The 57,671-nt window shown below is 44.8% G+C and carries 54 protein-coding genes (1 of these 54 running past the window's edge); 26 read left to right on the forward strand and 28 right to left on the reverse strand.

Annotated features, from left to right (window positions below; genetic code table 11):
- On the forward strand, window positions 1–111 hold a 111-nt coding region (locus tag IW644_RS16465; protein ID WP_269918398.1), incomplete at its 5' end, for a hypothetical protein.
- A gap of 619 nt (window positions 112–730) precedes the next feature.
- Here the strand turns inward: IW644_RS16465 and IW644_RS16470 are convergent.
- Both IW644_RS16470 and IW644_RS16475 read right to left on the reverse strand, forming a co-directional pair.
- Window positions 731–1,201 carry a type II secretion system protein gene (locus IW644_RS16470; RefSeq protein WP_269918513.1) on the reverse strand — a complete coding sequence of 157 codons (471 nt, stop codon included), beginning with the start codon at window positions 1,199–1,201 and terminating at the stop codon, window positions 731–733.
- Between the two features lie 172 nt (window positions 1,202–1,373).
- Complete coding sequence (locus IW644_RS16475; RefSeq protein ID WP_269918514.1) at window positions 1,374–2,261, reverse strand: TraB/GumN family protein; 888 nt, start codon at window positions 2,259–2,261, stop codon at window positions 1,374–1,376.
- A 268-nt stretch (window positions 2,262–2,529) separates the two neighbouring features.
- Between IW644_RS16475 and IW644_RS16480 the strand changes: the two genes are divergently transcribed.
- The gene (locus tag IW644_RS16480) at window positions 2,530–3,570 is read left to right on the forward strand and encodes an alpha/beta hydrolase (RefSeq protein WP_269918515.1); all 1,041 of its coding nucleotides are present in this window, start codon (window positions 2,530–2,532) and stop codon (window positions 3,568–3,570) included.
- A 98-nt stretch (window positions 3,571–3,668) separates the two neighbouring features.
- On the opposite strand, the gene IW644_RS16485 is transcribed toward IW644_RS16480, so the two are convergent.
- Complete coding sequence (locus tag IW644_RS16485; RefSeq protein ID WP_269918516.1) at window positions 3,669–4,187, reverse strand: hypothetical protein; 519 nt, start codon at window positions 4,185–4,187, stop codon at window positions 3,669–3,671.
- A 315-nt stretch (window positions 4,188–4,502) separates the two neighbouring features.
- Here IW644_RS16485 and IW644_RS16490 point away from each other — a divergent pair, with 315 nt between their 5' ends.
- The 4 genes from IW644_RS16490 (at window position 4,503) to IW644_RS16505 (ending at window position 10,088) form a co-directional block, all read left to right on the forward strand.
- The gene (locus IW644_RS16490) at window positions 4,503–6,188 is read left to right on the forward strand and encodes a carbon starvation CstA family protein (RefSeq protein ID WP_269918517.1); all 1,686 of its coding nucleotides are present in this window, start codon (window positions 4,503–4,505) and stop codon (window positions 6,186–6,188) included.
- Between the two features lie 269 nt (window positions 6,189–6,457).
- Window positions 6,458–7,618 (forward strand): SO_0444 family Cu/Zn efflux transporter, encoded by a 1,161-nt coding sequence (locus tag IW644_RS16495; RefSeq protein ID WP_269918518.1) that lies wholly within the window; start codon window positions 6,458–6,460, stop codon window positions 7,616–7,618.
- A 148-nt stretch (window positions 7,619–7,766) separates the two neighbouring features.
- Window positions 7,767–8,849: a CNNM domain-containing protein gene (locus IW644_RS16500; RefSeq protein ID WP_269918519.1), complete on the forward strand. Its 1,083-nt coding sequence runs from the start codon at window positions 7,767–7,769 to the stop codon at window positions 8,847–8,849.
- A gap of 45 nt (window positions 8,850–8,894) precedes the next feature.
- A complete protein-coding gene (locus IW644_RS16505) occupies window positions 8,895–10,088 on the forward strand; it encodes an energy transducer TonB (RefSeq protein ID WP_269918520.1) in 1,194 nt (397 codons plus the stop codon).
- 33 nt (window positions 10,089–10,121) lie between these two features.
- Here IW644_RS16505 and IW644_RS16510 read toward each other — a convergent pair whose 3' ends face one another.
- The 6 genes from IW644_RS16510 to pdsR form a co-directional block, all read right to left on the reverse strand.
- On the reverse strand, window positions 10,122–11,348 hold the full coding sequence (locus IW644_RS16510) for a hypothetical protein (protein WP_269918521.1): 1,227 nt from the start codon (window positions 11,346–11,348) through the stop codon (window positions 10,122–10,124).
- A complete protein-coding gene (locus IW644_RS16515; RefSeq protein ID WP_179984794.1) occupies window positions 11,348–12,004 on the reverse strand; it encodes a methylamine utilization protein in 657 nt (218 codons plus the stop codon). The genes IW644_RS16510 and IW644_RS16515 overlap by 1 nt, the downstream gene beginning before the upstream one ends.
- Before the next feature lie 187 nt (window positions 12,005–12,191).
- Window positions 12,192–12,872 (reverse strand): Fe2+-dependent dioxygenase, encoded by a 681-nt coding sequence (locus IW644_RS16520; RefSeq protein ID WP_269918522.1) that lies wholly within the window; start codon window positions 12,870–12,872, stop codon window positions 12,192–12,194.
- Window positions 12,873–12,944: 72 nt separating this feature from the next.
- Entirely contained in the window at window positions 12,945–15,239 is a 2,295-nt protein-coding gene (locus IW644_RS16525) for a TonB-dependent receptor (protein WP_269918523.1), read from the reverse strand.
- 268 nt (window positions 15,240–15,507) lie between these two features.
- Window positions 15,508–17,676: a proteobacterial dedicated sortase system histidine kinase gene (gene pdsS, locus IW644_RS16530; protein ID WP_269918524.1), complete on the reverse strand. Its 2,169-nt coding sequence runs from the start codon at window positions 17,674–17,676 to the stop codon at window positions 15,508–15,510.
- A 59-nt stretch (window positions 17,677–17,735) separates the two neighbouring features.
- Entirely contained in the window at window positions 17,736–18,425 is a 690-nt protein-coding gene (gene pdsR / locus IW644_RS16535; protein ID WP_179984790.1) for a proteobacterial dedicated sortase system response regulator, read from the reverse strand.
- Between the two features lie 731 nt (window positions 18,426–19,156).
- On the opposite strand from pdsR, the gene IW644_RS16540 reads away from it, so the two are divergent.
- From IW644_RS16540 to trmB, 3 genes are read left to right on the forward strand one after another with little or no spacing between them, the layout of a single operon-like run.
- Window positions 19,157–20,089, forward strand: a complete 933-nt coding sequence (locus IW644_RS16540; RefSeq protein WP_179984789.1) for an ABC transporter ATP-binding protein — start codon at window positions 19,157–19,159, stop codon at window positions 20,087–20,089.
- A 26-nt stretch (window positions 20,090–20,115) separates the two neighbouring features.
- Window positions 20,116–20,931, forward strand: coding sequence for an ABC transporter permease (locus tag IW644_RS16545; protein ID WP_025257544.1), 816 nt, complete (start codon window positions 20,116–20,118; stop codon window positions 20,929–20,931).
- Window positions 20,931–21,608, forward strand: coding sequence for a tRNA (guanine(46)-N(7))-methyltransferase TrmB (gene trmB / locus IW644_RS16550; RefSeq protein ID WP_269918525.1), 678 nt, complete (start codon window positions 20,931–20,933; stop codon window positions 21,606–21,608). Before IW644_RS16545 ends, trmB begins: the two co-directional genes overlap by 1 nt.
- A 103-nt stretch (window positions 21,609–21,711) precedes the next feature.
- Here trmB and IW644_RS16555 read toward each other — a convergent pair whose 3' ends face one another.
- Window positions 21,712–22,443: an EAL domain-containing protein gene (locus tag IW644_RS16555; protein ID WP_179984786.1), complete on the reverse strand. Its 732-nt coding sequence runs from the start codon at window positions 22,441–22,443 to the stop codon at window positions 21,712–21,714.
- Between the two features lie 560 nt (window positions 22,444–23,003).
- Between IW644_RS16555 and panP the strand changes: the two genes are divergently transcribed.
- On the forward strand, window positions 23,004–24,638 hold the full coding sequence (gene panP / locus IW644_RS16560; RefSeq protein ID WP_269918526.1) for a pyridoxal-dependent aspartate 1-decarboxylase PanP: 1,635 nt from the start codon (window positions 23,004–23,006) through the stop codon (window positions 24,636–24,638).
- A gap of 168 nt (window positions 24,639–24,806) precedes the next feature.
- Here the strand turns inward: panP and panC are convergent, their stop codons facing one another.
- The 7 genes from panC to sfsA form a co-directional block, all read right to left on the reverse strand.
- Window positions 24,807–25,658, reverse strand: a complete 852-nt coding sequence (gene panC / locus IW644_RS16565; protein WP_269918527.1) for a pantoate--beta-alanine ligase — start codon at window positions 25,656–25,658, stop codon at window positions 24,807–24,809.
- Window positions 25,659–25,669: 11 nt separating this feature from the next.
- Window positions 25,670–26,464: a 3-methyl-2-oxobutanoate hydroxymethyltransferase gene (gene panB / locus IW644_RS16570; protein ID WP_269918528.1), complete on the reverse strand. Its 795-nt coding sequence runs from the start codon at window positions 26,462–26,464 to the stop codon at window positions 25,670–25,672.
- A gap of 41 nt (window positions 26,465–26,505) precedes the next feature.
- Window positions 26,506–27,021, reverse strand: a complete 516-nt coding sequence (gene folK, locus IW644_RS16575) for a 2-amino-4-hydroxy-6-hydroxymethyldihydropteridine diphosphokinase (RefSeq protein ID WP_269918529.1) — start codon at window positions 27,019–27,021, stop codon at window positions 26,506–26,508.
- Window positions 27,014–28,336: a polynucleotide adenylyltransferase PcnB gene (gene pcnB, locus IW644_RS16580; protein ID WP_269918530.1), complete on the reverse strand. Its 1,323-nt coding sequence runs from the start codon at window positions 28,334–28,336 to the stop codon at window positions 27,014–27,016. Before pcnB ends, folK begins: the two co-directional genes overlap by 8 nt.
- Before the next feature lie 98 nt (window positions 28,337–28,434).
- Window positions 28,435–29,358 carry a tRNA glutamyl-Q(34) synthetase GluQRS gene (gene gluQRS, locus IW644_RS16585; protein WP_269918531.1) on the reverse strand — a complete coding sequence of 308 codons (924 nt, stop codon included), beginning with the start codon at window positions 29,356–29,358 and terminating at the stop codon, window positions 28,435–28,437.
- A gap of 73 nt (window positions 29,359–29,431) precedes the next feature.
- Window positions 29,432–29,881 carry an RNA polymerase-binding protein DksA gene (gene dksA, locus IW644_RS16590; RefSeq protein ID WP_012519849.1) on the reverse strand — a complete coding sequence of 150 codons (450 nt, stop codon included), beginning with the start codon at window positions 29,879–29,881 and terminating at the stop codon, window positions 29,432–29,434.
- Window positions 29,882–30,121: 240 nt separating this feature from the next.
- A complete protein-coding gene (gene sfsA / locus IW644_RS16595; protein ID WP_269918532.1) occupies window positions 30,122–30,838 on the reverse strand; it encodes a DNA/RNA nuclease SfsA in 717 nt (238 codons plus the stop codon).
- Between the two features lie 191 nt (window positions 30,839–31,029).
- On the opposite strand from sfsA, the gene pepB reads away from it, so the two are divergent.
- Complete coding sequence (pepB, locus tag IW644_RS16600; RefSeq protein ID WP_269918533.1) at window positions 31,030–32,313, forward strand: aminopeptidase PepB; 1,284 nt, start codon at window positions 31,030–31,032, stop codon at window positions 32,311–32,313.
- 46 nt (window positions 32,314–32,359) lie between these two features.
- Here the strand turns inward: pepB and IW644_RS16605 are convergent, their stop codons facing one another.
- Window positions 32,360–32,542 (reverse strand): helix-turn-helix domain-containing protein, encoded by a 183-nt coding sequence (locus IW644_RS16605; protein ID WP_118491748.1) that lies wholly within the window; start codon window positions 32,540–32,542, stop codon window positions 32,360–32,362.
- 497 nt (window positions 32,543–33,039) lie between these two features.
- On the opposite strand from IW644_RS16605, the gene IW644_RS16610 reads away from it, so the two are divergent.
- Both IW644_RS16610 and IW644_RS16615 read left to right on the forward strand, forming a co-directional pair.
- A complete protein-coding gene (locus tag IW644_RS16610) occupies window positions 33,040–33,642 on the forward strand; it encodes a YhgN family NAAT transporter (RefSeq protein WP_118491750.1) in 603 nt (200 codons plus the stop codon).
- The gene (locus IW644_RS16615) at window positions 33,643–34,221 is read left to right on the forward strand and encodes a YjaG family protein (RefSeq protein WP_179984778.1); all 579 of its coding nucleotides are present in this window, start codon (window positions 33,643–33,645) and stop codon (window positions 34,219–34,221) included. It begins immediately after the preceding gene.
- A gap of 68 nt (window positions 34,222–34,289) precedes the next feature.
- On the opposite strand, the gene rsmD is transcribed toward IW644_RS16615, so the two are convergent.
- Window positions 34,290–34,976 (reverse strand): 16S rRNA (guanine(966)-N(2))-methyltransferase RsmD, encoded by a 687-nt coding sequence (gene rsmD / locus IW644_RS16620; protein WP_269918534.1) that lies wholly within the window; start codon window positions 34,974–34,976, stop codon window positions 34,290–34,292.
- Between the two features lie 66 nt (window positions 34,977–35,042).
- On the opposite strand from rsmD, the gene ftsY reads away from it, so the two are divergent.
- The 3 genes from ftsY to ftsX are packed head-to-tail and all read left to right on the forward strand — an operon-like array spanning window position 35,043 to window position 38,439.
- The gene (ftsY, locus tag IW644_RS16625; protein ID WP_269918535.1) at window positions 35,043–36,722 is read left to right on the forward strand and encodes a signal recognition particle-docking protein FtsY; all 1,680 of its coding nucleotides are present in this window, start codon (window positions 35,043–35,045) and stop codon (window positions 36,720–36,722) included.
- A gap of 26 nt (window positions 36,723–36,748) precedes the next feature.
- Entirely contained in the window at window positions 36,749–37,462 is a 714-nt protein-coding gene (gene ftsE / locus IW644_RS16630; RefSeq protein WP_269918536.1) for a cell division ATP-binding protein FtsE, read from the forward strand.
- The gene (gene ftsX / locus IW644_RS16635; RefSeq protein ID WP_269918537.1) at window positions 37,459–38,439 is read left to right on the forward strand and encodes a permease-like cell division protein FtsX; all 981 of its coding nucleotides are present in this window, start codon (window positions 37,459–37,461) and stop codon (window positions 38,437–38,439) included. Before ftsE ends, ftsX begins: the two co-directional genes overlap by 4 nt.
- 81 nt (window positions 38,440–38,520) lie before the next feature.
- Here the strand turns inward: ftsX and IW644_RS16640 are convergent, their stop codons facing one another.
- Both IW644_RS16640 and IW644_RS16645 read right to left on the reverse strand, forming a co-directional pair.
- Window positions 38,521–39,756: an EAL and HDOD domain-containing protein gene (locus IW644_RS16640; protein ID WP_269918538.1), complete on the reverse strand. Its 1,236-nt coding sequence runs from the start codon at window positions 39,754–39,756 to the stop codon at window positions 38,521–38,523.
- A gap of 154 nt (window positions 39,757–39,910) precedes the next feature.
- Window positions 39,911–41,137: an EAL and HDOD domain-containing protein gene (locus IW644_RS16645; RefSeq protein ID WP_269918539.1), complete on the reverse strand. Its 1,227-nt coding sequence runs from the start codon at window positions 41,135–41,137 to the stop codon at window positions 39,911–39,913.
- A 629-nt stretch (window positions 41,138–41,766) separates the two neighbouring features.
- On the opposite strand from IW644_RS16645, the gene rpoH reads away from it, so the two are divergent.
- Complete coding sequence (gene rpoH, locus IW644_RS16650; protein ID WP_014950987.1) at window positions 41,767–42,621, forward strand: RNA polymerase sigma factor RpoH; 855 nt, start codon at window positions 41,767–41,769, stop codon at window positions 42,619–42,621.
- A 110-nt stretch (window positions 42,622–42,731) separates the two neighbouring features.
- On the opposite strand, the gene IW644_RS16655 is transcribed toward rpoH, so the two are convergent.
- From IW644_RS16655 to pip, 3 genes are all read right to left on the reverse strand, one after another.
- Window positions 42,732–43,646, reverse strand: coding sequence for a bifunctional GNAT family N-acetyltransferase/hotdog fold thioesterase (locus IW644_RS16655; RefSeq protein WP_179984770.1), 915 nt, complete (start codon window positions 43,644–43,646; stop codon window positions 42,732–42,734).
- A 247-nt stretch (window positions 43,647–43,893) separates the two neighbouring features.
- Window positions 43,894–44,331 carry a D-aminoacyl-tRNA deacylase gene (gene dtd, locus IW644_RS16660; protein WP_269918540.1) on the reverse strand — a complete coding sequence of 146 codons (438 nt, stop codon included), beginning with the start codon at window positions 44,329–44,331 and terminating at the stop codon, window positions 43,894–43,896.
- Complete coding sequence (gene pip / locus IW644_RS16665) at window positions 44,328–45,305, reverse strand: prolyl aminopeptidase (protein ID WP_269918541.1); 978 nt, start codon at window positions 45,303–45,305, stop codon at window positions 44,328–44,330. Before pip ends, dtd begins: the two co-directional genes overlap by 4 nt.
- A 188-nt stretch (window positions 45,306–45,493) precedes the next feature.
- On the opposite strand from pip, the gene IW644_RS16670 reads away from it, so the two are divergent.
- Both IW644_RS16670 and IW644_RS16675 read left to right on the forward strand, forming a co-directional pair.
- Window positions 45,494–45,736, forward strand: a complete 243-nt coding sequence (locus tag IW644_RS16670) for a hypothetical protein (RefSeq protein WP_025257569.1) — start codon at window positions 45,494–45,496, stop codon at window positions 45,734–45,736.
- Complete coding sequence (locus tag IW644_RS16675; RefSeq protein ID WP_179984767.1) at window positions 45,733–46,371, forward strand: DUF2959 domain-containing protein; 639 nt, start codon at window positions 45,733–45,735, stop codon at window positions 46,369–46,371. The genes IW644_RS16670 and IW644_RS16675 overlap by 4 nt, the downstream gene beginning before the upstream one ends.
- Window positions 46,372–46,488: 117 nt before the next feature.
- Here IW644_RS16675 and IW644_RS16680 read toward each other — a convergent pair whose 3' ends face one another.
- Both IW644_RS16680 and metF read right to left on the reverse strand, forming a co-directional pair.
- Window positions 46,489–47,373, reverse strand: a complete 885-nt coding sequence (locus IW644_RS16680; RefSeq protein WP_269918542.1) for a virulence factor BrkB family protein — start codon at window positions 47,371–47,373, stop codon at window positions 46,489–46,491.
- A gap of 211 nt (window positions 47,374–47,584) precedes the next feature.
- Complete coding sequence (metF, locus tag IW644_RS16685) at window positions 47,585–48,472, reverse strand: methylenetetrahydrofolate reductase (protein ID WP_269918543.1); 888 nt, start codon at window positions 48,470–48,472, stop codon at window positions 47,585–47,587.
- 160 nt (window positions 48,473–48,632) lie between these two features.
- Between metF and metJ the strand changes: the two genes are divergently transcribed.
- On the forward strand, window positions 48,633–48,965 hold the full coding sequence (metJ, locus tag IW644_RS16690) for a met regulon transcriptional regulator MetJ (protein WP_014950979.1): 333 nt from the start codon (window positions 48,633–48,635) through the stop codon (window positions 48,963–48,965).
- 87 nt (window positions 48,966–49,052) lie between these two features.
- Here the strand turns inward: metJ and IW644_RS16695 are convergent, their stop codons facing one another.
- Window positions 49,053–50,288 (reverse strand): malic enzyme-like NAD(P)-binding protein, encoded by a 1,236-nt coding sequence (locus tag IW644_RS16695; protein WP_269918544.1) that lies wholly within the window; start codon window positions 50,286–50,288, stop codon window positions 49,053–49,055.
- A gap of 646 nt (window positions 50,289–50,934) precedes the next feature.
- On the opposite strand from IW644_RS16695, the gene IW644_RS16700 reads away from it, so the two are divergent.
- On the forward strand, window positions 50,935–51,252 hold the full coding sequence (locus IW644_RS16700) for a hypothetical protein (RefSeq protein ID WP_269918545.1): 318 nt from the start codon (window positions 50,935–50,937) through the stop codon (window positions 51,250–51,252).
- A 174-nt stretch (window positions 51,253–51,426) separates the two neighbouring features.
- Here the strand turns inward: IW644_RS16700 and rpmE are convergent, their stop codons facing one another.
- Entirely contained in the window at window positions 51,427–51,639 is a 213-nt protein-coding gene (rpmE, locus tag IW644_RS16705; RefSeq protein ID WP_118491779.1) for a 50S ribosomal protein L31, read from the reverse strand.
- Between the two features lie 452 nt (window positions 51,640–52,091).
- Here rpmE and priA point away from each other — a divergent pair, with 452 nt between their 5' ends.
- The 5 genes from priA to hslU form a co-directional block, all read left to right on the forward strand.
- Entirely contained in the window at window positions 52,092–54,281 is a 2,190-nt protein-coding gene (priA, locus tag IW644_RS16710) for a primosomal protein N' (RefSeq protein WP_269918546.1), read from the forward strand.
- A 132-nt stretch (window positions 54,282–54,413) separates the two neighbouring features.
- Window positions 54,414–55,004: an SPOR domain-containing protein gene (locus IW644_RS16715; RefSeq protein ID WP_179984761.1), complete on the forward strand. Its 591-nt coding sequence runs from the start codon at window positions 54,414–54,416 to the stop codon at window positions 55,002–55,004.
- Window positions 55,005–55,089: 85 nt separating this feature from the next.
- Window positions 55,090–55,830: a hypothetical protein gene (locus tag IW644_RS16720; RefSeq protein ID WP_269918547.1), complete on the forward strand. Its 741-nt coding sequence runs from the start codon at window positions 55,090–55,092 to the stop codon at window positions 55,828–55,830.
- A gap of 162 nt (window positions 55,831–55,992) precedes the next feature.
- Window positions 55,993–56,517 carry an ATP-dependent protease subunit HslV gene (hslV, locus tag IW644_RS16725; protein WP_025257580.1) on the forward strand — a complete coding sequence of 175 codons (525 nt, stop codon included), beginning with the start codon at window positions 55,993–55,995 and terminating at the stop codon, window positions 56,515–56,517.
- A gap of 82 nt (window positions 56,518–56,599) precedes the next feature.
- Window positions 56,600–57,671 carry the 5' portion of an HslU--HslV peptidase ATPase subunit gene (hslU, locus tag IW644_RS16730; RefSeq protein WP_118491788.1) on the forward strand. The gene runs 257 nt beyond the window's last position, so only the first 1,072 of its 1,329 coding nucleotides appear in the window; it begins with the start codon at window positions 56,600–56,602; its stop codon lies off the right edge, out of view.

The following is a 57,671-nucleotide window of genomic DNA, read 5'->3' on the forward strand; positions in this document are numbered from 1 at the left end:
TTCAAAGTTGAGCTAATTGCTCCGATTGCGATGGAAGAAGGTCTTCGTTTCGCAATCCGTGAAGGTGGTCGTACAGTAGGTGCTGGTGTTGTATCTAAGATCCTAGACTAATCTAGACTTAGCAACATAAGCCCAAAAAAGCGCACTTAGGTGCGCTTTTTTTTATGCCTGCGATTTAGAACTTCGGGAGTGAAGCCCCATCAAAAACACGCCGTAAAGCCATCCATGGCGGCTTCGCAGCAGCGTCCCTGCTGCGATCAGTTTTTGATGGGGCTTCACTCCCTCCTTGATCGGCATAGCAAAAAGTTTCAGGGGGAGAAGAAGTAAGACGCCGTAAACCCGTCCATGGGGGCTCCGACACCGCGTCCCTGCGGTGTAGGGTTTCAGAAGGCACAACAATCACTCCCTTTTGATGCATAGCAAAAAGCTTGAAGAGGAGGGGAGCAATACGCCGTAAAGCCATCCATGGCGGCTTCGCAGCAGCGTCCCTGCTGCGATCAGTTTTTGATGGGGCTCCACTCCCTCCTTGATCGGCATAGCAATAAGTTTGAGGGGGAGAAGAAGTAACACGCCGTGGGGACCCATCCGAGCTTTTGTATTAGCGGCTTCGCAGCTGCTTCCATGCAGCTGATAGTTCTAGATTGAACAATGCATCTATTAAGACTGTACGGAGAGGAAGAAACACGTCGTAAAGACATCCATGAGGGCACCGCAGCAGCGTAAAGATATATTACGCGTTACAATTATTAATGGTAATTGTTGGCTCCTGTCCTTGATTGGGATGACGATAGGTAAGCTTACATACTTCATCTTCTTCAATCTCGTCATTGCTAAAGCCGCTAGTTTGTCTTTCTAGAGTAAAGATAACTTCAGGGGCAGAGCCTGTTAGTTTCCAATCGTCTTCGGTGAAGTCTGCTACGAGTTTCAAATTTGTTTGTGTTGCGTAAGGGTAGCCATAGCGTACACGAATACCTGAAGTTAGGGTGGTATCAGCGCTACCTTCAACACCCTCAAGAAGTGATTTTGCATAGACAATATCTGAAGAAGCGACTAGGGCAGATTTTAAGCCTTGTAGCGCGCCCACTTGCGCGTCTTTTTGAATGTTTAGAAGCTTAGGAGCTGCAGTAACAGCTAGTATGCCAAGCACAACAATTACTATAATTAGCTCTATTAAAGTGAAGCCTTTATTTTTAATGTGCATACCTTACCGTACTTGGAAGCCTTAAATCGTTTGCGATCTAGTTTAAGTGTATACCATTGAATAAACGTTTCAATTTAGACATAAGCCTAAGTCTATTTTTAACGAAAAGTTGATATAAAAAAGCTAGGCATTTGCCTAGCTTTAGCTTTGTTAACCCTGTACCAAAGGCGAATTACATTTGTTCTATTTTGTAACCTTTAGCTTCTAATAGGGCAATCACGCTGTCATCACCCACTAAATGTCCTGCACCAACTAAAACAAACTCTTGGTCTTCATCGCCGAACATAGCTTCGATTTGAGGTAGCCAGTTTTGATTACGCTTGGTAAACACATCATCATAAGAGGTAGGAGATTCACGTTTGAATGTATCTACCACCAACTCATCAATTTGATCAGTGTCACCGTTTCTCCATGCTTTAATAGTGCTTTGTAGCATGTCTTTTAGCTCTGGTAAGGTTTCTAACGTTTCAGAAATAAGGCGATCTTCTTCACCCGCGCCCATGTTCGCAAGCATATTGATTTGAAAATCTAGTGATTCTAAGTATTCACTTGTTTTACCGTCTCGTGCCGCCAACTGCATAAAATAGGCATCTACCCCTTGCCCGGCCATCTGAGAGCGCTGTGCTTCCATAGCAACTAGCATTGATGCAACCATACCCGGCTTAAATCGAGCTAACTGATCGGCAGTAGCTCCAAAGTTAGCTAAATAAGCATTAAGGGCCTGATAGGTTTCTTCTGATACATCATCTTTAAGTGACTTGCCTTCTGCATACGCGAGCCCTGCCATCATTTTTTGCTGGCCTTCAATGTCTGTGGGATCTGGCATTTTGACTTCGAACACTAGTGTGTCTGCCTGCTCATAGACGTCGGTAAATTCACTCGGAAGAGGAAATTCAGAAATAGGTAAAATATGGATAGTGCCACCTACATATACCGCGTCTTCACCATTGGATATTTTCCAAACTGACGTTTGGCTATCATCGTCGGCAATAGCGGTTGTTACTGTAGATAAAGCGAGTCCTAGTGAGAACAGGAGTTTGTGTATAGAAAAGCTTTTCATCTTCATCCCTAAGGTTATGTACTTATTAGCTAAAGCGTGCGATTTAGTATCCCTTCGCTTTTAAAAAGTCGTAATCATTTTAACGGTAGTGAGTAAATTATAAGCTAGCATAGCAAAATGCAATCTAGATATAACCTGTACTTAGTGCAGTTTTTTCAATCTACGTAAAAAAGAAGCATCTATATCTATGCGGATTGGTATTACAGCCCTGTTCATGTACCTTAACTCATAAAGAAAACTACTCATTTACGTCAGGCGTTTATTCATTATGAAATTTACATACCTACTGATGTACGTACTTTTATTCTTGTTTACTCCTACAACATTAGGTACTACAAGCCCTATGCAAAATAATAAGCCCCCCTTACCCCAAGCAGCCAGTGAGGCGTTGATAGAAAGCATTTCAGCATTTCCCCACTTCACCAAGGAAGAAGTAATAGCGAGTATGCCTCGTACCATTGAAGAATGGAGAAACTATGTTCACGCTAGAAATAGCGAGCAAAAGAAAAAAATCAAAAAGATGAAAAAAGAGCTTAACGTGGATGTTGAGCTTATTAAGTTAAATGATGTGGTAGTGCGCAAGTTGACACCTAAAACGATTACACCTGAATTTAAAGACAAGGTTTATCTTGATATTCATGGCGGTGCTTTTGTCCTGTTTGGCGGTTTGCCTAGTATCGAAGAAGGGCTGCTCGTTGCTGAAAGGTTAGGCATCGTAGTTTACAGCGTTGATTATAGAATGCCTCCAACGTTTCCTTTTCCCGCTGCACTGAGTGACGTAGTTGCAGTTTACAATGATTTACTCGACCAAGCTGGTGAGGGGAATATATTCGTAGGGGGAACCTCTGCTGGAGGTGGCTTGGTGCTGTCACTGGTACAGTCGCTCATTAAAAGTGAAACACCTTTACCGAACGCGGTTTATGCAGGTACCCCTTGGGCCGATCTTACCAAAACCAGCGATTCTCTTTTCACAAACGAGGGTATAGACAATGTGCTGGTGACTTATGATGGGCAGTTAGAAGCTGCCGCTAAGTTATACGCTGGCAAAAAAGCATTGGCTGACCCTGCTATATCGCCACTTTACGGATCATTTGAAGCGTTCCCTCCAACTCTACTGGTGACAGGGACGCGAGACATGTTTTTAAGCGACACGGCACGAGTAAGTCGCGAAATACGCGATAGCGGAGGTGTTGCGCAAATAGAAATCTTTGAAGGGCTATCCCACGCCGAATATTTGATTTTCTATAAAACGCCAGAGTCGGAGACCACTTACAGGTCGATGAAATCCTTTTTTCTCTCTATCAATTAATTAGCCCAGTACGCATACCGTTCAGTATGCGTACTAAAAGCGCCATAACATAGGCTCGACTACACAAATATTTCGAATTGAAAACTTCGAAGCAAAAATTACGAACCAAAAATTACGGTTAACACGGTAACGATAGCTCCGATACCAGCTATTTTTAGCCCGTTCTTGTACATAGGCAGTTTAGGTACAAACATCAGAAACGCGGAAATAACAAAAAATAGCAAGCCTACGCCAAAGCTTATGTTAAGCCAAAATAGAGGGCTGTTATTCGTCGCTTTGTGAAGCTTAACCATTTTAGACAAAACGATTGGATAGTCTTTTTTCGTAACAGTCGCTTCACCGGTAGCTTTATCGTAGCTTCCTACATTAAGCACAATTTCATCTGCATTTTCGCTTGTCACTTTACTCCCTCTCATTTTGAGTAAAGGCAGCAGTTCTTCTTTTGTTAGATTAGCTTCAAGTTGCTTAGTGTGGGTTTGTTCATACTTCAATATGTCGGTAGGGCGAAATATCAAAAGGATGCCGCTTAAAGCATATACACCCATAATGCCTGCGAGAAAAAAACCAAGCCAACGGTGATATTTGCGAAAAGCCATGTGGAATTTAGGTGATGCCATTGTTCTGCCTACAGATAAAAAGAGGCGTATTTATAAACGAGAATGCATCTTATTTAAAGCGCTGTTTACCTGTTTGATAGAAAATTTGAGATTAACAGCGTTATTTTTCTCTTTTCCGTAGCGCTGCCTATAATCAAGAAACGCTAAGTGGTATGAAGAGTCGGAAAAAGCTACGTCAGGATTAGACTTTAGTCTTACAATGGCGCTAAACCATGGTGACAAATGGTTTAATGTGAAAAGACAGACTCGGGTTTTTAAGCTTCGATATACAGCGAAGCTTATGAGATCTTATAAAAACAATATTAGGATAATAAAATGCAGTCTATTGCCATAGTGATACTGGGCATCATTGGAATGTTGCTTGGTTGGTTCGTATATTCGAAGTTTATTGCGAACCGCATATTCAAGTTGGATGATAGTTTTGTAACCCCAGCCCATACCATGCAAGATGGTGTCGATTTTGTTCCCACCAATAAAGTAGTGTTATGGGGGCACCATTTTACCTCGGTAGCCGGTGCTGCGCCGATAGTAGGTCCCGCAATTGCCGTTTATTGGGGCTGGGTCCCCGCTGTCCTGTGGGTGGTATTTGGTACGATTTTGTTTGCTGGTGTGCACGATATGGGGGCTTTGTGGGCCAGCGCACGCCATAAAGGGAAATCCATGGGCGCGCTCTCTGAGAGCGTTATTGGTAAACGATCCCGCTCTCTTTTCATGATTGTAATCTTCCTTGTGCTCTTGATGGTTAATGCCGTTTTCGGCGTAGTTATCGCTAATTCCTTTGTTTCTCAGCCTACGGCAGTCTTTCCTGCATGGATGGCAATTGTGGTTGCATTGATTATTGGTCAGCTATTAAAGCGTAACTTTAGCCTTATTCCGTTGTGTATTGTTGGCATTATCGTTCTCTACGCGTCGGTATACGCGGGTAGTTATATTCCACTGAGCTTGCCAGAAACTATGTTTGGCTTAGCCGATAAAGCAAATTGGATAATCATTCTTTTTGTTTATGCAGCTATTGCCTCATTACTTCCTGTATGGATGCTGCTACAGCCGCGTGATTTCATTAACGGTATGCAGCTATTAGTGGGCTTATTTTTACTTTACGGTGCTGTCTTCTTTGCTATGCCGGATATCACAGCGCCAGCATTTAACACGCAAACGGCGGTAGATTCGCCAAGCCTAATCCCGTTGCTGTTCGTCACTATTGCGTGTGGTGCGGTTTCTGGTTTTCACGGCATAGTGTCATCAGGTACTAGTTCCAAGCAACTTGATAAAGAAACAGACGCACGTTTCGTAGGTTACCTTGGCGCTGTGGGCGAAGGTTCTCTTGCGCTTATTACTATTGTCGCGGTTAGCGGTGTAGCGTTCGCTGCTTCACCTGAAGAATGGCACGAAGTATACAGTCACTTAGGCGCTGGCAGTGTCGGCGCATTTATCACCGGTGGTGCGAACCTTATTCAACAGGGTTGGGGGCTGCCAGTAGATTTTTCTTCAACGATCCTCGCGGTAATGGTTGTCCTGTTTGCAGGTACCACTATGGATTCAGGTGTACGCTTACAGCGCTACATCATACAAGAATGGGGTGATATTTATTCTATCGGTGCACTGAAAAACGGCGTAATAGCAACGCTTGTGGCGGTAGGCTGCTGTTTGCTACTCGCGTTTGGTGCAGGCGGTGCGTCAGGCAGTGGAGGCATGATCATCTGGCCGCTATTTGGTTCGACTAACCAAATCTTAGCTAGCCTGACCCTATTGGTTATATCGGTTATGTTGATAAAGCTCGGGCGTCCTGCAAGGTATACGCTTATACCCATGGTATTCGTGTTGATTATGGCTTTCTTTGCTGGCTTGATTAAGCTTAAAGAGTACTACGTAGAAGGAAACTACTTGTTAGTATTCTTAGACGCAGTAGTGCTGATAGTTTCAGTATTGGTAATGCTCGAAGCTTTCTCTGTAGTGTCTAAACTTAAAAAAGAGAAGCAAAACAAGGTCACACAAGAATAAGCAGCTTAATGACTAACTGAACAATGATTTGATTTTTCATGGTTGACCTCTGAGTTTAAAAAGCACACTCAAGAGACAGTCGACATTCGGCCAGTACATTTGTACTGGCCATTTTTATTCTTCTACAATCAACCTAATCAGTTTTGTTGATTTTCTGTCACACCTTATATCTGTTACTATTTGGAGTGTTTAAGACAACGTGACTTTGTCTGCAAGCAGAGCATGTCTACGAGCATTGAAGCTTAAGGCAAGGTTACAAGAGAGGCTAAGTGTCAGATATCATTTTACTAGGGCAAAACTTTCTAGCGCTGTTCATGGAATCAGCGCCATGGCTGCTATTGGGTTTACTTGTCGCAGGAGTAATGCATGAGCTAGTGCCTGTGTCTTTTCTTGAAAAGCATATGGGCAGCGCATCATTTGGCTCTATTAGCAAAGCTGCTATTATCGGCGCGCCGTTACCACTTTGTTCATGTGGCGTTATTCCGGCAGCACTCGGTTTGCGCCGAAGCGGCGCATCTAAGTCTTCAACAATATCTTTTTTAGTGTCCACACCAGAAACGGGTGTAGATAGTGTGTCAGTTTCCTACGCTTTGTTGGGGCCTTTGTACGCTATAGTTAGGCCTGTTGCAGCCGTGGTGAGTGCAATTTACGCAGGTTTAATGGTACGTTTTTTTGCAGAGCGCAACGAATTAACAGTGCAGGGTGAACCTGTAGCTGCCTCAGCCACATCATCGTGTTGCAGCACTAAAGCAGAGCCAGAGGTTGTGAAGAAACCAGAGGATAAGACGCAATGCTATGACGGCGACCCCGCACATCAGCATGATCATAATCTACCGCGTAAATCATCTCAGGTGGCTAAGGTATTGTCTTATGCAAGTGGCAAGCTGCTAGAAGATATTGTGGTGTGGCTACTTATTGGGTTAGCCCTCGCCGCCGCCATTAAAACTTGGGTGCCCACCGACTTTCTTACCCAGTGGGGAGATGGTGTGGTCGCCATGCTTGTTATGGCACTTATTGGTATTCCTATGTACATATGCGCTACCGCGTCTACACCGCTTGCGGTTGGCTTTTTGGCTGCAGGCTTATCACCTGGTGCGGTGCTTGTGTTTTTAATGGCAGGCCCTGCCACTAACGTGTCTACTATGGGCATGATAAAACAAGAGATGGGGGCGCGAACACTTGTGCTTTATTTGTTCAGCGTTATCTCGGCAAGCATAGGCTTTGGTTACGCACTAAACTACCTAGTGTCCTCGTTTTCTCTATCTTCGATGATCAAAACAGCCAGCCACGTTCATGAGCACGGCGCAGGTGTTCAAATAATCTATGGTTTATGTGCAATTTTGCTGGCGGGATTAATGTTAAGGCTGGGTGTGAAAAAGCTTCAGCAAGATCGCCATAATCACGAACAGCACTCGGCATGCTGTGGTTAGGTTTAACGCTGCAGTTGCTACTCCTCATTCAAGCGCTCGAATGTTATTTACAGAGCGCTTGTATATCCCGCTCTATTATCCATAATAGTCACTCAACTTCTTTAAATTAAAACGCGTTTAAACCTACAGGGACGCTTGGAATAATTACATGCTTTTACTTATTGTGTACGTCTTCATTGCACTGGGCTTTTCTTTTTTGTGCTCAATCGCAGAGGCTGTAATTCTGAGCGTTTCGTCAGCGTATATCTCGGTATTGGAAAAAGACGGCAAAGCCAGCGGTGCATTACTTCGTAAACAAACCGATAATATCAATACTCCGCTATCTGCTATTTTAACGTTGAACACCATTGCCCATACCATGGGGGCTGCCGGCGCAGGTGCGCAAGCAGCGGCCGTATTCGGCGACGCCTATTTAGGTGTTATTTCAGCTGTCCTTACTCTGCTTATTCTAATTTTTTCAGAAATAATTCCAAAGACACTTGGCGCTACTTATTGGCGAACACTTGCCCCTGTAACGGCATACTTTCTCAAATACCTTTCAATCGTGCTTATGCCGTTCGTTAAAATGTCTGAGCTCATGACTAAAGGATTCAAGGAAGACAGCCCACTTCGCGGATTGAGCCGCAGCGAGCTTCACGCTATGGCTGAACTGTCAGGGCAGGAAGGGCAGTTAGCTAATCATGAAGCGGCGTTTTTGCAGAGCTTATTAAGCTTGCACGAGCTTAGAGTTAAAGATGCTATTACCCACCGAACGGCGCTATTTAAAGTATCAGAGTCGATGACGGTGGAAGCGTTTTTCCATAAGCACGCCAATATTGAGTTTTCACGTATACCTGTATTTGAAGATAGTGACTCAGAGAACATTACTGGCTACGTAATGCGCTCTGACTTGTTGGTCGCTCAGGCGAGAGGTAACACTGATAAGGCGCTTTCTGAATACGCCAAAGACTTGGTCACAGTATTAAACACCATGCCTTTATCGGTAACTTTTGAGCACTTCATTAATAAGCATGTACACATGTTGTTGGTAGTAGACGAGTACGGTGGCTTAGAAGGCGTTTTAACCTTAGAAGATTTGCTGGAACGCTTATTGGGCGTAGATATTGTAGACGAAAAAGATACAACAGTGAGTATGCGTCGGTTAGCGAAGATGATGACAAAGCGTAAGGAGCAGATGATGATTAAAAATGTTCCCGATGCGTCACTTGAAAAGTCATCGAGGAAAAAATAACCTATATTGCAACAAAGGCCTGAACCGTTATTAAGGATGATAGTGATGTTTAAAGCGATATTGAAAAAAGCTAAACGACGTGAAGCCCCACCATCGCTCCTACCCATGTACAAGTATAGGACTGAGCAAAAGCCGCTCGCCTTTATGGTAGCTGTTTTACTCACTTCTGGTTATATGGCTGGCGCAACTGCACAAGAGTTGAGCATTCCCTGTGATGAAGTTGAAGAGAAAGCACTAGCAGAAGCCAAGGCTAACGAAGTGGAGCGGATAAGTGCATTTAAACCCGCGACCCCGTTAGAGCGCGTTGACCCTAGATATCCTTCTTCTGCAGCGAGAAAAGGCCGTGAAGGCTGGGTTAGGCTGAGTTATGTTATCGATGAAGAAGGCAGGGTGAAAGACCCTGTAGTAGAAGATTTCTTCGGAAGCCCCTCTTTCAAGCGCAGTGCACTATCAGCCGTTAAGAAGTGGCAGTATGATCCAGCAATAAAAGACGGCGAACCTACACAACAGTGTCATCAAGCTGTTCAAATGGATTTCGCATTAGTGGGAAAAACGGGCGCCACTCGTAAATTTATTAAAGCTTATAAAAACGTAGATGAAATATTTAACGCGGGAGACGTAGAGGCGGCAGACGAAGCTCTTAAAGAGCTATTAAGCTGGGACACGTTAAACCGATACGAGAATGCGTGGTTGCTGAGTCTTGACGCACAGATTGCAGGTGCTAAAGGTGACATCGAAAGAGAGGCGAGAAGCTTAACGCGGTTGCTTGCTAGCAATGGACAAAAGCGCTTTGACAATGCGGTGTTCGATGACGACTACGTTGCTTACGTGCTTCAAAGAAAAATTCTTTTAGACACCCAGCGAGGGTATTTCGCAGATGCTTTGAAATCTTACAGCAGGCTGCAAGAAATGGATGATCAACAAAAGCGTATCGAAGAAACTTCTGCGGTAATAAATCAGGTTGAAACATTCATTGCGTCTGAAAAGAATCTTCAGGTACCTGTGAGCATGGGAGACAACGGACGTTGGTTCCACACGCTGGTAAGAAATAAGTTTGCTTTTAATAACATACAAGGCGAACTTGATACTGTGGAAGTGCGCTGTGACTCCCACCGAGAAAAGTTCACCGTAGCCGAGGCTCATGTTTGGCATATCCCACAAAGTTGGGGGCAATGTCAGGTTATGGTTAAAGGTGACAGTGAGACGAAATTTGACTTAATCGAGGTTGCCGAAAGTTAGATTTCGCCAGACTGAGCTTTAAAAAGCTATAGTTCAGAGTGTTGCGGTTAACGCCACTTGAAAGAGGTGTTCTGTGAAATTCTCACTAGGCTGAAAAAAGCGCAAATTTTCCTGATTGCCTGAGTTTAATTGCCATTCTGTCGTTACTGAAAAGCGAGAGGTAATGTCGTACTTTACACTAATTGTATAGGCGTTACCTCGACTACCGTTTGGGTCGTACATTGTGTTGTCATTATCAATGACGCGGTACCAGTCTATGCGTGCTGCCGCGGTTAAGTCTTTCAGTCCCACCATATTCAAATTTAAGGCAGCGGCAACATAAGCGCTCACAAAGTCATTATCAACGATATTTTCTCCCATTAGGGTGTCGCCATATAGAAGTTGAGAAAACAGTGTCAACTCGGGGCGAGGCAGATAGCGTAGCGTTAAAGAATGAAAGCGTGTATGCCATGCGTAGATGCGGTCGGGGTCGACTGCATTTGCGTCTGCGTTGTTATCGTAATAGTAATAGCGCATTTCAGCGCTGCGCTTGTACGCCACATGCGTCCCGAAATAGTAGCCGAAGCGGTTGTCTATTTCTCTAAAAGGTTCAGTCCATGCGGGAGCATTTAGTTTTTCTTCATCGATTACACCCGGAATAGGCAGAAAATTCACTCTATCGTTGTAAAGTGACTGTCTATCGTGAAGTGCAAAGCCACGCCAAGAGAGCAGCGTTCCAGTGCTATCGTTTCCTTTAAACAAGCTGGCTAATACTTTCCAAGACCAGTTGCTTCGCACTTGTCTGCCATTTTGTCTAAAGCTAAGTTCAACGCCACCGGTTCTGAGTTCTTCGCCGATCCAGCTGTTTATGGCTGAGTTAGTGAGGAAGTGAGGGGATAGCCAGGCAATATCTGTATTTTCAGCTGAAATAGCCGGGTAAAATGCACCGACTTTTACCTCTGGCTTTATGGTAGAAGCACTGAGCGGCCGATATTTCAGGTAAAGCTGAGAAAAGTTGAGCCGTTCTTCACCATCGCTGTAGGCGTTTAAAATACCTGATAGGGTCCAGTTATTAGACAAACGCTGATTGGTGGAAATAATTGCTTGAGATAGGTGTAAGCCATCACCTTCGAAGCGCTGGTGGCTTTGGCCAAAGTCTTGAAAGCTTTGTTTGTTTTCTTTCAGCGCCCAGGTTCCGCGCAACAAAAAGTCTGTTTCTGCGTAGCTTGCGATAGAGAAAACTAACGACAATAGGGCTAATGTTTGAGTGACAAACCGCATCAATAGTCGCCGAAACCAGAATCGAATCCGTCATCCCTAATTATGTTTGTATTAAGTGCCCATGTTACTTGAGTATCGGCAGACACAGAAATGGACTGTGCAGGGAGCGCTTTTTCACCTTCCACTTGCGGGTGCCAAAAACGGACGGTGTACTCACCATGAGGAAGTGAAATAGAAGACTGCCCCTCATTATCAGTTTTACCAAAATAAGGAGAGTCTGAGACTACAATATAGCCCAGCATCCAATCATGAATATTACAGCCAATATCCACAATACCTGCATTTTCAAAGCGTAAAGGCTCTGCCGTAAACTCTTTATAGAGCTTTAGTTCGAATTGTTTCGTAGGTGAAAATGAATAGACGTGGTGAAACAAATTATCCGCATTAGGGAAAGTCACTTCAGTACCTGCTTTTACCACAAGCACGTGAGGTTCAAACTGTTTATCTATTTGATTCATTACGGCTGGCTTTTGGTGTGGCATTTGATGCTCATCCACCTCAAACTGCGGCTCAAATAGAAATACGCCGTTATCGACAGGCTCACCATCACTATCATTCAGCGTGATAGAAAAGCTAGCGGTTTGAGCATTTTGTCCTAAGGCCATACTTGAACAAGCCATAAGAAAAAGGGCGGTAAAAAGTGTTTTATATTTCATTCAAGTACCACAGCACAAAGCATAAAAAGAAAGCGTCAATTGACTTAACCATAGAATAAACCCAGTAATATACAACTGCGCTACACCTTTAGTATAAGACCTTGTTGACTAGGTTTTTATTTCGTTCGCTCTCAAGAAAACTTTTGCGATAGTACTTGTGTCAGATTGTGCTTGAGTTTAATCGCGGTTAAAGCTGAGAAAACTTTCTTACCAAGTTATGGTAAACATGATGAAGTCCATCAAGCTGCTCTCGTTCAGCGGTGCCGGCGTTAACTAGCGACTGAATACTTTGGTCAAGCTGAAAAAGCGTTTCACGCATTTGCTGGTCGCTCACCATACTTTGCAGCCAGGTGATAGCGGCAATACGTTCGCCTTTAGTGACAGGCGTAACCTTGTGTAGACTTGAAGATGGATAGAGTATGGCGCTTCCGGCATCGCATTTAACTTTTTGCTCGCCAAATCCTGTCTGAATAACAAGTTCACCGCCTTCGTAGTCATCTTTATCTGTAAGAAAAATCGTCATCGACATATCGCTGCGTAAGACATCGGGCGTATTCGGAATACGCATAATGGCGGCGTCTACGTGATAGCCATAGGTTTGCGATTCGCTGTAGCGGTTAAAGCACGGCGGGAAAATACGTTGAGGAAGGGCTGCGGAGATAACTTTGGGGTGGTTACCTAATTTGCTTAGCAATTGGTTAGCCAGCTGCTGAACACGTTTGTCCTGTGCATCTGCCTGACCGTTATTTTTGACGCCTGCAGCCATACCCATCGCCGTATTTTTGCCATCAACAAAGGGAACGTCGTTAAGCTGCTGACGAAACTGCGCAACATCGCTTTTCGTCAATAAGTCATCAATAATAATCATGTTTTCAGTGCTTTTTAGAGTGGTTTTAATATAAAAAGACCCAGGCAGTTGCCTGCCTAGGTCATGCTAGCATTAAAATTCGTAGCTAACGGTACCTGTAATGTTGCGACCATCACCGATATACATGAAGGCGCCAGAACGGTAGGCTGCCGTCCAGTATTCTTCATCAAATAAATTTCCAATATTAACACGGAAAGTCAGTGAGTCTGAGTGATAGTAGTTAGCGAATAGGTTAACCACTTGATAGTCAGGAACTACGATAGAGTACTCACCGGTTTCAGCACTATAGCCCGCTGCGGTATCTGGTTGACCGCCATACATTTCCGACTGGTAGCTGTAGTCTCCACCAAAGGCAAACTTCTCATTAGGCTGATAGCGCATTTGAATGTAGAAGCTTTCGTCAGCGAAGTTGCTTAGCGCAAGACCGATATTGTCTTCGCTGTAAGACTCAAGAATTTCAGAATCCATAAATGCAGCAGACGCCTGGATGCTAAGTTCATCTGTGATATCACCGCTTAAACCAAACTCAATACCTTCTACACGGTTTTCACCTGTGTTCAATGTACCGAGCGTTGAGTAAGCATCACCGACACTTTCGTGTACGTCGCTCTTAGTGATGCGGAATAGTGCTGCGTTTGCTACAAGCTTTTCATTGAATAGTGACCACTTAGTACCTAACTCAATGTTTTCAACCTGCTCTGGATCAGCTTGAGACGCTTGCTCTGGCGTACCACAAATACCGCCATAACCACAGTTAGCACCTAGATCTGATTCACCGCCGTTTATGTTCGTTGCCGTGCTATACGAAGCGTAGATGTTTCCGTTTTCGGTCACATCATAAACTAGCCCTAAATGACCGTTGTACAGTTCATCTGAGAACTCGTAAAGGTCGCTAGAGGTTTGGTTGCTATAGTCATAGCTATCTACGCGAAGACCAGCGAAAACATTAAAGTTATCGGTAAGCTCAAAGGTGTCCATTACGTATAGCGAGTAGGTTTCAATGTCGAATAGGGCATCAGCATCGCCACGGGTATAAGCTTTACCCATTAGCGAGTTGATATTATCAACCATGTTACCTTCGCCATCTAACAAGCAATAGCTTTCAGATACACCGCGGCGGCCGCTGGTTAAACAGTTCGATGGATTGGTGTAGTCCATATTGAACACTCCGTTGTCTACCGATTCGTCTGTATATTCAAAACCGAATACAAAGCGGTGATCAACGCCTGCGAAAGCCGTATCCCAGAAAAGGTTGAATTGTGTAGTTACGTAGTCAACTTCCTGCCAACCTTGGTGGTTGCTAAGCGATAGGGTGTAAGCGCCTGGCGCAGTAGGGTCTGTCGCGTCACGGTTAGTGCCTCGCATCCCTGTGGTAATATATTCGTTTTCCGTTTTACCTACACGGGTTGCGTTATAAAAACGCACGTTGTCATTGATATCGTACTCAGTACGTAAAGTGAATGTAGTCACTTCCGAGTTCTGAAAGTCTTCGTCTTGTGCATATACGGGAATATCTTCAAGCGGGTAGCCTGCATCACGATCGTAATAGCTACCTAAGTCAGGAATGTCTTCTGCATTGAGGTAATACAAGTCGCCAGTGAACGACAAGCGGTCAGTAGGCTGATTCACATAAGAAAGCTGCACACCTTCGCGGTCGCGTTCGATACCTTCACGTCCAGGTTTATCTTCTGACGAGTAAAGTCCGTTTAGGCGCACCGCGCTGGTTTCAGTAAGCGTTTTGTTTAGATCAACGGTTAAACGCGTGTGCTCATCGGTACCAACTGCTGCATCAACACGGCCGAAGTTATAAGCGGTAGACGCCTTTTTGGTGATAGAGTTAACCGCACCACCTGAAGAACCGCGACCGGCAAAAGTAGAGCTAGGACCTTTTGTAATTTCAACACGCTCAGTTGCGAAGCTTTCGCGGGTTGTCATGCCTGGATCGCGAAGCCCATCAACGAATACGTCGCTACGTGCTTCATGACCACGAATAATATAGCGGTCACCAAAAGCATTACCATTCTCACCGGTACCTAAAGTTACACCTGCCTGTGCTTGCAAGATATCTCTAAGATCTGTTCTTCCGCTTTCTTGAATTTGGTCTTGAGTAAGAACGCTAATGGTTTGTGGTGTATCAACAAGGTCTGCTAAGCGACGAGGATCGCCAGATTTATTGTAGCGGTAGATAGATTGCTGTACGCCGTGAATTTTAATCAGTTCTATTGCTTCGTCAGAGACGGCTTCACATTCTGTCGAAGTTGCATCACTACACGATTCGACTTCTTCCTGAGCCATTACTGCGCCACTACCAAATGCAAGTGCCGCTGCAATGGTCTGTGCGCCCATAGTTAATTTAGTGTTTTTCATCCTGTTTCCCTTTAGTGTGTGTAAGGAGGACGAAGTCTATGAAATATGTAAATGTTTGTAAATATAAATGATAAACATTCTCATTTAATATATTTAAATGAGTTTTTAGTAACGCTTAATTTAAATATTCCTTATATTTCTGTTAGTTGTATTATTAGATTGCATATCTATTGATAAATGAAAACAGTTTAAGAAAGAGGAAAAGCTGACGCTTCGCACATAAAGGTCCTGATAACAGATAGCTTTGCCTTATCAATTTACAAGAGAGCTAGAGAGGCAAACTTACGGTAACAATGACGCCCGTGCCATCTTCCCTGTCATTTAAGAGGAGCTGACCTTTATGAAAAGTGGCTATCATGTTCGCGATATAAAGTCCTAGCCCTAAGTGAGGAGAGTTAGTCGCGTTTTGTACGTCATTTTCTTTTCTTACCGACACCATGGATTGGGTAAGCTGGCTCTTCATTCCCTTGGGAAGTAGAGGCCCAGGGTTACTCACCGACAACCGCACAGATTTGTCGTTCTTTTCTAGTTTAACGATGATTTCATCATTGTCTTTGCTGAAGTCCACAGCGTTTGACACGATTTTATCGAAAAGTTGAGCAATAAGTTCGGGTGACCCCTTAATAAGCAAACTATTGTCAGTGGAACTAAAGGTCCATTTTCTTTGCGCATACGCGTGCCGATAGCCCTGAACACATCCGTCAATCACCTTGATAATATCAAAGGTTTCTAAGTCTTCCTGTTCAATCGCTTGCTCTAATCGCGTAGCCTCGCTCATACTGTTTAATATAGTGCTTAGACGATTTACGCCTGACTGAGCTCTTTCTACAAACACCGCTTGTTGGTCAGCATCATTAACGTGAGAAAGCATGTCTAACGATGACTTCACCACAGCGATAGGTGTTCTTAGCTCATGAGACAAACGAGAGGCCATGTTCTCTAGATAAGAGTTGTACTGCTGTAAGCGTGAAAGTACGTCGGCAAATGAACGGGACAAATCGCCAATTTCATCACGTTGGTTAGATACCGGCAGTGTGCCAATAATTTTACCATTGTCATCAATGACAGCTTCGGTGTTATCACGAAGGGAACGGATACGATTTGAAATTCGCGTAGCAAATAGCAGTAGCCCTAATGTACCTATGGTCATTACTGCTAAAATAACGTGGAAAAGTTGCTCTAGGGCTCGGTTTCGCAATGTGCGAATGCCATTAGTGGTTTGTTCGACAATTACCGCCCCCATAACGTTCCCTTCAATAAAAATAGGGTAGGCAGCAGAAAGTACAATGGCTTTATTATCGGGTGACAAGCGCCAAAGTGATTCAGGCTGACCATTTAGCGCCGTACCTAAATCCTGCCCCACGAGTGCATAGGCATCGTCTAACTCATCGATAAAGTCGGCAGGTGGACGGGTAAGAATTTGGTAATAAATCGGAAGTAACCACTCACTTTCTATCCAATGCCAAACCGCATTGGATGGGGCTTCTTTTTCATCGACTTTAATGCCTGTAGCCGATTGAATATCACCAGCGCGAGCGAGCACGCGTTTATGCTTGTCCACAACCCACACCCTTGAATCGGCATATTTTAAGCCTGCCAAAATACGCTCAATTTCAGGGGAGGGTGTTATGACAGTGCCCAACTCAGCGAGCTCTTTTGTATTAGCTGTGCCTAACGCGTATTGCTTCAACCTGCTATTTTCATCATCAACATCGACGAGTGAAAATGCTAAGCCGCCTGTAGTCATAGACAGCGGGAAACGCAATTCAACATTGTAGCCAGTGGCGGTTTCCTGCCAGCGACCTTGAATTGAAAGGGCGTTCTCTATAGCCCTTGTTGTAGACGTGTTGCTAGCAAGTTTGTACGCGTTTACCCAGCCACTTTCATAGGGCGCAACAACGTATCTTGCTAGTTCGCCTTGTGGGGTTTCCATGCCGATAAGTAAGTGGTCGCCCGTTTCTACGCTTAAGCTATTAGGTTGCCGCCATAACAGCGCGTCATCATTGACTTCAAACATGGCATACAGAAATTGTCCGTAGCGTCCCACCATATGTTTAAATGACAGGCTAGTGGGTTCGCCGGCAAAGTCGTTGTAATACTCAATTACTTCATCACTGCCATACTCGCTCATTAATTCGCTAACTTGCTGCCAGTCGTTAAGTTCGCCATCTAGCTGAATAGGATAAGGAATAGGCGGCGCGTAAAGGTCTGTGCCGGGGCGTACGTCTTGAAGATAAGCTGATTGACTATCAAATAAAGCGGGTCGTTCGTGAAGAGCAGTGGCAACGGCTCGCGCCGTACCTATCATGGTTTGCTCTTGACCATTTCTAAGGTACTGCTCAAGCTCCCACACGTAGTTATAGCCCAAGTAGGGAATGGTGAATAGGAACAACGACAGCACCATAAGCTGAAGGCGGATAGAAAAGCGAAATCCCATGTGTGTAGTCGGTTGCCTCTATTTTTTACTGATGATACACAGCGTTAAACCCACGTACTTTAAAGCTGCCAGCGATACCCCATACCGTATACTGTATCGATATGATCAAAGTTTGCGTCAAGCTGCACAAACTTCTTGCGCATACGTTTTATGTGAGACGTAATAGTGGTGTCGTCCACTACCATTCTCGACTCATCCATAAGCTGTTGACGGCTTTTCACGTGACCCGGTCGCTTGATGAGCGCGTGCAGCATCCAGAACTCTGTTACCGTCAGTAAAACAGGTTGGTTTTGCCAGCTTACCGTCATTCTCGATACATCTACTTTTAAATCACCTACTTTTAGCTCATCTTTTTGCTCTGTGGGGGCAGCAAGCAGATCAGTACGTCTAAACAGTGCGGCAATTCGGGCTAGCAGATGGGCCATGCTGATATCTTTGGTCAGATAGTCGTCAGCGCCCATTCTCAGACCACTAATAGTATCGACATCGTTATCCCGCGCAGTAAAAAAGATAATGGGAAGGGTTTGAGAAAGACCTCGCAGTTGCTGGCACAGCATAAAGCCACCTTCTATTTCATCTTTCAAACCAATATCAATAATGGCTAAGTCGGGTAGGGTGTGGTTAAACGCTTCGGCCGCAGATGGTCTGTCTTCATAGGCATTTACGCTATAGCCCTGCGCTTTAAGCGCCATAATGTAGTTTTCGCGAATGGCCGCGTCATCTTCCACTAATGCAATTGTCTTTGGCATACATTAACCCACAATTATAATTCTAATAGAACGCACACTATACCTATGAACAAAAGCTATTGCCTAAGTTCGACATAAAATCCTCAAACTTGCCTCATTTGCGCCATATTTGAGAAGCGTTGAGCGAAATTTTTATTAATAGAGCATTCTACAACGCGAGTTTCTATCTGGCTTAGCGTTCTATTGTACTGTCTGTGTTGACAGGTATTAAACCATCATTACATTTCCACAATTAGGCGCCTTTTCTGCCATTTGTACCGTGTTAAATAAATATCGTCTGTCGACACAGTACGCATCGCTTCAAAACAGGTTTCTATACCTAGTCTGTTTTAGCAAGTGCAATGTGGTTAAAGCAGACTGTGCTGTTGACGTCTCTTTTATTCTCAAGAGAGTGACAAACAGTACCGTGGAAGCGGTAAGGCTGAACTTCTACGTAAATATTTCTATTGGCTTATAGCTACCCTTTGCGCTGCGTGCTCCCCCAACGGTACGCAGCGCTTTTTTATTAGGGTTGAAAAAAGGTCTTTTCGCACTCATTTTCTAACTGTTTAAAGCAACCACTAAACGCGAGTGTATTCATTTAATAGCATGAACTAGGTTACACTTCGTTGGCTATATATTGTTAGCGGCAGATAACGACATCTCACTAAAGTTGGTTAGGGCGTACTGACCTTTGGCTTTTATCAAAGGTCAGTATGTCTTAGTAGTCACACTCTCACTACGGGCAAATCATGAAAGCGTTGGACATTAAAGGGTTAACCAAAACCTACAAAGGTGGCGTACAGGCACTAAAAGGCGTCGACCTTACAGTACAAGAAGGAGACTTCTTTGCATTACTTGGCCCTAATGGGGCGGGTAAATCTACCACCATTGGCATTATAAGCTCACTTGTTAATCAAACTAACGGCAGCGTTTCGGTGTTTGGTTATGATCTCACAACGCAAAAAGAACAAGCTAAAGCCTGCATTGGTCTGGTACCACAAGAGTTCAACTTCAACCAGTTTGAGACCGTACTGCAAATTGTGCTAAACCAAGCTGGGTACTATGGCGTACCGCGTAGTGTTGCGAAAGAACGCGCTAAAAAATACCTTGCTCAACTGGATCTATGGGAAAAGCGCGATGCCCGCGCCCGCGAGTTATCAGGTGGTATGAAACGCCGCTTAATGATTGCTCGTGCGTTAATGCATGAACCAAAGCTACTTATTCTAGATGAACCAACTGCAGGCGTAGATATTGAAATTCGCCGCTCTATGTGGGGCTTTTTAGAAGAAATAAACCGTCAGGGTATTACCATTATCCTCACCACCCACTACCTTGAAGAAGCAGAGATGCTGTGCCGCAATATCGCGATTATTAATAAGGGCACCATTGTAGAGAACACCAGCATGAAGGCGCTGCTGTCTAAGCTTAATGTAGAAACCTTTGTGTTAGATATTAAAGCCGCAAATGGCGTATCGACCACAGACAACTTGCTAACCGGTTTCGAGCACCGCTTGATTGACGACCACACCCTTGAAGTTGATGTAGAGAAGACCGAAGGACTAAACCCAGTTTTCACGCAACTCAGTGAAAAGGGCGTTCAAGTAATGAGTATGCGCAACAAATCAAATCGCCTTGAAGAATTGTTTGTGCGTTTAGTTGAATCAGCGAAACAAGCTAGCTAAGCCCACAGCAGGAAAAGGTGAAGAACATGAAAACTGAAAGTACACAAATGAACACAGAAGAAAACGTGGGTTGGTTTAAACAAAACTATGTAGCGCTAACCACTATTTGGATAAAAGAATGCACGCGCTTTTTGCGCATATGGGTACAAACCCTAGTGCCACCTGCTATTACGATGAGCCTTTATTTCGTTATATTCGGTAGCCTTATCGGTAACCGTATTGGCGAAATGGGGGGCTTTACCTACATGGAGTTTATTGTACCGGGTCTCATTATGATGTCGGTGATCACAAACTCTTACGCCAATGTGTCGTCTTCATTTTTTAGCGCAAAGTTCCAGCGCAATATTGAAGAGCTATTGGTATCGCCTGTACCCACCTCGGTCATCATTCTTGGCTATGTGGGTGGCGGTGTAGCACGCGCTATTCTCATAGGAATAATCGTTACCTTGGTGTCGCTATTTTTCGTTGACGTACAAATACATAATTTAGGCATTATTGCGCTGACGTTATTGCTCACCTCTACCTTGTTTGCTACAGCAGGCCTGATTAACGCAGTGTTTGCCAAAACCTTTGATGATATCAGCGTGGTGCCAACGTTTGTATTAACACCGTTAACTTACTTAGGCGGCGTGTTTTATTCACTTACGCTATTGCCTGAATTTTGGCAATGGGTAAGTAAAGCGAACCCTGTTGTATATATGGTTAACGGGTTTCGATACGGCTTCTTAGGTGTATCTGACGTAAACGTAACACTTTCGCTTACTTTGTTAGTGGGCTTCAACGCGTTGCTGTTTAGCGTGGCGTACTACTTACTTAAAACCGGTAAAGGTATTCGTAGCTAATGGCAAGCGGTAACTCTAGAGAAATCACCACATCGCAGGTGGGTATTCACGATAAGTTAGACGACTTAGTAAAAAAGTACCAAGTCAGTGAAAACAAGCGACCAATTAGCGAGCATACACAAGCCGCCTTTGATGAAGTAAGTGCCTGGCTTGATGCCGATAATGGCTTCAATGGAGAGGTTATTTTAGACTCTTGCTGTGGTGTAGGCGAAAGTACGGCCAACATAGCACGAGCTAACCCCGATGCCCGTGTTATCGGCATTGATAAATCGGCCCTGCGGGTCGACAAGCATGAGCATTACAGCGTGCAGCAGGACAACTATCGGGTGATCCGTGCTGATGTGAATGACTTTTGGCGCTTGGTAAGACAGTCTAATTGGAAGGTGACGCAGCACTTTTTGCTATACCCTAACCCGTACCCCAAAAAGACCCAGGTTCAAAAGCGTTGGCACGGCAGCGCGGCCATGGTGGATTTGATGGCGATCACCCCTAACATAGAGGTGCGAAGCAACTGGCTTATCTACCTAATGGAATTTGCGCAAGCGGCTAAACACTACGGCATGGTGTCAGACTTATCTGAAGTCACCGGCGACAATCACATGACGCCGTTTGAACGAAAGTACCGTGGTAGTGGGCAGTCCTGTTGGAAGCTAAATTGTCGCAGCGAAGAAAGTTAATAAGGCTTTGAATATCTGAGCGGCAGCTTACTTTGGATAAACGGGCGGGGAGCTTACTTAAATACCTCGCCCTTCTTCTTCTAAATTGAAAATGGCTAGCCTATTAATGCCGTGCTGTGGCGGAGCGCACGTTCGCCAAAGGCGGGCTGAATACATAGCCCTGTGCATAGCGAATGGGCAGGCGCTTTACGCGTTCTAAATGCGCTTCATCTTCAACGTGTTCAGCTATCGTGCTTACGCTATGTCGTTCACACAGCGACAATAAATAGTCCACATACTCTCTTACTGCCTCTTGTTCATCGTAATGTTTGATTAGCCCGCCTGCTAGCTTTATGCCTCGAACTGGCAGGTTCATCAACGCCCGGATATTTCCTGGGCAAGAGCCTACATTATCGATAAACACGCCAAGCCCGGCATGCATACTTTTTTCTATAAAGGCGGTTAAGTTTTTAGGGTTAGACAGCGCGGTAGATGCACTAACTTCAATGCTCACTCGCTCGGGCGCAGGGTAACTCGCTAAGTGGGTTATAAGTGTGTTGGTGAGCTCCTGGTTATATAAATCTTTGGCACTAATATTAATATTCCAAGGAATATTCACATCGTGAAAGTAACTGGCACACTGCACGAACATACTTGCTGCAAGTGAATTTACATGCTGGTCACGTTCGATAAGATAAAGAAATTCGCTGGGCAGAAAGGTTTTATCCCCTCGCGTAATTAGTCGTGCCAAGCATTCGTATCGCCACACTCCTTGGCTATTTAAGTCAACGATGGGTTGAAAGTAGGGGACAATATCTTCTATGGAGAAATCCTCGGATATTTCGCGTATGGGCATAAACCGACCTCCTTGCAATAATGTATCTAATAGTGACTGATACGTCGCTGACACCTGCACTTAACAGCTATAGCAGACTGCGCATTCGCACTATTCATAAATTAAATATAGTTGAGAGTGCAAAATTTTGCGGTACTAATTTGAAAGAAGTATGGTTTATCCTTGCAGGTCACATCACTAGACAGCTAAAGGTATAGTGTGTGCGTCATGTCCATGAAAATTGACTAACTAGTCTGAATGTTTCACATAAGACAGTGAATTGGCGGTTTCTACCTCTTGGCGAGCATTGCAAACTGATGTAAAGTGCCACACCCTGAAAGTATTGTGATAAGTTTCAGGTTTGGCAACGAATGGACCGCGTCAACGCGCATTAGCCTAGCCGATATCTAGTTTTTATGTAGCAACGAGGTATAGGGGTTAAATAGCTGCTGCTTAAGAAGCATGCTAAATGGCTAAAAGGAAAAGTAAGTGTCAGGCCGGTATCCTACAAAACCGCCTGTTTATTTCGCCCAATAAATGTAAGCGAAATGTGTGATTGTTTAAAGTATGAGGTGTGTTGAGTGGGTGAAGCGCAAGTTAGTTTAGAGCACCTGTTTAGGGTCTTTACCAAACCTGAACACAAAGACTCAAAGCTGGCTCAAATAGAGCAGCATTTATCTGACAATATCTTAGATTTTTTGTCACAGCATGTAGTGACAAAAAAAACGTCGTTAGAAGAAATTGAAAAAGATTTTTCAGACTCCAAAGTGCCTGAGTCACCTGAGTTTGTGTCCACTCATGCTGAAAGCTTGCTTGATAAGCTCGTTGCGCACTCTGTAAATACTTACTCGCCTACTTTTATTGGCCACATGACCTCTGCGCTGCCTTATTTCCATCTACCGCTTTCTAAGCTAATGGTAGGGCTTAATCAGAACCTAGTTAAAATAGAGACCTCTAAAGCGTTTACACCGCTAGAACGTCAAGTGCTGGGTATGATGCACAACCTTGTCTACGATCAGCCTCAAGGTTTTTATGACGAGCACTTACACAGTGCAGCACATTCATTAGGCGCATTCTGTTCAGGTGGTACTATCGCCAATATCACTGCTTTGTGGGTAGCTCGCAATAAATTGCTCGGCCCACAAAAAGGCTTTTCAGGCGTAGCCAAAGCGGGTCTCGCCGCTGCTTATCGTCACTACGATATTAATAACTTAGGGGTGATGTGCAGTAAACGTGGCCACTACTCATTATCAAAAGCAGTAGACGTACTAGGCTTAGGTCGCGAGCAGCTGCTAACGGTAGCTGCGCCTAAACAAACCTTAGATCCAGCGAAAGCCCTTCGCATTGGTAAGCGTTATCAAGAAGAGGGAAATAAGCTTCTTGCTATCGTTGGTGTGGGCGGTACCACTGAGACCGGTCACGTCGACCCGCTGGATGAACTTGCTGACGTCGCAAAAGAGCTCGGCTGCTGGTTCCACGTAGACGCAGCTTGGGGCGGCGCTACCCTATTTTCAGCGCGTTATCGCGACCGATTAAAGGGTATTGAGCGTGCAGACTCAGTCACCATTGATGCCCACAAGCAAATGTACGTGCCGATGGGCGCTGGCATGGCACTTTTTAAAGACCCACAAAATGCCAACGCGGTTAGACACCATGCTCAGTATATACTGCGTGCAGGCTCTAAAGATTTAGGCGCTACCACGCTAGAGGGCTCCCGTAACGGTATGGCTATGATGGTGTACTCGGCGCTGCATATATTTGGTCGCAAAGGTTACGAACTTCTTATTGATCGCAGTATCGATAAAGCCAAAGACTTTTCACAAATGATAGATAAGGCGAGTGACTTTGAATTAACTACTACGCCGACGTTATCGCTATTAACGTATCGAGTGTGCCCTGAAGAGGTACAAGAAAAGTTAAAGCACGCTAACGCCCAAACGCGCAATGCGATTAACCAGAAAGTTGACGCGCTTGTTGTCGCAGTACAAAAGCAGCAGCGTGAAGCTGGTAAGTCATTTGTATCACGTACCCGTTTAGAAGCGCCAGATTACCCGTCTCAGTGTATTACCGTATTTCGCGTGGTGTTAGCCAACCCGTTAACGAGCCATAATGATTTGGCCGCTATTTTGGCTGAGCAGCATCTTATTGCGAAAGAAACACAGGCGTGGAAAGACCTGATGGATTTTGTTGGCGAAACAGAAACTCTAGCTTCTTAGGTGAAGCTTCTTAAGTGCTGGCCTCTTAAGTGTTAGCTTTTTAAATTCAAGTAGTTTCTAGGCTAACGAAAAAGCTAACGTTTCAAAGTGAACAAACAAAAACGCCCGGTGCTGGCTCTGTTTAAGAGTGTTGCATCGGGCGTTTTTTCGTTTATAAGTGGCTTTCGCTTAACGTCGTGTAATTTGCATGTTATCGATTAAACGGGTTTTACCCATAAACATAGCAACTAGTAATACTAGCTCTTTGTCGCTATCACTAGCCGCTTCAAACGTAGCTGCGTTAACTACCTGGCAGTAGTCTTTCTTAAAGCCTTTCGCTTCAAGGTTAGCAATCATGATATTTTCAAGCTCAGCAAAGTTAGTATTACCATTTTCGATGCTCGCTTTAATACGCTGCATCTCTTCAAAAATAGCGCTTGCTGTGGCTTTTTCAGACTCTGTCAGGTAGCCATTTCTAGAGCTCATTGCCAGACCTGACGCCTCGCGCTCGGTAGGTACGCCATGAACTTTTACCGCCATTGACAAGTCGCGCGCTAAAGCGCGGATCACTTGTAGCTGCTGGAAATCTTTCTCGCCAAAGAAAGCATCGTCTGGCTGTACCATGTTAAACAGCTTGGTAACTACGGTTGCCACACCGCGAAAATGTCCTGGACGACTGGCGCCACAGTGAGAGTCTGATATACCAGGCACTTCAACAAAGGTTTGCGCGTCTAGTCCTGCTGGGTACATTTCAGCAACGCTAGGCAAAAATACGGCATCAGCACCCACAGCAATAAGCTTAGCTTTATCTTCTTCTATGGTACGCGGGTAGGCGTCTAAATCTTCATTCGCACCAAACTGCATGGGGTTTACAAAAATGCTTACCACCACTTTATCGTTGTGTATTTTTGCTTTTTTGACTAGTTTAAGATGACCGTCGTGCAGGTTGCCCATCGTGGGAACAAAGCCTATGGTTTCACCATTTCGACGCCACATATTTACGGTTTCGCGCAATGCTGAAATACTATCAAGCACCTTCATATTTTACCCCGTTATTCGAAGCTGTGTTCAGCAGAAGGAAACGCACCGCTTTGCACATCTTCAATGTATTTTGACACTGCTTTACGCATATCACCGGTTTCTACAAGGTAGTTCTTGGAGAACTTGGGCATGTAGTTGGCGCTGATACCAAACATATCGTGCATTACTAGAATTTGGCCGTCGGTATCTTTACCTGCGCCTATGCCTATTACTGGTATAGTTAAGGCTTCGCTGATTGCTTTTCCTAATGATGAAGGTACGCACTCAAGTACTAGTAGCTGAATACCGGCTTCTTCTAATGCTTTAGCTTCGCTAAGCAGCTTTTCTGCTTGGCTTGCTTCACGACCTTGTACTTTAAATCCACCGAATACGTGAACTGACTGGGGTGTTAAGCCTAGATGCCCGCACACGGGCACGCCGCGAAGGTTTAAGCCTTTAATGGTGTCGCATAACCAGCTTCCGCCTTCCATCTTTACCATGCTAGCACCGGCAGCCATTAGCTTTGCTGCATTAGTGTAGGTCTGCTCTGGTGTAGCGTAAGACATGAATGGCATATCAGCTAAAACGAAAGCGCGCTCGGTACCACGTCGTACACTTTTTGTGTGATAAGCAATATCGTCGATAGTTACCGGAAGGGTGTCGTCTTCACCTTGAAGAACCATGCCTAAAGAGTCGCCGATAAGAAGGGCGTCTACGCCTTGTTCATCAAACATTTTGGCGAAGCTGGCGTCGTAAGCGGTTAAAGAGGTGATCTTTTCCCCGGCCTGCTTTTTCTTAAGCAAGCCAGATACTGTTACTTTCTTCATGACATGTCTCAGATTGATATTTGTTGATATCGTGTGGCGAACTATACGGATTTTGTCGCTAATTGGAAGTCTCGCAGGCGACTAAGTCCGTCTAGCGAGCAGTTAGCAACCCACGCTGAAATAGGCTTACCGTCGTGCATTACCATATTAGGGGCAATTTCAAACAAGGGGACCATAACGAACTCACGCTCTGCCATACCGTAGTGAGGAATGACCAAATCAGCAGTATCGATAGTTTCACTGCCGTATAGCAATATATCTAAGTCTAGCGTGCGCGGGCCCCAGCGCTCACCCTTACGCTCGCGGCCTTCTTCTAGCTCGATGCGCTGAAGTTGTTTTAATAGTCCGTGAGGCTTAAGCGACGTTTCTATTAAGCATACTGCATTAATATAGTCAGGTTGGTCTTGAGGCCCCATCGGCTTACTGGAATAAAGCGAAGAGGTTTTAAGTACGCGAGTATCTTCTAATTGGCTAATGGCATCAAACGCACGCTGCGCTTTTTCCTGGCTATTACCAAGGTTGCTACCTACGCCAATGTAAACATGCTCTTTATGCATCTGGACCTCGTTTCGCTGCGGGTTTACGCCTGCGTTTTCGCGGTGCACCTTTTCCGCCACCCTCGCTTTTGCGAAGCGCGTTAAGCATGCCTTTTTGTTTACCATTGTCAGCGTGCTGGAAGTGCGTCCACCATTGAGCTAGCTCAAGCAAATCGCCGCCTTCTACTTGGCCTCGAGCCAATAAAAAGTCATAGCCAGCTCTGAATTTCGGGTGAGTAAGCAATTGAAACGCGCGTCGACCAAAGCGTTTAGGAAGACGCTGCTGTAAAATCCAGATGTCACGTACCACGGTAGAGAAGCGCTTAGGTATCATAATGCGTTGCGTCTGACGGGCAATAACTTCGCCTGATGCAATGTTAAATGCATCGTGTGCGTTTAAGCCAGACTCGCTTTGCAAGCGTTGAGACTGCTCTTCAACCGGATACCATAATAATGCTGCATAAAGGAAAGCTGGGGTAACACGCTGATCGTTATTAATGCGTTCATCGGTATTGGCAAGCACGCGGCGCACGAACTGCATTTCACGGCTGTTTTCATCTTTTAAAAATGGCGTAAGCTGAGGGAATAAAGGCTCAATTAAACCGTATTCGTGCAGCATTAAGAAGGTTGCTTCCCCTTTACCCGATAAAAACAATTTAAGGGTTTCTTCAAACAAACGTGCTGGTGGTATGTTCTGGAGAAGATTCGCCAGGGATTTTATCGGTGCCGCGGTTTTTTCTTCGATGCTCATGCCAAGTTTAACGGCAAAACGTACCGCGCGTAGCATTCGCACCGGGTCTTCACGGTAGCGTGTTTCTGGGTCGCCAATTAGCTCAACTTCACGCTTTTCTATCGCGGCTAGACCATTTGCAAAGTCTTTTACTGTAAAGTCGGCCACGCTGTAATACATGGCGTTGAAGGTAAAATCACGGCGCTCAGCATCTTCTTCAATGGTGCCAAATACGTTGTCGCGAACTAATTGTCCGTGAGCATCACGCTTTGCAATAGCTTTGCCCTTAGGGAGGTTTTCGTCTTCGTCGGACTCTTGGTGGTGACCACGGAATGTGGCAACTTCAATAATTTCTCGACCAAAAACAATATGAGCTAAGCGAAAGCGCCTGCCTATCAGGCGGCAGTTTCTGAATAAACCCTTAATCTGTTCAGGTGTAGCGTTAGTCACCACATCGAAGTCTTTTGGTTCGTGCCCCATCAAAATATCGCGTACACAGCCTCCAACCAAATAGGATTCGAAGCCAGCTCCATTAAGGCGATACATTACTTTCAATGCATTTGCGCTTACATCTTCACGAGAAATACCGTGTTCTCCACGGGTCATTGTCCTTGGCTTCAAAGCGTCAGAGGACGAGCTCTCTTTTGAAAAAGCGCGCTTAACAGATTTAAAAACACGATGAATGATGATGGTATCTCCGCAGACTATAAAGGTTCGCTATAATAAGTGGATTCATGCTGTGGAACAATAATTTCGGGTGTTTTCACTACTTTTTTCCTATCCCACATCGAAATAGCTGCTTTAAGCGCTGAATCAATATCATCAAATTCTGATGCATTTGGAAAGGAAAAGCCTAAAAAGTCCATTACACGCACAATATTATTTAGCGCTGTATAGTTATTAACAGGGGCTGCTCGGTTTTGTTTACTCAGTTTTCTGCCTGGCGCGACAGCCGCTACCGGCACATGCCCGTATTGAGGGGCGTTGTAACCGAGTGTTTTATACACCGCGCGCTGCAATGGCGTTACATCAATAAGGTCGCACCCTCTGATTACACAGTTAACTTGCTGAAATACATCGTCCAAAATAACAACTAGATTGTAAGAAAACAAACCGTCACGTCGTTTAAGTACTACATCTTCGGCGTTTAAGCTGGCGTTTGAACTAGAAGGCGTAAACTTACCCATGAGCACATCTTCAAAAGCTTCAAGTGGCGTATCTACTTTTAGGCGCAGTGCACAGTCTTGGGTGGCTGAACACACTGTCTTGTCCCGACAATTTCCGTTATAGATACCGCCCATAGCTTTAATTTGCTTACGTGTACAGGTGCAAAAATAGGCTTTTTCTTGTGTAAGTAAGTCATCGAGAAGTTCTTGATAGCGAGGATGTTGCTGACTTTGGTAAATGACATCGCCATCCCAATACAAACCATGGGCTTCTAGTGTGGTAAGGATGTCCTTGTCGACACCTGCTATGCAGCGTGGTTCGTCGATGTCTTCCATGCGAAGCAACCACGTGCCGTTGTGGCTTTTCGCGTCTAGGTAGCTGGCAACAGCAGTAACGAGTGAACCGAAATGTAATTGGCCGGAGGGTGAGGGAGCAAAGCGCCCTACATAGTGGTTATGCATAATTAAGGTTTAACAAAAAGCCCCATCTTTTTGGGATGAGGCTTTCTATATCAACATACTCGCGGTTATTAGCTTAACCTTGAAGTTGTTTTTCTTTGATTTCAGCCATGGTCTTACAGTCGATACACAAATCAGCTGTAGGACGCGCTTCTAAGCGACGGATACCAATTTCGATACCACAAGAATCGCAGAAGCCGAAATCGTCTTCTTCAATGCGCTTAAGCGTTTTTTCAATTTTCTTTATTAGCTTACGCTCACGGTCACGTGTACGTAACTCAAGGCTGAACTCTTCTTCTTGAGCTGCACGGTCTACAGGATCAGGGAAGTTTGCTGCTTCATCCTTCATGTGCGTTACCGTACGGTCAACCTCTTCACGAAGTTGATTGCGCCACGCTTTAAGCAATAGACGAAAGTGCTCAAGTTGGGGCTCGCCCATGTACTCTTCGTCAGCTTTTGGCTCGTACGGCTGCAAACCTGCCAGCGCTAATAGTCCTAGGGATTTTGTTTCTTTTCCTGTTGGCATCTGCCACATCTCCTACACTACGACATCCATCTTGTCCTGATTGGACCGATATCTATATCAGACTCGACAGCTTCAGGCAATCGATCGTGTCTATGTAATTATTATGCTGGTGTGTTGTTTCTAACATTTGCCAGATGTTTAATCATTTATACGACTGGCTACCAGCAAACGCATTAGTGCGTTCTACCACTAAAACAAGGCGCAAATATGAAGACGAAATGAAAAAAATCAACCTATTTTTTATAAAATCACAGGGAGTGATTGATTTAATAGGATTTTTTGTTCATCAATTATACAGCCTGCGGCAAGCACAGTTACGCCTGCATTAGCGGCAATCTGTACGCTTTCGGCATAAGTTGGATCAATATGCTTTGCAACTTGAACACTTTCAATAGCGGTATGTTGAACACAGAACAACAAGCTGGTCTTTATACCGCCTTGCGCTAGGCGAGCCAGTTCCAAGCAGTGTTTTGCACCTCGCTGGGTTACCGCATCGGGAAAGTAGCCTTTATTATTTTCCGCTAAAGTGACGGATTTTACTTCCATGTATTCTGTAAGTTCTTGACGCTGCGCGTTTTCCCTGGTTAACGCGAAGTCGAATCGGCTGTTGGCAGTTGGCGGTGTTACTTCTGCTTTCCAACCGCCGATATCGGAAAATTCACCTAGCACCTTGTTATCTAGTGCTTCTGCCACCAACTTATTAGCATTGTGTGTGTTAATACCGATGAAGTGACCATCAAACGTTTGGGCAAGTTCCCATGTATACTTGAGCTTTCGCTTTGGGTTCGTCGACTCACTTAAAAAAACCGTATATCCCGGTTCTGCGCAGCCGGTCATTGCGCCAGTATTTGGACAATGAGCAGTAACGATTGAACCGTCGTCTAGCTCAACGTCGGCAAGAAATCGCTTGTACCTTTTAATCAAGGTGCCGCGTAATAACGAAGGTGAAAACTTCATGTATCGCCTTTTTTATAAAAATTAGGTTCACCGCGTAGACGTTCCCTGCTGGTACTCGTGTGCTATGGCATAGGGTTTATGGGAAACGCACAACATGTTCGCGGTATGCAGGCAAAAGAGAGTAACAAAGATTTGAGCAAGCGCAAAAAGCGCTTATCGAAAACATAACGATGTATAAGGAATAAAACGCGATGGCAGAATTTACGGTAAGCCTTTCAACCAATAGTGCTGAAGCTGTATGGGGCGAAAGCGCTAAGCTTTCTTTCACTGAATCAGGCGCAGTTATTCACCTACCTGATGACAAGCTTAACGAGCGATTAATTCAGCAAGCGGCGAGAAAGTTAGATGGTCTAGGGTTGCCTGCCGTTGCGCTTAAGGGTGATTGGCATAAAGAGCAACAGTGGGCCTTTGCACTTAGCTTTACACGTGCACTTAAGCCTGCCTCTATCCAATGGGCGGATACGGCTGACAAAGCAGCGTTAGAGCAGGAGTATGCGGCATTATTATTTACTCGTCAGTTGGTAAACGAAACTCCTGAAGACCTTAGCCCTGAAACCCTAGCGACACGTGCTGCCCAGTGGCTTAAATCGCTGGGTGGAGACAAAGTCTCTTACTCAATGACAGTAGGTGAAGACCTTAAAGAGCAAGGCTGGATAGGTATTTATAACGTAGGTCGTGGTAGTGAACGCCCGCCTGCAATGCTAGTCCTTGATTACAATCCCACAGGCAACGAAGATGCCCCGGTCGATGCTGTGCTAGTAGGGAAAGGAATTACCTTCGACAGCGGCGGTTACAGCATTAAATCTAGCGAAGGTATGTTAGATATGAAGTGTGACATGGGGGGCGCGGCAACGGTAACTGGCGCGCTAGGCTTATCTATTTCTCAAGGCAGCGAAAAGCGTATCCAGCTAATTTTGTGCTGTGCGGAAAACCTAATAAGCGGTCACGCTTATAAACTGGGCGATGTACTTACCTACAAAAATGGGGTGACTGTTGAAGTTGTTAACACTGATGCAGAAGGGCGTTTAGTACTGGCTGATGGTTTGATGGCGGCAACGGAAACTGGCGCGCCGCTTATTATCGACGCAGCAACGTTAACGGGCGCGGCAATGGTTGCCTTGGGCTCTGATTATCATGGCGTATTCTCACTAGATGATAATGCACGCGATCAAATGCTGAAAGCCGCAAAAGCAGAGAATGAACGCTTTTGGCCATTACCCCTTGAAGACTTTCACGCAGACCGTTGCCCTTCAGCGTTTGCTGACACGGCGAACAGCCGCCCGATGAAAGGTGGTGGTGGTGGCGGTGCGTCAAACGCTGCGGGCTTCTTATCGCGCTTTGTTAAAGCAGAAGGCTGGGTGCATTTAGATTTGGCTGCGGCCTATCACGGTGGTGCAACCGCTGAAATGCCAGTAGGTGCAACAGCAAAAGGCATTCGTTCAATTGCAAGAATGCTGAAAGATTTCACTGCATAAATAAAAAACAGAGGGGGCTTCACAGAGTGTCGCCCCTTTTCGTTAACTAGATCCCGCCCAAGCGTTCAGCTAGTTTCTTATAACGCTCAACGTCACCGCTATCAAAAAGTGGGTTACCGTCGGTATCTTTGTCTTTTGATACTAAAAGGCTTTCGCGCTCTAGACGCTCTACGCGTACTTCTTGCACACCCAGAAATGCCGCCACTTCTTTTACCGTCATCAAACTCATTACAATTTTTCCTATTGTGGTTGTTTTTGTTAGGTTTTAACCAAGCCTCTACTTTGGTCAAGGCTGTGTGATCTTGTCATTACATCAGAAGCGCTTTGTACAAGACATTACCTAAAAGGCGAATAAAATACTAAACATCCAGCTATGGTGAGCGTGCCTATTTACGCATTGCATAAACCAAAGGCTAGATAAGGTTATCGTTGCTACGCCTGTTGCATACTGCTTCCTATTGTTTTAGTTAAGCCCATTTTTGTTATTTTTCGAGTCTTTTTTACCGATTCTTTTAATGATCGCTAATGATGGGCACGCGCTTTTTGCTTAAAAATCGGAGTTAGATAGATATAAAGAGCAGCAGTCGAGTGTTAAAAGGTGTTTTTTACTCACTCTGCTTGGTTTACCATTGCGCGCCATAACCATCTATCTGCATGAATATTGAGTTATACTTTACGATTCACGCTTAAATTGGGCTTACGCTCTCAATCGGAGACAATAAAAAAATGGATACCTGGTCCGCTGCCGTCATGCTTTTCTTGATCATGGATCCGCTCGGTAATCTGCCGGTTTTTATGTCGGTGCTTAAATCCATTGAGCCTAAAAGACGTCAATTTATTCTTATACGAGAACTATTGTTTGCGCTTGGTATTTTATTCTTATTTCTGTTCAGCGGTCAGTCGGTTCTTAACTTTTTGAATGTAGAGCAAGAAACTGTGAGTATTGCCGGTGGTATCATTCTATTTCTTATTGCGCTTAAAATGATATTTCCGTCGTCCGGCAATCCAAGTGGACTTGCAGTGGGTGAAGAGCCTTTCTTGGTGCCTCTTGCTATCCCTATGATCGCAGGCCCCTCAACCTTAGCGGCGTTAATACTCCTTGCTAATCAAGCACCGGATAGAATGGTGGATTGGTCACTAGCGCTTGCTGCTTCCTGGTCGATTAGCGCTGTCATCTTATTATTTTCAAACGTGTTTCATAAAATTTTAGGGGAGCGTGGCCTAGTTGCGATGGAGCGATTAATGGGTATGATCCTCGTTATGATCGCTATCCAAATGTTGTTAGATGGCGTTACCAAATATTTCATGCATGCCACTGGAGCCCTTTAAATGGCAAAGCAAAAACTTAATACCTTTGGGCGTGTTCGCGCCTTAGAAGGCTGGAAATCCGTTGCATTCGGCGCTGCGTTACTAGAGCGTATGCTGCCTAACTACACGCTTTTTTGTGAGCTGACAGAAAGTGGTGATGCGAATGCCTTACGCAACTGCTTAAATTTGGTCTGGGAAACACTTAAGTCTCCTAAAAGTAAATTTAATATCGCAGTGCAGCTTGAAAAAGTGGAAGTTGCCACCCCGGATACCAGCGAACACGATAACTATGGCGTGTACCCTGCTATTGATGCAGCCATCGGATTAGCTGGCCTACTTAATTTAATAGCAGGTGACGATCCCCAAGGCGCTGTGGTAATCAGCAAACTATCTCAAGGTAGCGTTGAAGCTTATTTATTAGAAAGCGAAGAAGCTGATGATGAGACCGTGAAAGCTCATCCACTTATGGAATTTGAAGTAGAGGTACAAAACGAACTGCTCGATTACGTTGAGCAGGCTAAGTACCCTGCAAAGGCAGCAGACGAAATGAAAGCTCTCGCCCTGGAAGCGGGTATCTCAAACATAGGCCTTGAACTTTAAAGTAGCTAGGCCGTGCGCTCTAGGTAGGTTCACGGCTTTGCGCTGCGCTAAGCGTACGTACGTTTTAGCTAGCTCACTTCTATTAACATGTAGCGCAGTGCGCTGGTGTGTCTTTCTTTAATAATTTGCCAGTGGGTAGGTAAAGTAGGTGTTGTGAGTGTACTCTCATGCTCTAAGTAAACTACGCTGCCGCTTTGCACTAGGTTATTCTCTGCAAGCGATATAAGCGCTGGTGCTACCAAATCTTTGCCGAACGGCGGGTCAACAAATACTACATCGTAAGGTAATTCGGTAGGCGTTGAAGCGTTTAGCCCCTTCAATATGTTTAGCGCATTACCTTGGTAGACGTTGGCTGATGCAACCTCATTTACTTTAAGTAAAGAAAGGTTACTTTCCAGCTGTGACACAGCCTGATTATCTAATTCAATAAAATCGCAATGTGCCGCATAGCGCGATAATGCTTCTAAACCCAGTCCACCCGAGCCCGCAAATACATCTAGGCAGCGTGCGTCGTTAACATAAGGCATTAGCCAGTTAAATAAGGTTTCTTTATTTCTGTCGGTAGTAGGCCTTAACCCTTCTGCGTTTAATACAGGTAGCTTCCTACCGCGCCATTGACCACCAATAATACGTATCTGCCCAGTGCTATTTGCACGGTGGGCTCTACCATTTTTTGGTGAATGAGGTTTTTTTGCAGAAGATGGTGCCCGAGTAGGGCGAGAAACTCGCTTCATAGTGGCCGACAATGGTATCATGCGTTCATACATTAGGCGGCAAGTGTAGCCGAAATTGCTAAGAATTTATAAGGATTTGTCCTAACGATGTCGAAACTTTTTGGCTGGTTCAGTAAGAACAAGAAAGCAGAGAAACAAAAAGCCCAAGCGGAAGAAGAAGCTCGCTTAAAGGCGGAAGCCGAAGCACAGGCTAAAGCGCAAGCGGAAGAAGAAGCTCGCGCAAAGGCAGAAGCTGAAGCACATGCGAAAGCCCAAGCGGAAGAAGAAGCTCGCTTAAAGGCAGAAGCCGAAGCACAGGCGAAAGCGCAAGCGGAAGAAGAAGCTCGCGCAAAGGCGGAAGCCGAAGCACAGGCTAAAGCCCAAGCGGAAGAAGAGGCTCGCGCAAAGGCGGAAGCCGAAGCACAGGCTAAAGCGCAAGCGGAAGAAGAAGCTCGCTTAAAGGCAGAAGCCGAAGCACAGGCGAAAGCGCAAGCGGAAGAAGAAGCTCGCTTAAAGGCAGAAGCCGAAGCACAGGCGAAAGCGCAAGCGGAAGAAGAAGCTCGCTTAAAGGCAGAAGCTGAAGCACAGGCGAAAGCCCAAGCGGAAGAAGAGGCTCGCGCAAAGGCGGAAGCCGAAGCACAGGCGAAAGCCCAAGCGGAAGAAGAAGCTCGCGTAAAGGCGGAAGCTGAAGCACAGGCTAAAGCGCAAGCGGAAGAAGAGGCTCGCGCAAAGGCGGAAGCCGAAGCACAGGCGAAAGCCCAAGCGGAAGAAGAGGCTCGCGCAAAGGCAGAAGCCGAAGCACAGGCGAAAGCCCAAGCGGAAGAAAAACCGAAAGAGAAAAAGTCGCTATTCGCACGCTTAAAAGCCAGCCTATCTCGCACAAAAGAGAATATAGGCAGCGGTATCGTTAGCCTATTTAAAGGCAAAACCATTGATGATGAGCTGTACGAAGATCTAGAAACACAGCTTTTAGTGGCCGACGTGGGTATGGATACCACACAGAAAATTATTGACCACTTGACTGATAGCGCGTCACGTAAAGACCTTAAAGACGCGGAAGCTTTACTGGAAATCATGAAGCAACAAATGTCGGGTATGCTGTCTGAAGTTAACCAGCCGCTTTCGGAGGTTATGAAAGCACACGATTCAAGTGAAGGCCCATTTGTTATTTTAATGGTAGGTGTTAACGGCGTTGGTAAAACCACCACTATTGGTAAACTTGCTAAGCAGTTTCAGCAAGAAGGTAAGAAGGTAATGCTTGCCGCCGGTGATACTTTTAGAGCTGCTGCCGTTGAACAACTTCAAGTATGGGGCGAGCGCAACGACATTCCCGTTATCGCGCAACATACTGGTGCTGACAGTGCATCGGTACTTTACGATGCTCTAGAAGCGGCCAAATCGCGCGGCACTGATATTCTTATTGCTGACACCGCAGGGCGTTTGCAGAACAAGAACAACTTGATGGAAGAGCTAAAGAAAGTGGTTCGCGTTATGAAGAAGATCAACCCCAATGCGCCTCACGAAGTGATGCTTACATTAGACGCTGGTACCGGGCAAAACGCTATTAGCCAAGCTAAGTTGTTTAACGAAGCCGTGGGCTTAACGGGTATCACCCTTACCAAATTAGACGGTACAGCAAAAGGCGGTGTTATATTCTCTATTGCCGATAAGTTTAAAATTCCTATAAGGTATATAGGTGTTGGCGAAAGTATCGATGATTTACGCCAGTTCGACGGCCAAGAATTTATTGACGCCTTGTTTAGCGAAATGGACACACCTGAAAGCTAAAACCAGCAAAGCGGTAGGGAAAAATAATGATAAAGTTTGAGCAGGTAAGCAAAACCTATCCAGGCGGCCAACGCGCGCTTAGTAAGGTCAATTTTCATATTGCCCCGGGTGAAATGGCCTTTTTAACAGGGCACTCGGGTGCAGGAAAAAGTACACTACTTAAACTTATCAGCCTAATGGAGCGCCCAACAGTAGGGCGCGTTCTTATTAATGGTCACGATCTCAACGCCATTACCCGTCGAGATATTGCTTACATTCGCCGCGATATCGGCATGATCTTCCAAAGTCACCAATTATTAATGGATAAATCGGTTTTTGATAACGTCGCTTTGCCGCTAGTAATTGAAGGATACACGCACAAAGAAATTCGCAAACGTGTGGATGCCGCCCTCGAAATGGTAGGGCTTAGAGACAAAGCCCGCTGCTTGCCCATTACGTTATCTGGTGGTGAGCAACAGCGGGTGGGCATTGCGCGAGCAGTGGTAAATAAACCTCCGTTATTGCTGGCAGACGAACCGACCGGTAACCTCGACCCTAAACTTTCAATGGAAATTATCCGTTTGTTCGAAGACTTCAATCAAGCGGGAGTGTCGGTGCTGATTGCGACTCACGATTTAGGGTTAATCGCGCGTATGCGCTATCGCACGCTCACCCTTAAAAACGGGCAAATGATTACTGATGGTCTAACCGACGATATGGGTGGCGCGGGGTCAGGTGATGGCGAAGGAGAGTGGTCGTGAGTATTTTATTTAAGGGGCGGGCGCAAGGCGCATCCTCATCAAAAGTAGGCATGGTACAAACTATTATTATGTTCTTTGTCAGCCATGTACGACAAGCACTGTCTAGCCTTGGTGAGCTTTGGCGGCAGCCCCTAGCCTCGTTAATGACAATTGGCGTACTGGGTTTGAGCATAACCTTGCCAAGCACCCTTTATATCATGGTAAAAAACACAGAGAAAATTACCGCGGGCTGGGACCAGGCATCAGAAATTTCTCTTTTTCTAAAGCCTAATATCAATGCTGCAAGCTCACAACAGCTAGTCGCCAGACTGAATACATGGTCGGAAATAGACAGTGTGGTTTACATTCCTGCAGATGACGCACTTAAAGAATTTCAGCACTTATCTGGGTTAGGCGATGCTATCGCATACCTTGAAAAAAATCCGCTGCCGGATGTTGTACTGGTTACGCCTAGTGAAAAGCATGCATCACCTACTGCAGCTAAAGCGCTGTTAGACAAGCTGCGTCAGCAGCGAGAGGTAGACATTGGCAAGCTCGATATTGAGTGGTTAGAGCGCTTGTACGCAATTATTGATATCGCAAGAGACTTAGTTACTTTAATTGGATTGCTCTTGTTTATCGCTGTGGTGCTCATTATTGGTAACACTATCCGACTGAACATACTCAACAAATACGATGAAATTGTAGTAATGAAGCTGGTGGGAGCTACCGATGCGTTTATTCACCGCCCTTTTTTATACACAGGTTTTTGGTATGGCTTACTAGGCGGATTAATGGCGTGGTTTGCCGTAATTATTATTTTGTGGTGGATGGATAGCAGCATAACCACATTTGCTGCCATGTATCAAAAAGATTTTAATATTACTGGGCTGACCGGTTCAGCATTGCTAACCATGCTAGGGCTTTCAGTACTATTAGGCTTGCTCGGTTCCCTTATCTCAGTGCAACGTCACGTAAAAGAGATTGAGCCCAAATAAACGTGATGAAATTAGATCTCTAGCTATTGTGTACCGGTATGTGCTAACTAGCTAAGGGCTAACGCCTTGCATCTTTAATAGTTAAGCAGTAGCGCGCGGGTAGTGTGCAGAAATAGCACTGCGTACACCGTTGCCCCACGTAATAGCTTGGTTGTACAGCATATGTAGTTGCTTTTGATCAATGTTCAGCAACTTTGCTTGCTTGATCACGTTCATCCAAAGAGCACTCTCAAAGGCGCGAACTAACGTCATGTAGTTGTTCATTTCTAGGTTTTTGCCCAACAAGGCGTCGTTCACCTCTTCAGACAGCGGAAGCTGTTTAACAATGTCAGTCATAGACTGGTCGAGTAAACCTTCAAGTAACGAAAATAGCCCAACTAAGAAAGATATCGGCGGGTTATTTTTAATGCCCCTGCGCTCGGCCAGTAAATCAAAAAACTTGGCGCGTACGAGTGACATATGAATGATTTCTAAGGGCTTTTCATCGCCTAAATTAGTCAAACTTAATAACGCGATGAATTTCTTAATTTCAACTTCACCCATGTAATTCAGGGCATGCTTCAACGATGTAATTTTGTAACGCTTATTGATGGTTGGGTTATTAATAAACTTTAGCAATAAGAAACTAAGCGTGGCGTCGCGTTCAATAATTTGGCTAATGCGCTCAACATCAAAATTTGTACTTGAACTCTCCCCCATTAAATCTACGATATTCATTTTAGAAGCTGGAAGCTGCTTAAGTATGCGCGCTTCAGGCTGTGAAAAGAAATAGCCTTGGAAGAAGTCGAAGCCTAGGTCCACACAAGTAGAGAAGTTATCTTGGGTATCGACCTGCTCAGCAACAAGTTTCACGTTAGCATCATGGTAGCGGGGGATGTGCTTTTCTATGGTTTCAAAGCGAGTCTTAGTGACATCTACTTTTACTATGTCGATAAGCGGGAAGACATCATGGGTTGCGCCTACCATCATAGGGTCGTCAATGGCGAGCTTAAAGCCAAGCTGTTTGATGTGCTGACATGCTTCATACAGACCGTTAGTGTTATCGGTAGGGTCGGCAAGTTCAACAACGACCGACTCTGGATTGAGCGAAGTTGGAAAGCGCGAAATAATGGTATCAGATGAGAATGTGATAAAGGATGTTTTCTCACCGCTTATATCGTCAAGCCCTAGTGGATGAAAATGTTCAGAAATATACTTAGCTTTTTGGTCGCTGTGTTCTGGGTATGCGCCAGATTTACCATCCCTGAACAAGAGTTCATAGGCAAATACGTTTTTGCTTTTGTCTAAAATAGGCTGGCGAGCTATGAACGCAAACATAAACTAATCCTGAGGCAACATGGTTTGTCGAGGTTTTTGTTGGTATCAAATGGGCTTAGAAAAAATTAATCCCACACCCTAGTCTATGATATGTAGGTATAATCTAACAACAAATCAATGATTATTTTAAAAAACCATTCTTTTATTAAGCTCGTTAGTCATCTTTCAATGCTGAGTTATGAATGTGTTTTGCCCACTTTATTGCTTCATTGTAGTAGCTGTGTAATTGGCTTTGTTTCATTTCATATTTTGTCGCAAATTGCTTAACACCAGCCCACTTAGCTCGTTCAAAATATTGAACAAGCGTCAAGCAATTACGCAGCATACCGGGTGTGCCGCAAAGCGCGCCCTTAACATCATCACTGATTGGTACCTTGCTTACCAGATCATCAATACGTTGCTCCATCATGGCGTCAAGCAAAGACAATAGTCCAGTAAGGAAGCCTTTCAGCGGATTGTCAGACGTCTCAAGTTGGGTAAACACTAACTCACAAAATTTCGCACGAACCAGTGCCATCTGCATCAATTCGGTGGGTTGACCATCGCTTAAGTTGGCAAGAGCGAGTAAAGATATAAATTTCTTCACTTCTACTTCACCCATAAAGGTTAGCGCATGCTTAAGTGACGTTATCTTATGGCGCTTATTCACCATCGGGTTATTGATAAAGCGCAGCAGCAGGTAGGTAAGCGATGGATCTCTTTCAATAATCTTATTCACATCATCGAAATTAAGCTTAGGTTGGCTGCTTAAGGTGAGCAGCTCCATCATAGTTAAGCTGCTTGGCCCCAACTTCCTATGCCTAACGATTTCCGGCTTAGCCAGAAAATAGCCTTGAAAATAATCAAACCCCATTTCTTTGAACTTATGGAATTCTTCATAGGTTTCAATCTTTTCGGCCACTAGCTTGATGTTGTTTGATTTGAAACGCGCTACCAAGGCGGGGATTTTATCGTGAGAAATTTCGGTGATATCAATTTTCACCACACTGGTGAATGGAATGAAGGCTTCCCATTTTCCCTTCATGTCATAATCATCGAGGGCAATTGGGTAACCCAATCCTCTGATATGTTTACACGCTGCAACTAAGGCGTCATCTACCTCTACCGTTTCGACGATTTCGATTACAACTTTGTCAGCATCTAACGACGTGGGAAAGCGAAACATTAGCGTATCTCGATGAAAATTGATGAACGCTTTTTTGTCTCCCGTAATTTCTTCAATGCCCAAGCTTAAGTGAGTAGAGGTGAGAATTTTCGAGGTGGCTTCATCGGGAGGGATATCTGGAAAGCAATTTTCCTCGCCCACGCGAAAAAGCAGTTCGTAAGCGTAAACCTCTCGATTTACATCAAATATGGGTTGTCTAGCGACGTAAGCAAACATTAAGTTCCTCTTTGCTTTACTTGCCTTACTCCTTCCTTAAGTATTTCCCTTCCAGTTTTTTATTGTTGTTGTCTGGAAAATGCCATGCAGCGGTCGTAGTGCAAAATCGATTAATACAATCTAATATTTTCAATTTCCGAAGAGAAAAGCAAGGTTTAAAATACTCATATAATCAAGGTATGGCACTACAGCGAGCGGCTGAAAGAATGCTAAGAGCGCTGATTGCTAATATTTACGTTAGCGCTGATGACGGTAGCGTATAAACGTTAGAATTCATACCAGTGAGATTAGCTTTTAATTCTTGCTATGTAATTAAAGTATAATAGCGTTGTGGTTAGATGACCTACCCGACTTCTACTAAACGCAGGCCAATCATTGAACGGATGTGGCGTTAGTGGAGTATGAAGTCAAAAGAGCTTGCGCTCATAAGGAATGGTGAGAGGTTTTGGGCTGAGAGAGCGCTAAATGGATAGTTCTTTCTTAAAGTTGAACTTTTTTTCTTATTCTAGGTCTTGATATTGTAGAAATAGTCACTATACCTACATATCGGTTAGACTTCATATCTTAATTAGGTCTCGCGCAGCTTCAGTTACTTTGCTAATATGAAGCGGCAATAAATGAGGTGAACAATGAGCAACAATTTGCAATCTATGGCCCTGTCAGTGCCACACAGCGGTAGCATTGAAGGCTACATTCAAGCTGTAAGCAGCATTGATATGCTTAGCGCTGAGGAAGAGCGCGAGTTGGCAGTGCGCCTTCGCGAAGACGAAGACTTACAAGCCGCTCGTAAGCTAGTAATGTCACACCTTCGTTTTGTAGTGCACATTGCAAAATCTTACTCAGGTTATGGCTTACCACAAGCCGACTTAATTCAAGAAGGTAACATCGGTCTGATGAAAGCCGTTAAGCGTTTCGACCCTACAGTGGGCGTGCGTTTGGTTTCTTTCGCGGTTCATTGGATCAAAGCAGAAATTCACGAGTTTGTACTTAAAAACTGGAGAATAGTTAAAGTTGCGACAACTAAAGCGCAGCGTAAACTGTTTTTTAACCTTCGTAAGGCGAAAAAGCGTCTTGGTTGGTTTACTCATGATGAAGTGCAAACAGTAGCAAACGAGCTAGGCGTGAGTACGAAAGAAGTGCTTCAAATGGAAGCACGTATGAGTTCTCAAGACCAAGCGTTTGACTTAACTGCTGATGAAGATGAAACAGGTAATTTCGCACCAGTTCAATACCTAGAAGACAAGTCTTCAGACGTTGAAACTGACGTGATTAACAATGATTGGGATACAGCGGCAAGCAAGCGTTTGTATTCAGCAATTAAAACGCTAGATGAGCGTAGTCAAGACATCATTGAAACCCGTTGGTTAGCAGACAATAAGATTACGCTGCAAGATTTAGCTGATAAGTACCAGGTGTCTGCAGAACGTGTTCGTCAAATTGAAAAGAACGCGATGAAAAAACTTCAAGCTGCTATGGTTGCGTAATACACGCAGTAAATAGCTTTAAAAAAGCTTAACTTTGAAAAAAGCGCCTTTAAGGCGCTTTTTTTATGTGTAGATTTTTATCGCTAGTGGCAAAGCGAGAGCCCGCAACGCTACTCTTCTTCGTTCTTAGAGGGGGGAAGAACGTAGAAGACACCGTCAAACTCGGCTACCGGCGTATCGCCATCCAAAATAGCCACACTCAATTCAAACCGCGCTTTGTTGTCGTTTTCTAGCGGTTTAAACTTACCCGATAAGGTTTCGATATTACAGATGGCCCTTGGCTTCATAGTGATCGGCTTGTGGTAATGGATATCACCATCGCCTAATACAATGTCACCGTCTAATCCACGCTCTTTAAGCTGCAAGTAAATCATGCCCCAGCCGGTAAGCGTAGCTAAAGAGAAAATACTGCCCGCAAACATGGTGCCGTGGATATTAATATTTTTATTCAGCGAAGCGCGGGTTTCAAGGGTGCGCCCAGTATACTGGTATAGTTTTATACCCATGTGCTCAGTAATAGGTATGGTCTCTGACCAGGTTTCCTGCAGCGATTTACACCATTTAGGGTGTAGTATTAAGGAATTGTTTTCAGTGAATTTCTTAACCATTTGCTGGCGTTTAAGCATACCTAATTCGTTAGGGGCTTCTCGCTCAATTTCAAAACCACACGCACTAAAAAAGTCGATAGATATTTCGCGGCTATTTGTCACTGCTCGCTCAGCACCTAAGTCTTTGGCAACGTTTTCCAGCGCCGCCATTATCATCTGACCTAAGCCTTTGCGTTGATGGTCCTGATGTACCGCGATATGACGAATTTGTGCTTCCTCAGCAGTGTTTAAATGAACACGGCCACAGGCTACAATTTCGTTCTTACGGTTGGTGATAATACGATGCTCGGCGACCTGTTCATATTCGTCTTTTTCAGAGCCGGGAGGGAAATTCCATGGTTGGCGTAAGTGCTCCCATCGAAAATGAAAATAGGCTTCAAATTCGGCGTCGCTTTTTGGCGTAACTACCTTGTACACAATAAACCGACCTTCTTAAATGAATGAAGGAGTATTTAAACGTAAGAACCCATGAGGTACAAGTTTAATTATGTAAGCAAACTTGGAATGCCGAAGAAGTACACAGTTACCTGTAAACTGATGGACCTAACAGTTGCGGACCTAACAGTTACGGACTAAACAGCGAGGATTGCCCTTATCGCTTTCGCCTAACTGGTAAAAATAAAGGTTCAGCCGCCCAGCGCAGCGAGACGCGCCCCGTGAGCTCTTAGACACTGAACTGAAAAGTAACAGGCCCGTCGTTAATAAGGCCAACTTGCATATCTGCACCGAACTCGCCTGTGGCTACTTTCATGCCTTTATTTTTAAGGGCCTGCACAAATTGTTCATAGATAGCTTGACCATGCACTGGGGATGCACCGCGAGAGAAGCCTGGACGGTTCCCTTTTTGAGTGTCTGCAACAAGCGTGAACTGAGATACCACCAGTATTTCGCCATCGACTTGCTCAATATTTAAATTCATTTTGCCATCTTCATCGCTAAACATGCGATATCGACACAGTTTATTTGCAAGCTTCTCTATTTGCGCTTCGCTGTCTTCCTTTTCAACACCTAACAGCACTAACATGCCTTTGCCAATCTCACCAATAACGTTACCGTCTACAGCTACATTAGCTTCTGATACCCGTTGGATAAGTCCTATCACTTTGATGACTCCTGAATAAAGCGTGACATGTCGCGAGTAGCGCGGCAAAGAGCATATCCTATACTGGGCTCGGATGTGCTGTGCCCCGCATCTGGGATGATTTGTAACTGGCTCTGTGGCCATGCTTTGTGAAGTGCTTCAGCAGCTTCCGTTTTACATATCATATCGTAGCGACCGTGAATAATAGTGCCCGGAATATGACTTATTTTATCAATGTTTTCAAGGATGTAGTTTTCATCTAAAAAACACTTGTTAGAAAGAAAGTGGCACTCCAAAGTTGCTAGGCAAGTGACCAATTGCATGGGGTAATTGTCAGTAGAGTCACCTACGCCGGGTGGTAAAGTAATGCGCGATAATCGCTCTTCCCATTGATACCAGCGCTTTAAGGCTGCGTGGCGCAGTACATCATTGCTAGAGCGTACCATTGCGCTATAAAAACTGCAGACTGCACTTGAGGTCACCGGTGTAGGCACATCCTTGGTGAATTTGCGGTAGTACTCAGGAAATAACTGAGCTGCGCATCCATTTGGCGATAAAAACCAATCTCTGTCTTCTTGCCGGGCTAAAAATACGCCGCGAAGAATGAGACCTGTTACTCGCGAGGTATACTTGAGCGCATAAAGTAAGGCGAGTGTAGAGCCCCATGAGCCGCCGAATAGTAAAAATTTTGGTATAGAAAGGTGAGTTCGTAGTGCTTCTATATCTTCAACATTAGACCAAGTGTCGTTGTTTATCGTATCAGCGAGGGGGGTAGAGCGGCCGCAACCACGTTGCTCATAACCTATAATGCGATACTTGTTGCTATCAAAAAAGCATTTGTAGTTAGGGGGTAAGCCTGCGCCAGGCCCGCCGTGAATAAAAAGCACGGGGATACCGTCTGGATTGCCACTTTGCTCGAAGTAAAGCGAATGCCCACTTCCCACTTCGATAAATCCGTTTTCATAGTAGGTAACATCGGGGTAAAGTCGTTTCATTTTGTTTCTGCGCGTTGTGTGAGTGCCTGTTTTAGTTTAGTTTATTGTTATTCAAACGTTTGCGTGCTGACTGCTTCAACGCCGTTTTTGCTTGTAAATTAAGCAATGAACGCTAAGTCTATACTATAGAACAAGTGTCATTACGTGCTAGCTAATCATATTATAGTCATAAATGCGAGGATGTTGATATGGCAGGTCAAGGATCGGGCGGTAACGTTATCGCCGCAATTTGTAACTTCTTTATTCCTGGGTTAGGTCACCTGGTACAAGGAAGAATTTTAGGTGCATTGTTCTTTTTCATCACAGTAGGCGTATGTTATGCCTTAGCTGCAACTGTGGTACTTGCCATTGTCTTTTGGCCTTTAGGTGCCCTTTTGCATTTGATTTGTATTATAAGCGCAGCACGTTTTAGAGGTGGAGTAACCGCATGAAGTTAATCGCATCAGCATTTGTTGCTATGCTTGCCCTGAGTGGGTGTCAGTCTGCATATTACGCAGCATGGGAAAAGGTAGGCGTTGAAAAGCGCGATATCTTAGTTGACCGCGTTGAAAACGCAAAAGAATCACAGGAAGACGCACAAGAGCAGTTTAACTCTGCGTTAGAAGCATTCAGTGCTGCTGTTGCGTTCGATGGTGGAGAGCTAGAAGATGTTTACAATCGCTTGAATGGTCAGTACGAAGACAGCGTTGCTGCTTCAGAAGAAGTGAGTTCACGCATCGATAAAGTGGAAAGCGTTGCTGAAGCTTTGTTTGACGAGTGGGCAGAAGAGCTTGAAAAGTATGAGAATGCGTCGTTGAAACGGGATAGCGCGGCGAAGCTTCGCGAGACCAAGCGTCGCTACTCTTCATTAATGACAGCTATGCGTAAAGCTGAAAGCAAAATGCCACCAGTATTAAGCGCGCTTCAAGATAATGTGTTGTACTTGAAGCACAACCTAAATGCCAGCGCCATTGGTGCACTGCAGGGCGAACTTTCTACTATTGAAAACAATGTTGCTCAGCTTATCAGACAAATGAATTCAGCTATCGCTGAGTCTGACGCTTTTATATCTTCGATGAAAAACTAGTCGTTAGTTAGGCAATAATTATAAAGAAGGGAGCTTGTAGCTCCCTTCTTTCGTTTCATGCATTTTTTATAGAGCTGAGGCGTAAGGTTAATCATCATTACGCCCGTTTTAGGTCGGCTACTCCTTTGGAACTTTGCGCGGCTCGTTCTCTGCTTTACGGTTTTCAAAAGCTTCGCCTAAACTGCACGTGAATTCTGCCCCAAACAGCACAATTATCCACGACAAATACACCCATAAAAACAGGATAGGTACCACCGCTAGGGCGCCATAAATTAATTCGTAAGAAGGAAAGTTTGTTACATACAAGGCAAAGCCCGATTTAGTAATTTCAAAAGCTATGGTGGCAACAATTGCGCCTATGAACGCATGGCGGGCAAACACTCTTCTATTTGGCACTACCATGTACAAGATGGTGAATGCGAGCATGGCAGCACCGCTAGGCACGAGACTGAGTAAGAAGGTTCCCAATCCAGGCGTGTACTCTTCGGTAAAAGCAGCGAGGCCAGTTAAATAGGAACTTACTACTACGCTAGAGCCAATTAGCATGGGCCCTAAGGTGATCACCATCCAATAGATAGCAAAAGTGTACACTATGGGTCTGTCACTTTGCGTGCGCCAAATTCTATTAAGGGTTTTATCTACGTTTGATATGAGCATTAGCGCTACGACCAGCAGTGACAAAATACCAATAGCGCTCATTTGGGAGGCATTGCCAACAAAATCAGTCATGTACTTGTGTACCACATCGCTGGCGGTAGGCACAAAGTTACTAAAAACAAAATGCTCAAGTTTGCTTCTTACCGATGCGAAGGCAGGAAAGGCCGACATTATGGTAAAGGTCACCATAATAAAGGGTACTAAAGATAACAAAGTTACATAAGCCAAGTGCCCAGCAGAAATAGTAATATTGTCTTCTCTACAGCGCTTTATAAAGATGCTGAGGAACTCTCTTAGTTGAGGGGTAACATTGTTATATAAGGTTTTAACCTTGTCTAATTCCACTCGACTTCTCCTAGGGATACCCTCTTACAGATAAACAGCGTGATCTTTTGATGGGAGACCTTACGGTATCAATAGTTCAATTCTTAATACAGCAAATGGTAACTGGCGTAGGCGTCAGTGGCAAAAGGTTAATGTATTCTTTATACAACAAAGGCGCATAGAATGCGCCTTTAGTCATCTACTTGTATAGCTTTGTTACCGCTATACAAAATCAATCGCCGGAGCGCACACCTAGCATATGACAGATTGCATAGCTTAGTTCACTACGGTTGAGAGTGTAGAAGTGAAAGTGCTTCACCCCTTCTTTTGCCAGTACCTTCACTTGGTCCATGGCAATATTAGCGCCTATTAGGTTACGAGTGGCTTGATCATCTGCATCAAGACCGTCGAACATCTTGTGCAACCAGCCGGGAACGTGCACGTCCGTAAAGCCAGCAAACCTTACTAACGTTTGGTAGTTAGTCACAGGTAAAATTCCTGGAACTATGTCTAAGTCTACTCCCGCGGCGGCTGCACGGTCTCTAAATCGCAGGTAAACACTCGTATCGAAGAAGAACTGGGTTATCGCTTCGGTAGCGCCAGCTTCAGCTTTGCGTTTAAGGTTTAGCAAGTCGAACTGCGCATTTGGCGCTTCAGGGTGTTTTTCCGGGTAGGCAGCAACTGAAATATCAAAATCGGCAACGTCTTTTAGTAAGGCAACTAAGTCAGAGGCATACATCTCTGTTTTGTCTACCCCTTTAGGCAAGTCGCCACGCAGGGCGACAATACGGCGAATGCCAGAATCCCAGTAGTCTTTTGCAATTTGCTTTAATTCATCACGGCTTGCGTCGACACAGGTTAAGTGAGGAACGGCAGCAACGCCTGTTTGCTGTTGAATACGTTTTACCACATCGTGGGTTCTGTCACGTTCACCGCTATTGGCGCCGTAAGTAACCGACATATAGCTTGGCTTCAGCGGGGCTAGACGTTCAACCGACTTCCACAGGGTTTGTTCCATGGCTTCCGTTTTAGGCGGAAAGAATTCAAAAGATACATCAATATCACGCAGCTCCGACAGGGACTGGTTTAATGCATCGATACCTTGTGCGTAAGAAACCATGGTTTATACTCTCAAAAGTGTAATCTTATAGACGTTTAGACGTCTAAATTAAAGAATATATGTCTAGACGTCAAGAGGTTTACACTGCTCAATTGACCTTTTCGTGAACTTGTTTAGAATTTCTCTTCATAATATAAAAAGAGTAGACCGAGTTAGTACAATGGCAGAATGGAACGGTAAATATATTCACCCCTACGCAGAGCATGGGAAAAAGAGCGAGCAGGTAAAAAAAGTCACTGTCTCTATACCTATTAATGTGCTTAAAGCACTTACTGATGAGCGTACCCGCCGCCAAATCAATAATTTGCGCCACGCCACTAATTCGGAACTGTTGTGTGAAGCGTTTTTACACGCGTTTACCGGACAACCTTTGCCTAACGACGATGACCTGCGTAAAGACAACCCTAATCGCGTGCCGGCTGAAGCTAGGCGCATAATGGAAGAAATGGGTATTGATCCAAGCTTCGAAAATGATGTGTCTGAAGACGACTGATATCTAGCATTAAAGAGAAACGGCCCTGTATTGTATGTTAGCGGATGTAAGTAATTACCTACAACACAGCGCCGTTTTTATGTACCTTTATTCTTCCGGGCTTTCAGGCACTCGTGCAACGCCCGACTCAATAGCCGCTTTAGATACAGCGGTAGCAATACGCTCGCACAGACGTGGGTCCATAGGCTTGGGAATAATATAATCCTTACCAAACGTTAGGCTGTCACTTTTACTTGCGGCTAATACTTCCTCTGGGACGGGTTCTTTTGTAATAGCACGAAGGGCTTCAACTGCCGCCACTTTCATCTCGTCATTAATAGCTGTAGCGCGAACGTCTAGAGCGCCACGGAAAATAAATGGAAAGCACAGCACGTTGTTTACCTGGTTAGGGTAGTCTGAGCGCCCAGTAGCCATAATTAGGTCTTTACGTACTTCGTGAGCGAGTTCAGGCTTTATCTCTGGGTCAGGGTTAGAGCATGCAAATACAATTGGATTGTCAGCCATCAAAGAAAGCGCTTCTGGAGGTAAAACATCAGGGCCTGATACACCGACAAAGATATCTGCGCCTTCCATTACATCTTCAAGGGTGCGCTTATCAGTGTTGTTAGCAAACAGCTTCTTGTGCTCAGTTAAATCTTCGCGACGAGTGTGGATAACGCCTTTTCTATCTAACATGTAGATACGCTCACGCTGGGCACCACACTTAATCAGTAGCTCCATACAGGCAACCGCTGCTGCGCCAGCGCCCATGCAAACAATTTTAGCGTTCTCTATATTTTTGCCCTGAATCTCTAAAGCGTTAAGCATACCTGCGGCGGTTACAATAGCGGTTCCGTGCTGATCATCATGGAATACTGGGATTTTACAGCGCTTAATGAGCTCTTGCTCAATTTCAAAGCATTCCGGCGCTTTGATATCTTCTAGGTTAATACCGCCAAACGTATCAGCAATATTAGCTACAGTATTGATGAATTCTTCCGTCGTACGATGTTTCACTTCAATATCAATGGCATCTAAACCAGCAAAGCGTTTAAATAGAAGCGCTTTACCTTCCATGACAGGTTTTGAAGCTAATGGGCCTAAATTGCCTAATCCTAAAATTGCCGTTCCGTTACTAATAACAGCAATAAGGTTGCCTTTACCCGTATACTTATAGGCATTATCTGCATCTTCGGCGATTTCTCTCACCGGTTCGGCAACACCCGGGCTATAAGCAAGAGCAAGATCGTCGACGCTATCGGCAGGCTTAGATAGCTCTACGCGAATTTTTCCAGGTGTGGGGCTGGCGTGATAGTCAAGTGCGCGTTGTCTAAAATCTGACATGTAAAAAAGTATCCTTAGATGTAGGGTTCATCGGTGTTTTCGTTCACGCTCTGTAGCTATTTTATTATCGTTGTAGTTATAGGTAGATAAACATAAGCGCGTTACAACCAACTAATGACAAAAGTGATTATAAATAGTTGTGAGCACTGGTGTGGTACGTTGGAAACTGCAGACCTAGCGTTAACGCTTTCTGACTTTCCTCACATATCGCTGTTGATATTAGGACTAACATTTAGACCTACATTTATATCCAAAAGCGCCACGAGCCTTTATAGTAAAGCATTATTCATAAAATTAATGCTCACTATCAAGGTGCCGATCGCAACTCTAACACAGCCAATCACTGTGTACATATCTGATCAGAATTCTCAATTATCAATGTAGGTGAGGCATACTAATTAGACCAGTAAAATAAGCCTATAATTGTCATTCATAAAATTTATTATTAAACCGCTTAATATTTTGAGGGTGTATTGTAATGGTATTATAGATGCGGGTGCTTTAACGGCTAAAATACTTATCAATTTATATTCTTAAAAACAGTGCTAGATAATATTGCACAAAGATAAACCTCTTTAATTTCGCTTTCATTTATCTGATAAAATACGACAAGAAACCTTACAAGCTAGCTTTTAAAACAAAGAATATGACAGAAAGAAAACTAGTCGCAGTGCTAACTGACGTGTGTGAAAACGTAAAATCTGACCATAATGGTTTTGTATGGCTTACGCATCTAGGGCCTTGGAAAGCGCCTAAAGTTATTGCCGTGTTTAATACGGAGTGGGAGAAACAGCAAGCATTGATAAGCGGTTGGGATATGGACTTCATAAACCAGGTGAATATAGCCCTTGAATCTATAAAGTCTATTCCTGTTGGTATTTATTTTGACAGTGAAGAGGCGTGTAAAAAACAAAGTAGAGGAGACTGGGATAAACATCTGTCAGGAATCAAAAAATTTCATTAAGTATAATGAGTGTTTTGATTTTAAGTGTAAGCGTTATTTATATGATCAATTAGCTTTTAATTAGAGGCGCTTGCATAAGTGGAAGCTATTCAACAGTAGTTTCTGACATGAATAGTAACCTTCAGGCAATAAAAAAGCGCCATATAGGCGCTTTTTTCGAACTCGATATCAGGCTTACTTTTTGCCCAATGCACCGAAACGCTTCTTGAAGCGGTCAACACGACCACCAGTATCAACGTTACGTTGCTTACCAGTGTAGAATGGGTGGCATGAAGAACATACGTCTAGGTTGATGTCTTTACCAAGCGTAGAGCGGATGTTCAATACGTTACCGCATGAGCAAGTTGCTTTGATTTCTTCGTATTTAGGGTGGATATCTTGTTTCATTGGGTTACCTCAAATAATAAGGCCGTATCGCTATACAACCCGAAGTCGCACACCATACGTTACTTAATTCAAATGATAAGTCGTTCAACGAACAACCCATCGCAAAAAGAGCGGCGCATAATATAGGATGGAAGTGGCTTGATCAAGCGGTTTTTGTCCAAATGTTAAACAAGAGAACTCAACAAGAAGCCTAAACAAACAACATTCCTTTCATGCTTACCAGTAAAGTATGTTTAAATATTTGTCTTTCAAGGCTAGGCCCATATGCGCTAATGGTAAAATTGTGCGGTAATAGCTAGAGGTATAGCTAGGGGGGGAGCTAGCTGCTAGCAGCGCACATTGCTGTAACCTACAGGTATGCATGTAGCCTCTAAATAAATAGTTTCAGTGTAAGACGCTCAGCAAGCAATTTGCGCGCTGTAAAAGTCATCAAATAAGGTAGAACGTTCGCAATGGCCTTTATCCAAGTTGCCGTGCCAGTGCCACTGCGCCAACTTTTCACATATACTCACGACAACGCACTCAGTGCGGGTGTAAGAGTGAATGTGCCTTTTGGTCCACGCAAATTGGTGGGTGTGGTCGTCGAAACCCTGCAAAAAAATGAAAGTGAAATTGACAACGTCGACAAGTTAAAAGCTATCGAGTCGGTACTTGACGATAGCCCTATTATCGATGATGTGTTGCTGAAAATGGCACAGTGGCTGTGGCAGTATTATCATCATGCGCCAGGTGAAGTACTGCACGCCATGTTGCCTGTTTTATTACGCAAAGGCGAGTCGGCGGCCCCAACGCCACAAGACATGCTAATGTTTACCGAAGACGGTGAGCAAACGGCTGCAGAAACGCTATCGCGAGCGCCGAAGCAACAAGCTTGCTTTGCCGCGCTGGCTGGTGGAGCTTTATTAGCGTCGCAAGCGCGAAAACAATATGGTGCACCTGCAGTTAAAGCGCTCGTTGAAAAGTCTTTGGTACGTATCGAAGAAATAGCACCTGAATTTAAGCCAGGTAGTTGGCTTGCCTCGTTATCGCTTTCTGAAAAGCCAATTCCAGACAGTGAACAGTCAGTTGCCATTGCTGCGCTTAATCGTCAGCAAGGTAACTTCGCGGTAAGTTTGCTTGAAGGGGTTACCGGTAGCGGTAAAACGGAAGTGTACCTTCAGGCCATTGAACCTTTACTGCGCGGCGGAAAACAAGTGCTTATACTTGTGCCTGAAATTGGGCTTACACCTCAGACGGTATCTCGTTTTGAGAAGCGCTTTGGCATTGCGGTGGGCGTTTTGCACTCTCAGATTTCTGATAAAGAACGTTTACATGTTTGGCAGCGTGCTAAAGCCGGTGAACTCGGTATTATCATTGGTACTCGTTCGGCTATTTTCACGCCGCTGCATAACCCCGGCATGTTGATTGTGGATGAAGAGCATGACGAGTCTTTTAAACAGCAAGATGGGCTTCGCTACCACGCCCGTGACTTAGCAGCCATGCGTGCCAAGCAGCACAATATTCCTCTTTTACTAGGCAGTGCCACGCCCGCGCTTGAAACACTCAACAATGCACTAAGCGGCCGCTATGCTCACTTACAGCTAACCAAGCGAGCGGGAGGTGCGAAAAGCACACATCAGCATGTGCTGGATGCGCGCGACCAACCTATTCATTACGGCATTTCACAAGGTCTGCTAACGATAATGCGTCAGCATATTAGCGCAGGAAATCAGGTGTTGGTGTTTGTGAATCGAAGAGGTTATGCGCCAGCGCTACTTTGTCATCGCTGTGGTGAAACCGTAATGTGTAAGCGCTGTGACCGCCCTTATACCGTACACAAAGCCCAAAACCGATTACAGTGCCACCACTGCGGTGGCATGCGTTCAATGCCATCGAACTGCGAAGCGTGCCATCACAATGAATTAGTAACGGCAGGTACGGGGACCGAGCAAGTGGAGCAAGGGCTTGCAAGTTTATTCCCAGGCGTTAAACAAGTACGTATTGACAGTGACACCGTGCGGGGCAAGGACAAGCTTCACCAAACCCTTGATGCTATTAATCGCCAAGAGTACCAGCTGCTAGTTGGCACCCAGATACTATCAAAGGGTCATCACTTTCCTCATGTCACCCTAGTAGCAGTGCTAGATTGTGATGGTGCTCTTTTTAGCGCGGATTTTAGAGCACCAGAAAAGCTCGCGCAGCTTGTTACTCAACTTGCTGGAAGAGCGGGGCGCGCAAGCAAACCTGGTGAAATGTGGCTTCAAACCCACAATCCTCATCACCCTTTGCTACAAGATTTAGTGCACAATGGCTATGGGCATTTCGCACGGCACGCTTTAATGGAGCGTAAGGCAGCAGGGTTACCCCCTTTTATTAGCCAGTTTGTTATTCGCGCCGAGGCTACCGATAGCAGTTTGGCTTATCGCTTTCTACAGGAAAGTAAGCAGGTGTTTAGTCAACAGCACGCCATTAATATAAACGGTCCGTTTCCTTGCTTAATTGAAAAACGGCAAGGCAGGTTTCGGTTTATGCTGGTATGCAGCCATGAAAAGCGTGCGCCGCTTCATAACGCGCTGCGTTTGGCGCTGCCATTTTTACAGGCGTTACCACAGGCTATGAAGGTAAGGTGGTCGATAGATATCGATCCTACTGATTTCAGTTAGCTTGTTGGGTAGCAATACGTTAAAATTTTAACAAGATTGAAGAGGCTGAAACACTAGCCCTTCTAATAGACTTGGTATATGACGTTTTCTTACGCATACAAACAACGATAACAAGTAGGAATATTGCCGACTATGGCTCAACGCGATTATGTCTCTCGTGGACGCTCTCCTCAAAAAAAGAAGGCTGCTGGTAAAGGTAGAAAACCGGCTACAAATACGCGATCAAACGCACAATCTAACGGCCCAGTTTCTGGGAAGCTTCCTATCGTGCGCCTTATAGGCATTTTCGCTCTAGTGATTGGTTTCGGTGTATTTTTATGGTCGATAAAAGACAATGTAGAGGATGACGTAGATACTCAAGCCTCACGACCCGTTGCCCCAACAGAAGAATCTTTACCTGAACTGCCTGAAGAAGAGTGGGAATACATCAAGACTCTGCCAGGATACGAAGTAGAAGTTGAAGTAAGAGAGCAGGAAAAGTCGGATAAACGCTATTTAATGCAGTGCGCCTCGTTTAGAACCCGCGCCCAAGCAGAAGAGATGAAAGCCAAAATTGCATTCCAGGGTTTAGAAGCGCTTATCAGACACAGCACCGGCAGCAATGGTGATTGGTTCCGCGTTATTCTTGGCCCTTATGAGTCTAAGCGCGATGCGGAGAAAGCCAAGCACAGCCTACGTAAGGTGAACATTGCCACATGCCAAATTTGGTACTGGAATTTGTAGCAGTTCATTGTCGGTGACACTTAATGCGCTGCATACGGCGCAGTGATAGCGCGTAGCGGAAGTATACGATTACAAGGAAGTATTAATGAATATTGCCATCACCGAACAACCCGACTACGCCGCTTATAGCATAGAAGAGCTTGAGGACGTTCTGGAAAATATCGATAAGCAGGCCTTTCCGGAGCGCTATCAGGCAGCAAAGAATGAGCTCGCTACTAAGCGCGCAACGCAGCCATTCGAAGATGATGCGGATAGCGCCTTTCAAGATGAGCACATTTCTCGACCTAAATGGTCTGAGCTACACCTGGTCACACGCATATCGAACATTACCTTTTTGGTACTTATCGGTGCTTTGTTTGTAACGGTTTTTACCAATTTTATCGTGATTAGCGAGTGGATAAACAATTCCACATGGGCCATCGTACTTCTCACTTTTGCCTACAGCGCCTCTTATTACCTCTCCATTTTTGTCGATAAGCGGCACGCGCAGTTTGTGACTAAAGATTTGCGTGGAAAAATGACGTTAATTGGTATGCCGCTACTAGCCTTCTTCTTATGCTTTGGTTTTGTTGATACGGCATTGCCCTACACAATTCATTTAGCGTCCGATAAACAAGAGACCGAACGAAAATTTGCTTATGAAAAAGGAAGCGGCTCTAAACGCTGTCGACATCCACTTTTGCTAAAAGAGAACGGCCCCCTGTCTGATGGGCGCTTATGCTTAAGGGAAAGCGAGTACAAACGCCTACCGAATAAAGGGTGGGTGTATGTTAAGGGCTACGAAAGTGGTTTTGGTTTTGAAATTGAAGGATATCGATTTCGCTAAGCCTATATAGTAAGCAGCGCTGAGCGCACATTATTCTATCCTACCCTTGAAATTAAAAAGCCTTCCCCCACTTATTTGTTATTGAATTATTACGCTGCTGCCCTAGTTCCTCTAAAAGGTACGTATAAAACGCAGCAGCGCCCAGCTAAACGGGGAAATAACGTGACAACGATTGTATCTGTACGACGTGGGAATCAAGTGGTAATGGCCGGTGACGGACAGGTATCACTGGGCAACACAGTAATGAAAGGGAATGCGCGCAAGGTGCGCCGTTTGTACCACGACAAAATTCTTGCGGGCTTTGCGGGCGGCACGGCCGACGCGTTTACGCTATTTGAGCGCTTTGAAGCCAAGCTTGAAGCGCACCAAGGCCATTTAACCAAAGCGGCGGTTGAACTTGCCAAAGACTGGCGGACCGACAGGGCGTTACGCAAACTCGAAGCCCTGCTTGCTGTAGCCGACGAAACCGCGTCATTTATTATTACCGGTAACGGTGACGTAGTGCAGCCAGAACAAGATCTTATTGCTATTGGTTCTGGCGGTAACTACGCACAAGCGGCAGCTACTGCACTTTTAGATAATACCGAGTTAAGTGCTAAAGAAATTGCTGAAAAATCGCTGACCATTGCCGGTGATATTTGCGTATTCACTAACCATAGCCAAACGGTTGATGTACTAGATTACTAAGTAATAGCGAAAGCTGTTATTGGCTTGTTGTCGCTCGTTTGCGTAGCAAGTACAACAAGTATTGTTAGAAAAGGGTTTATTCATGTCTGAGATGACACCAAGAGAAATTGTTCACGAGTTAGACCGACACATTATCGGTCAACAAGATGCCAAGCGCGCCGTATCTATTGCACTTAGAAACCGCTGGCGTCGCATGCAGCTTGAGCCTGAGCTGCGCCAAGAAGTTACGCCAAAAAATATTTTGATGATTGGTCCAACGGGGGTGGGTAAAACCGAAATCGCTCGCCGTTTAGCTAAACTTGCTAACGCGCCTTTCATTAAAGTTGAAGCGACAAAGTTCACCGAAGTGGGCTATGTGGGTAAAGAAGTTGAAACCATCATTCGTGATTTAGCCGACATCGCGGTAAAAATGACGAAAGAAAATGAAATGAAGAAAGTGAAATTCCGTGCTGAAGAAGCCGCGGAAGAGCGCATTTTAGACGTTTTGCTTCCTCCACCAGAAGACGCGTGGGGCAACAAAGAAGACGTTGAAGATCGCGGCACACGCCAAGCATTTCGCAAGAAGCTACGTCAGGGCGACTTAGACGACAAAGAAATTGAAATTGACGTTGCACTTCCACAGATGGGCGTAGAAATCATGGCGCCTCCTGGTATGGAAGAAATGACTAATCAGCTTCAAGGCATGTTCCAAAACTTGTCTGGTTCGCAAAAGAAAAAGAAGAAGCTGAAAATTAAAGAAGCGTTCAAGTTGCTTATTGAAGAAGAGGCAGCACGCCTTGTAAATCAAGAAGATTTGAAAGAAAAAGCTATTGAGTCAGTAGAACAGCACGGTATTGTGTTTGTAGACGAAATTGACAAAATTTGTAAGCGTGAAGGCAATACGTCTGGCGATGTTTCTCGTGAAGGCGTACAGCGTGACCTTCTTCCACTTGTAGAAGGCTCTACGGTATCGACGAAACACGGCATGGTTAAAACCGACCATATCTTGTTTATTGCTTCAGGTGCATTCCAAATGAGCAAGCCGTCGGATCTTATCCCAGAACTTCAGGGTCGACTGCCAATTCGTGTTGAACTTGCTGCGCTGAAAGTAGGTGACTTTAAACGTATCCTTACCGAACCAAATGCATCATTAACTCAGCAGTATGTTGCGTTAA

Source organism: Alteromonas sp. PRIM-21 (genome assembly GCF_027563165.1).
GTDB classification, from domain to species: Bacteria; Pseudomonadota; Gammaproteobacteria; order Enterobacterales; family Alteromonadaceae; genus Alteromonas; species Alteromonas macleodii_A.

Bases quoted from the DNA above. Each gene is read 5' to 3' on its own strand.
- IW644_RS16470 (WP_269918513.1), bottom strand. From the start codon at position 1,201: ATGCACATTAAAAATAAAGGCTTCACTTTAATAGAGCTAATTATAGTA.
- IW644_RS16475 (WP_269918514.1), bottom strand. From the start codon at position 2,261: ATGAAAAGCTTTTCTATACACAAACTCCTGTTCTCACTAGGACTCGCT.
- IW644_RS16480 (WP_269918515.1), top strand. From the start codon at position 2,530: ATGAAATTTACATACCTACTGATGTACGTACTTTTATTCTTGTTTACT.
- IW644_RS16485 (WP_269918516.1), bottom strand. From the start codon at position 4,187: ATGGCATCACCTAAATTCCACATGGCTTTTCGCAAATATCACCGTTGG.
- IW644_RS16490 (WP_269918517.1), top strand. From the start codon at position 4,503: ATGCAGTCTATTGCCATAGTGATACTGGGCATCATTGGAATGTTGCTT.
- IW644_RS16500 (WP_269918519.1), top strand. From the start codon at position 7,767: ATGCTTTTACTTATTGTGTACGTCTTCATTGCACTGGGCTTTTCTTTT.
- IW644_RS16505 (WP_269918520.1), top strand. From the start codon at position 8,895: ATGTTTAAAGCGATATTGAAAAAAGCTAAACGACGTGAAGCCCCACCA.
- IW644_RS16510 (WP_269918521.1), bottom strand. From the start codon at position 11,348: ATGCGGTTTGTCACTCAAACATTAGCCCTATTGTCGTTAGTTTTCTCT.
- IW644_RS16515 (WP_179984794.1), bottom strand. From the start codon at position 12,004: ATGAAATATAAAACACTTTTTACCGCCCTTTTTCTTATGGCTTGTTCA.
- IW644_RS16520 (WP_269918522.1), bottom strand. From the start codon at position 12,872: ATGATTATTATTGATGACTTATTGACGAAAAGCGATGTTGCGCAGTTT.
- IW644_RS16525 (WP_269918523.1), bottom strand. From the start codon at position 15,239: ATGAAAAACACTAAATTAACTATGGGCGCACAGACCATTGCAGCGGCA.
- pdsS (WP_269918524.1), bottom strand. From the start codon at position 17,676: ATGGGATTTCGCTTTTCTATCCGCCTTCAGCTTATGGTGCTGTCGTTG.
- pdsR (WP_179984790.1), bottom strand. From the start codon at position 18,425: ATGCCAAAGACAATTGCATTAGTGGAAGATGACGCGGCCATTCGCGAA.
- IW644_RS16540 (WP_179984789.1), top strand. From the start codon at position 19,157: ATGAAAGCGTTGGACATTAAAGGGTTAACCAAAACCTACAAAGGTGGC.
- IW644_RS16545 (WP_025257544.1), top strand. From the start codon at position 20,116: ATGAAAACTGAAAGTACACAAATGAACACAGAAGAAAACGTGGGTTGG.
- trmB (WP_269918525.1), top strand. From the start codon at position 20,931: ATGGCAAGCGGTAACTCTAGAGAAATCACCACATCGCAGGTGGGTATT.
- IW644_RS16555 (WP_179984786.1), bottom strand. From the start codon at position 22,443: ATGCCCATACGCGAAATATCCGAGGATTTCTCCATAGAAGATATTGTC.
- panC (WP_269918527.1), bottom strand. From the start codon at position 25,658: ATGAAGGTGCTTGATAGTATTTCAGCATTGCGCGAAACCGTAAATATG.
- panB (WP_269918528.1), bottom strand. From the start codon at position 26,464: ATGAAGAAAGTAACAGTATCTGGCTTGCTTAAGAAAAAGCAGGCCGGG.
- folK (WP_269918529.1), bottom strand. From the start codon at position 27,021: ATGCATAAAGAGCATGTTTACATTGGCGTAGGTAGCAACCTTGGTAAT.
- pcnB (WP_269918530.1), bottom strand. From the start codon at position 28,336: ATGACCCGTGGAGAACACGGTATTTCTCGTGAAGATGTAAGCGCAAAT.
- gluQRS (WP_269918531.1), bottom strand. From the start codon at position 29,358: ATGCATAACCACTATGTAGGGCGCTTTGCTCCCTCACCCTCCGGCCAA.
- dksA (WP_012519849.1), bottom strand. From the start codon at position 29,881: ATGCCAACAGGAAAAGAAACAAAATCCCTAGGACTATTAGCGCTGGCA.
- sfsA (WP_269918532.1), bottom strand. From the start codon at position 30,838: ATGAAGTTTTCACCTTCGTTATTACGCGGCACCTTGATTAAAAGGTAC.
- pepB (WP_269918533.1), top strand. From the start codon at position 31,030: ATGGCAGAATTTACGGTAAGCCTTTCAACCAATAGTGCTGAAGCTGTA.
- IW644_RS16605 (WP_118491748.1), bottom strand. From the start codon at position 32,542: ATGAGTTTGATGACGGTAAAAGAAGTGGCGGCATTTCTGGGTGTGCAA.
- IW644_RS16610 (WP_118491750.1), top strand. From the start codon at position 33,040: ATGGATACCTGGTCCGCTGCCGTCATGCTTTTCTTGATCATGGATCCG.
- IW644_RS16615 (WP_179984778.1), top strand. From the start codon at position 33,643: ATGGCAAAGCAAAAACTTAATACCTTTGGGCGTGTTCGCGCCTTAGAA.
- rsmD (WP_269918534.1), bottom strand. From the start codon at position 34,976: ATGATACCATTGTCGGCCACTATGAAGCGAGTTTCTCGCCCTACTCGG.
- ftsY (WP_269918535.1), top strand. From the start codon at position 35,043: ATGTCGAAACTTTTTGGCTGGTTCAGTAAGAACAAGAAAGCAGAGAAA.
- ftsE (WP_269918536.1), top strand. From the start codon at position 36,749: ATGATAAAGTTTGAGCAGGTAAGCAAAACCTATCCAGGCGGCCAACGC.
- IW644_RS16640 (WP_269918538.1), bottom strand. From the start codon at position 39,756: ATGTTTGCGTTCATAGCTCGCCAGCCTATTTTAGACAAAAGCAAAAAC.
- IW644_RS16645 (WP_269918539.1), bottom strand. From the start codon at position 41,137: ATGTTTGCTTACGTCGCTAGACAACCCATATTTGATGTAAATCGAGAG.
- rpoH (WP_014950987.1), top strand. From the start codon at position 41,767: ATGAGCAACAATTTGCAATCTATGGCCCTGTCAGTGCCACACAGCGGT.
- pip (WP_269918541.1), bottom strand. From the start codon at position 45,305: ATGAAACGACTTTACCCCGATGTTACCTACTATGAAAACGGATTTATC.
- IW644_RS16670 (WP_025257569.1), top strand. From the start codon at position 45,494: ATGGCAGGTCAAGGATCGGGCGGTAACGTTATCGCCGCAATTTGTAAC.
- IW644_RS16675 (WP_179984767.1), top strand. From the start codon at position 45,733: ATGAAGTTAATCGCATCAGCATTTGTTGCTATGCTTGCCCTGAGTGGG.
- metF (WP_269918543.1), bottom strand. From the start codon at position 48,472: ATGGTTTCTTACGCACAAGGTATCGATGCATTAAACCAGTCCCTGTCG.
- metJ (WP_014950979.1), top strand. From the start codon at position 48,633: ATGGCAGAATGGAACGGTAAATATATTCACCCCTACGCAGAGCATGGG.
- IW644_RS16695 (WP_269918544.1), bottom strand. From the start codon at position 50,288: ATGTCAGATTTTAGACAACGCGCACTTGACTATCACGCCAGCCCCACA.
- IW644_RS16700 (WP_269918545.1), top strand. From the start codon at position 50,935: ATGACAGAAAGAAAACTAGTCGCAGTGCTAACTGACGTGTGTGAAAAC.
- rpmE (WP_118491779.1), bottom strand. From the start codon at position 51,639: ATGAAACAAGATATCCACCCTAAATACGAAGAAATCAAAGCAACTTGC.
- priA (WP_269918546.1), top strand. From the start codon at position 52,092: ATGGCCTTTATCCAAGTTGCCGTGCCAGTGCCACTGCGCCAACTTTTC.
- IW644_RS16715 (WP_179984761.1), top strand. From the start codon at position 54,414: ATGGCTCAACGCGATTATGTCTCTCGTGGACGCTCTCCTCAAAAAAAG.
- IW644_RS16720 (WP_269918547.1), top strand. From the start codon at position 55,090: ATGAATATTGCCATCACCGAACAACCCGACTACGCCGCTTATAGCATA.